Origin of the sequence: Streptomyces glaucus (assembly GCF_039533365.1) — a bacterium.
Classification (GTDB): Bacteria; Actinomycetota; Actinomycetes; order Streptomycetales; family Streptomycetaceae; genus Streptomyces; species Streptomyces glaucus.
This window is the reverse complement of sequence record NZ_BAAATK010000006.1, coordinates 171,496-225,811: the sequence shown is the minus strand read 5'-3', so window position 1 is coordinate 225,811 and position 54,316 is coordinate 171,496. Positions and strand designations below refer to the sequence as shown.

Annotated in this window: 45 protein-coding genes, 1 tRNA gene and 1 pseudogene (1 of these 47 cut by a window edge); 26 read left to right on the top strand and 21 right to left on the bottom strand. The window is 73.4% G+C overall.

Annotated elements, in window-relative coordinates:
* On the top strand, positions 1-2,771 hold a 2,771-nt coding region (locus tag ABD363_RS07275; RefSeq protein ID WP_486388789.1), incomplete at its 5' end, for a response regulator.
* A gap of 19 nt (positions 2,772-2,790) precedes the next feature.
* On the opposite strand, the gene ABD363_RS07270 is transcribed toward ABD363_RS07275, so the two are convergent.
* Positions 2,791-3,369, bottom strand: a complete 579-nt coding sequence (locus tag ABD363_RS07270) for a TetR/AcrR family transcriptional regulator (protein WP_344600797.1) — start codon at positions 3,367-3,369, stop codon at positions 2,791-2,793.
* Positions 3,370-3,575: 206 nt separating this feature from the next.
* Between ABD363_RS07270 and ABD363_RS07265 the strand changes: the two genes are divergently transcribed.
* Positions 3,576-4,814, top strand: a complete 1,239-nt coding sequence (locus ABD363_RS07265) for an MFS transporter (protein ID WP_344600795.1) — start codon at positions 3,576-3,578, stop codon at positions 4,812-4,814.
* Between the two features lie 228 nt (positions 4,815-5,042).
* On the opposite strand, the gene ABD363_RS07260 is transcribed toward ABD363_RS07265, so the two are convergent.
* The 3 genes from ABD363_RS07260 to ABD363_RS07250 form a co-directional block, all read right to left on the bottom strand.
* Complete coding sequence (locus ABD363_RS07260) at positions 5,043-6,719, bottom strand: long-chain fatty acid--CoA ligase (protein ID WP_344600794.1); 1,677 nt, start codon at positions 6,717-6,719, stop codon at positions 5,043-5,045.
* A gap of 243 nt (positions 6,720-6,962) precedes the next feature.
* On the bottom strand, positions 6,963-7,526 hold the full coding sequence (locus ABD363_RS07255) for a SigE family RNA polymerase sigma factor (protein ID WP_344600792.1): 564 nt from the start codon (positions 7,524-7,526) through the stop codon (positions 6,963-6,965).
* A 385-nt stretch (positions 7,527-7,911) separates the two neighbouring features.
* Positions 7,912-8,235 carry a hypothetical protein gene (locus ABD363_RS07250; RefSeq protein WP_344600790.1) on the bottom strand — a complete coding sequence of 108 codons (324 nt, stop codon included), beginning with the start codon at positions 8,233-8,235 and terminating at the stop codon, positions 7,912-7,914.
* A 376-nt stretch (positions 8,236-8,611) separates the two neighbouring features.
* Between ABD363_RS07250 and ABD363_RS07245 the strand changes: the two genes are divergently transcribed.
* The 4 genes from ABD363_RS07245 to ABD363_RS07230 all read left to right on the top strand — a co-directional run bounded on the left by ABD363_RS07245 (position 8,612) and on the right by ABD363_RS07230 (position 12,729).
* A complete protein-coding gene (locus ABD363_RS07245; RefSeq protein WP_344600788.1) occupies positions 8,612-9,481 on the top strand; it encodes a bifunctional DNA primase/polymerase in 870 nt (289 codons plus the stop codon).
* A gap of 238 nt (positions 9,482-9,719) precedes the next feature.
* Positions 9,720-10,151 (top strand): hypothetical protein, encoded by a 432-nt coding sequence (locus tag ABD363_RS07240; protein WP_344600786.1) that lies wholly within the window; start codon positions 9,720-9,722, stop codon positions 10,149-10,151.
* Positions 10,152-10,242: 91 nt separating this feature from the next.
* The gene (locus ABD363_RS07235; RefSeq protein ID WP_344600784.1) at positions 10,243-10,770 is read left to right on the top strand and encodes a DinB family protein; all 528 of its coding nucleotides are present in this window, start codon (positions 10,243-10,245) and stop codon (positions 10,768-10,770) included.
* Between the two features lie 339 nt (positions 10,771-11,109).
* The gene (locus tag ABD363_RS07230) at positions 11,110-12,729 is read left to right on the top strand and encodes a hypothetical protein (RefSeq protein WP_344600782.1); all 1,620 of its coding nucleotides are present in this window, start codon (positions 11,110-11,112) and stop codon (positions 12,727-12,729) included.
* 916 nt (positions 12,730-13,645) lie between these two features.
* On the opposite strand, the gene ABD363_RS07225 is transcribed toward ABD363_RS07230, so the two are convergent.
* Positions 13,646-13,789, bottom strand: a complete 144-nt coding sequence (locus tag ABD363_RS07225; protein WP_344600780.1) for a hypothetical protein — start codon at positions 13,787-13,789, stop codon at positions 13,646-13,648.
* Between the two features lie 493 nt (positions 13,790-14,282).
* Positions 14,283-14,603: a hypothetical protein gene (locus tag ABD363_RS07220; protein ID WP_344600778.1), complete on the bottom strand. Its 321-nt coding sequence runs from the start codon at positions 14,601-14,603 to the stop codon at positions 14,283-14,285.
* A 1,047-nt stretch (positions 14,604-15,650) separates the two neighbouring features.
* On the opposite strand from ABD363_RS07220, the gene ABD363_RS07215 reads away from it, so the two are divergent.
* A complete protein-coding gene (locus ABD363_RS07215; RefSeq protein WP_344600776.1) occupies positions 15,651-16,238 on the top strand; it encodes a hypothetical protein in 588 nt (195 codons plus the stop codon).
* A 155-nt stretch (positions 16,239-16,393) separates the two neighbouring features.
* Here the strand turns inward: ABD363_RS07215 and ABD363_RS07210 are convergent, their stop codons facing one another.
* Together ABD363_RS07210 and ABD363_RS32585 are read right to left on the bottom strand one after the other, a co-directional pair.
* Positions 16,394-16,600, bottom strand: coding sequence for a hypothetical protein (locus ABD363_RS07210; RefSeq protein WP_344600774.1), 207 nt, complete (start codon positions 16,598-16,600; stop codon positions 16,394-16,396).
* Positions 16,601-17,174: 574 nt separating this feature from the next.
* Complete coding sequence (locus tag ABD363_RS32585) at positions 17,175-17,363, bottom strand: hypothetical protein (RefSeq protein WP_425577949.1); 189 nt, start codon at positions 17,361-17,363, stop codon at positions 17,175-17,177.
* 75 nt (positions 17,364-17,438) lie between these two features.
* Between ABD363_RS32585 and ABD363_RS07200 the strand changes: the two genes are divergently transcribed.
* Entirely contained in the window at positions 17,439-18,626 is a 1,188-nt protein-coding gene (locus tag ABD363_RS07200; RefSeq protein ID WP_344600772.1) for an MFS transporter, read from the top strand.
* A 171-nt stretch (positions 18,627-18,797) separates the two neighbouring features.
* Here the strand turns inward: ABD363_RS07200 and ABD363_RS07195 are convergent.
* A tRNA-Ser gene (locus ABD363_RS07195) sits at positions 18,798-18,884 on the bottom strand.
* A 103-nt stretch (positions 18,885-18,987) separates the two neighbouring features.
* A complete protein-coding gene (locus tag ABD363_RS07190; RefSeq protein WP_344600770.1) occupies positions 18,988-20,463 on the bottom strand; it encodes a S1C family serine protease in 1,476 nt (491 codons plus the stop codon).
* Between the two features lie 270 nt (positions 20,464-20,733).
* Here ABD363_RS07190 and ABD363_RS07185 point away from each other — a divergent pair, with 270 nt between their 5' ends.
* The 3 genes from ABD363_RS07185 (at position 20,734) to ABD363_RS07175 (ending at position 23,645) form a co-directional block, all read left to right on the top strand.
* Positions 20,734-21,636 (top strand): glycerophosphodiester phosphodiesterase, encoded by a 903-nt coding sequence (locus ABD363_RS07185; protein WP_344600768.1) that lies wholly within the window; start codon positions 20,734-20,736, stop codon positions 21,634-21,636.
* Between the two features lie 249 nt (positions 21,637-21,885).
* Complete coding sequence (locus tag ABD363_RS07180) at positions 21,886-22,524, top strand: ATP-binding protein (protein WP_344600766.1); 639 nt, start codon at positions 21,886-21,888, stop codon at positions 22,522-22,524.
* Between the two features lie 155 nt (positions 22,525-22,679).
* Entirely contained in the window at positions 22,680-23,645 is a 966-nt protein-coding gene (locus ABD363_RS07175) for a DUF5926 family protein (protein ID WP_344600764.1), read from the top strand.
* A 235-nt stretch (positions 23,646-23,880) separates the two neighbouring features.
* On the opposite strand, the gene ABD363_RS07170 is transcribed toward ABD363_RS07175, so the two are convergent.
* Positions 23,881-24,468, bottom strand: a complete 588-nt coding sequence (locus ABD363_RS07170; RefSeq protein WP_344600762.1) for a hypothetical protein — start codon at positions 24,466-24,468, stop codon at positions 23,881-23,883.
* 370 nt (positions 24,469-24,838) lie between these two features.
* Positions 24,839-25,504 carry a bifunctional DNA primase/polymerase gene (locus ABD363_RS07165; protein WP_344600760.1) on the bottom strand — a complete coding sequence of 222 codons (666 nt, stop codon included), beginning with the start codon at positions 25,502-25,504 and terminating at the stop codon, positions 24,839-24,841.
* 484 nt (positions 25,505-25,988) lie between these two features.
* On the opposite strand from ABD363_RS07165, the gene ABD363_RS07160 reads away from it, so the two are divergent.
* Positions 25,989-27,503, top strand: coding sequence for a PP2C family protein-serine/threonine phosphatase (locus tag ABD363_RS07160; protein ID WP_344600759.1), 1,515 nt, complete (start codon positions 25,989-25,991; stop codon positions 27,501-27,503).
* Positions 27,504-27,701: 198 nt separating this feature from the next.
* Complete coding sequence (locus ABD363_RS07155) at positions 27,702-29,186, top strand: aminopeptidase P family protein (protein ID WP_425577948.1); 1,485 nt, start codon at positions 27,702-27,704, stop codon at positions 29,184-29,186.
* Positions 29,187-29,397: 211 nt separating this feature from the next.
* Here the strand turns inward: ABD363_RS07155 and ABD363_RS07150 are convergent, their stop codons facing one another.
* On the bottom strand, positions 29,398-29,847 hold the full coding sequence (locus ABD363_RS07150; protein WP_344600755.1) for an ATP-binding protein: 450 nt from the start codon (positions 29,845-29,847) through the stop codon (positions 29,398-29,400).
* A gap of 230 nt (positions 29,848-30,077) precedes the next feature.
* Between ABD363_RS07150 and ABD363_RS07145 the strand changes: the two genes are divergently transcribed.
* From ABD363_RS07145 to ABD363_RS07105, 9 genes are all read left to right on the top strand, one after another.
* Positions 30,078-30,890, top strand: a complete 813-nt coding sequence (locus ABD363_RS07145) for a hypothetical protein (protein WP_344600754.1) — start codon at positions 30,078-30,080, stop codon at positions 30,888-30,890.
* Positions 30,891-31,214: 324 nt separating this feature from the next.
* Complete coding sequence (locus ABD363_RS07140) at positions 31,215-31,952, top strand: YcnI family copper-binding membrane protein (protein ID WP_344600811.1); 738 nt, start codon at positions 31,215-31,217, stop codon at positions 31,950-31,952.
* A 77-nt stretch (positions 31,953-32,029) separates the two neighbouring features.
* Positions 32,030-32,686: an SCO family protein gene (locus ABD363_RS07135; protein WP_344600752.1), complete on the top strand. Its 657-nt coding sequence runs from the start codon at positions 32,030-32,032 to the stop codon at positions 32,684-32,686.
* Complete coding sequence (locus ABD363_RS07130) at positions 32,683-33,135, top strand: copper chaperone PCu(A)C (protein ID WP_344600750.1); 453 nt, start codon at positions 32,683-32,685, stop codon at positions 33,133-33,135. The genes ABD363_RS07135 and ABD363_RS07130 overlap by 4 nt, the downstream gene beginning before the upstream one ends.
* Before the next feature lie 13 nt (positions 33,136-33,148).
* On the top strand, positions 33,149-35,137 hold the full coding sequence (locus ABD363_RS07125; protein ID WP_344600748.1) for a copper resistance CopC/CopD family protein: 1,989 nt from the start codon (positions 33,149-33,151) through the stop codon (positions 35,135-35,137).
* Between the two features lie 8 nt (positions 35,138-35,145).
* Positions 35,146-36,579 carry an iron uptake transporter deferrochelatase/peroxidase subunit gene (gene efeB, locus ABD363_RS07120; protein WP_425577947.1) on the top strand — a complete coding sequence of 478 codons (1,434 nt, stop codon included), beginning with the start codon at positions 35,146-35,148 and terminating at the stop codon, positions 36,577-36,579.
* A gap of 103 nt (positions 36,580-36,682) precedes the next feature.
* Entirely contained in the window at positions 36,683-37,615 is a 933-nt protein-coding gene (pheA, locus tag ABD363_RS07115) for a prephenate dehydratase (protein ID WP_344600744.1), read from the top strand.
* Between the two features lie 572 nt (positions 37,616-38,187).
* Positions 38,188-39,465 carry a serine--tRNA ligase gene (serS, locus tag ABD363_RS07110; protein WP_344600742.1) on the top strand — a complete coding sequence of 426 codons (1,278 nt, stop codon included), beginning with the start codon at positions 38,188-38,190 and terminating at the stop codon, positions 39,463-39,465.
* Positions 39,462-40,277: an HAD family hydrolase gene (locus ABD363_RS07105; RefSeq protein ID WP_344600740.1), complete on the top strand. Its 816-nt coding sequence runs from the start codon at positions 39,462-39,464 to the stop codon at positions 40,275-40,277. Before serS ends, ABD363_RS07105 begins: the two co-directional genes overlap by 4 nt.
* A 145-nt stretch (positions 40,278-40,422) precedes the next feature.
* Here the strand turns inward: ABD363_RS07105 and ABD363_RS07100 are convergent, their stop codons facing one another.
* The 4 genes from ABD363_RS07100 to ABD363_RS07085 are packed head-to-tail and all read right to left on the bottom strand — an operon-like array spanning position 40,423 to position 43,981.
* Complete coding sequence (locus tag ABD363_RS07100) at positions 40,423-41,142, bottom strand: ABC transporter permease subunit (protein WP_344600739.1); 720 nt, start codon at positions 41,140-41,142, stop codon at positions 40,423-40,425.
* A gap of 10 nt (positions 41,143-41,152) precedes the next feature.
* Complete coding sequence (locus ABD363_RS07095; protein WP_344600738.1) at positions 41,153-42,064, bottom strand: ABC transporter ATP-binding protein; 912 nt, start codon at positions 42,062-42,064, stop codon at positions 41,153-41,155.
* A complete protein-coding gene (locus ABD363_RS07090; protein WP_344600736.1) occupies positions 42,061-42,978 on the bottom strand; it encodes an ABC transporter permease in 918 nt (305 codons plus the stop codon). Before ABD363_RS07090 ends, ABD363_RS07095 begins: the two co-directional genes overlap by 4 nt.
* On the bottom strand, positions 42,968-43,981 hold the full coding sequence (locus ABD363_RS07085; protein WP_425577950.1) for an ABC transporter ATP-binding protein: 1,014 nt from the start codon (positions 43,979-43,981) through the stop codon (positions 42,968-42,970). The genes ABD363_RS07090 and ABD363_RS07085 overlap by 11 nt, the downstream gene beginning before the upstream one ends.
* A 363-nt stretch (positions 43,982-44,344) precedes the next feature.
* Here ABD363_RS07085 and ABD363_RS07080 point away from each other — a divergent pair.
* The 4 genes and pseudogenes from ABD363_RS07080 to ABD363_RS07065 form a co-directional block, all read left to right on the top strand.
* Positions 44,345-45,256: pseudogene (locus ABD363_RS07080) on the top strand (alpha/beta fold hydrolase); the annotation flags it as partial.
* Positions 45,257-45,509: 253 nt separating this feature from the next.
* The gene (locus ABD363_RS07075; protein ID WP_344600734.1) at positions 45,510-46,073 is read left to right on the top strand and encodes an RNA 2'-phosphotransferase; all 564 of its coding nucleotides are present in this window, start codon (positions 45,510-45,512) and stop codon (positions 46,071-46,073) included.
* 87 nt (positions 46,074-46,160) lie between these two features.
* A complete protein-coding gene (locus ABD363_RS07070; protein ID WP_344600732.1) occupies positions 46,161-47,063 on the top strand; it encodes an LLM class flavin-dependent oxidoreductase in 903 nt (300 codons plus the stop codon).
* A 112-nt stretch (positions 47,064-47,175) separates the two neighbouring features.
* Positions 47,176-48,045 (top strand): Cof-type HAD-IIB family hydrolase, encoded by an 870-nt coding sequence (locus ABD363_RS07065; RefSeq protein WP_344600730.1) that lies wholly within the window; start codon positions 47,176-47,178, stop codon positions 48,043-48,045.
* A 6-nt stretch (positions 48,046-48,051) separates the two neighbouring features.
* On the opposite strand, the gene ABD363_RS07060 is transcribed toward ABD363_RS07065, so the two are convergent.
* The 4 genes from ABD363_RS07060 to ABD363_RS07045 all read right to left on the bottom strand — a co-directional run.
* Positions 48,052-49,101, bottom strand: coding sequence for a M23 family metallopeptidase (locus tag ABD363_RS07060; protein WP_344600728.1), 1,050 nt, complete (start codon positions 49,099-49,101; stop codon positions 48,052-48,054).
* Between the two features lie 136 nt (positions 49,102-49,237).
* Entirely contained in the window at positions 49,238-52,726 is a 3,489-nt protein-coding gene (gene cydD / locus ABD363_RS07055; RefSeq protein ID WP_344600726.1) for a thiol reductant ABC exporter subunit CydD, read from the bottom strand.
* A gap of 12 nt (positions 52,727-52,738) precedes the next feature.
* Positions 52,739-53,746, bottom strand: coding sequence for a cytochrome d ubiquinol oxidase subunit II (gene cydB / locus ABD363_RS07050; protein WP_344600724.1), 1,008 nt, complete (start codon positions 53,744-53,746; stop codon positions 52,739-52,741).
* A gap of 20 nt (positions 53,747-53,766) precedes the next feature.
* Positions 53,767-54,316: the 3' portion of a cytochrome ubiquinol oxidase subunit I gene (locus ABD363_RS07045; RefSeq protein WP_344600722.1), read on the bottom strand. It continues 956 nt past the right edge of the window; 550 of the gene's 1,506 nt are visible here — the last part of the coding sequence; its start codon lies beyond the right edge, outside the window — the gene reads right to left on this strand; the stop codon is at positions 53,767-53,769.

Sequence of the window (54,316 nt, the reverse complement as noted above, 5' to 3'; positions counted from 1 at the left end):
TGGACGCCGGCGAACAGGAGGCGCTGCCGCCCGCGCTGCCCGCGCCGGCCGGCGCGGCCGGTGCGGAGGAGACCGCGCAGTCCCAGCCGACGGGGCGCCGTCGGCGTGCCCTGGCCGCCGCGACCGAACGTGCCGCCGCGCAGGACGCGGCGCCGCGCACGGTGTTCGCCCTGCCGCCGGCCGGGGCGGACCGGGAGGAGCAGGGGGCCGAGGGGGCCGTCGCCTCCGGGCCCGCCGCCGGTGACGCTGCCGCTGCCGGCGCACCCGGCGCGCCGGGTGCGCCGGGTGGGGCCGAGGGAGTGGACGGGCCGATTCCGGTTCCGCCGCAGGGGCGGGTGCCCGGTCAAGGACAAGAACTCGGTCGAGATCGGGGACGGATTCCCGGTCAGGGCCGACAGCCCGCTCAGGGGCCGGGACCTGTTGCTGGTCAGGGGCCCGTTGCTGGTCAGGGGCAGGTCCCCGGTCAGGGGCAGGCGCCGGTCGGCGGGGCCGCCGCTCCCGGTGACGCCCTGCCCGACGACGGCCGGCACGACCCCGTACCGCACGACCAGGCCGACGACCACACCCCGCCGCAGCCGCATCCCGCGAGCGCTCCTTCGGGACGTCGACGCCGTGCCGTCGCCCAGCCGGCGGAGGCGGCCGGCGCGCCCGCGCAGGGAGTGCCTGCGCAGGGGACTCCCGCGCAGGATCCGGCACGGCCGGTTCCCCCACAGGGGGCCCCCGTGCAGGCCGTGCCGCCGCAGGGCGCGGCTGCTCCGCAGCAGGGTGTCCCGGTTCCGGCCCAGGGTGTTCCGGTCCCGGCCCAGGGGCTCCCGGTCGCGGCCCCGGGCGCTCCGGTGCCCGCGCCGGGCGTTCCGGTCCCGCCGCAGGCCACGGCCGTGCCCGCGCCGGGTGCTCCCGGTCAGGGCGGGCAGGCGGCCGCTCCCGGGCAGCCGGTTCCCCCGCAGCCGGTCGCGGGACGGCCGGTTCCCCCGCAGGCCGCTCCGGGACGGCCGGTCCAGCCGACGGCCGCTCAGCCCCGTCCCCAGGCCCAGCCCCACCCGCGGCCCGTCACCGCCCAGCCCGCCGCGCAGGACGCGTCCGGGCAGGCCGGCCTGCCCGCCCAGCAGGCCGTCGCCGCCGGTCAGCCGCTGCCGCCGCAGGGCGTGCCGGGGCAGGCGCCCGCCGGTCAGGGCGCCGGCGCCTCCGGGCTCGCTCCCGCCCACCACCCCACGGCGCCGGAACAGCCCGCCGCCGGCCGGCCGCTCCCTCCGGAAGCAGCCCCTGGCCAGAGCACTCCGGCGCAGGGCACCCCGGCGCAGAACACCTCCGGACAGGGCATCCCGGTCCCGCAACCGTGGCCCGCCGCGGGCGACACCTCCGGCGCGGGCACGCCCGTACCGCCGGACGCCGCCGGCCCGGTCCCGCCCGCCGGCACCGCTCCCACCGCGGTCCCGCCCGCCGGCACTCCCGGCCCCGTACCGCCCGCCGGCGTCCCCGCCCCGGCGCCCGGCGCCCCCGTACCGCCCCCCGTTCCCAGCCCCCCGCAGCCCGCCGCCGGCACCGCGCTGCCGCCGGAGAGCGGCGTGCGGGTGGCGCAGCCGTTGCCCGCCGAGGCCGGTGCGCCGGTCGACCCGAACTCCACCCAGGGACGGGCGATCAGCGTGCGGACGCTGGGGCAGGGCGTGCCGTTCAACCGGCAGGCGGCCCAGGTGCAGCAGCCGTCGGCCACGCCCGCCCCGCATCAGCCGGGCGGTTCCGGCCGGCGTCGCAAGCTGGGGACGCCGCCCGACCCGGCCGCCGGGCGTGCGGAGCAGACGGCCCGGCCGCATCCGTCGGCCGAGCAGCCCGCCGGCCGGCCGCAGCCGCAGGCGTCGCCCGCCGCCCAGCCCCGGATCGCGCAGGCGACCGAGGGCGGCGGCCGGTCGTACGCCATAGGCGCGCCGGACGAGAACGCCGCCGAGGGGCCCGAGCCGCTGGACGGTCCCGGCGGGGCCGTCGAGGTGGCCGACCCGCCGCGGCCGCAGCCGATGGACGACGAGCTGCCGCCGGAGCCGCTGGACAACCCGCGGCGGCTGCTGGTGTGGCCGGCTCCGGACGTGAGCACCCAGCAGGCGCTGAGCGACCGCGGGTACCGGCCCGTGATCGTGCACTCGCGTGAGGAGGTCGACGCGCAGATCGCGGCCTTCCCCGCCGCGCTGTTCGTGGACCCGCTGACCGGGCCGATCACCCGCACGGCGCTGCAGTCGCTGCGGCAGGCCGCGGTCGCGGCCGAGGTGCCGGTACTGGTCACGGCCGGACTCGGGCAGGCGTCGCGGGACGCGGCGTACGGGGCCGACCCCGCCGTCCTGCTCAAGGCGCTGGCGCCGCGCGACAGCGAGCAGCATCCGCCGCGCGTGCTGCTGATCGAGGAGCACACGGAGATCGCGCTGGCGCTGACCGCGGCGCTGGAGCGGCGCGGGATGCAGGTGGCGCGGGCCGCGAGCGACGCGGACGCGGTGACGCTGGCGGGACAGTTCCGGCCGAACCTGGTCGTGATGGACCTGATGCAGATGCACCGGCGCCAGGCCGGGTCCGCCGGGTTCGCCGGGGCCGCCGGGATCATCGACTGGCTGCGCGCGAACGGGCAGCTCAACCGCACCCCGCTCGTCGTCTACACCGCCGCCGTCGACCCGGCGGACCTGCCGCGCCTCGCCTCGGGCGAGACGGTGCTGTTCCTCGCGGAGCGGTCCACCAGCGACGAGGTGCAGTCCCGGATCGTCGACCTGCTGGCGCGGATCGGGACCAACTGACCGGCCCGGCCGGCCCGCGTCAGCGTGCGACCAGGCGGCGGGCCGCCTCCTTCACCGAGGCCCGCAGCCGGTCGCGGTCGGCGCCCTCGCCGCCGACCAGGATGCGCCGCATCTGCGGGACGACCGCGGCCCAGTTGGCCAGCGCGGTCAGCAGGAACATCAGGTCCCGCGCCGGGATCGCGTCCGTGATCACGCCCCGGTCCTGGCCCTCCCGGAGGGCGGCGACCTTGCGGGCGTAGTGCTCCTGGCGCTCGGCCTCGTGCGGCAGTTCGGCGGTGCCGTACTCCAGGCCCTCCCAGAAGAGGAGGCGGAGCAGTTCGGGGTGGGCGGCGTGGTAGTCCATCAGCCGGTCGACCCAGCCCTCGATGTCGTCCGGATCGACGGGGACGGCTTCGGCGAGGTCCAGCATCTTCTTCTCCAGGACGATCGCGAACAGCTCCGCCTTGTTGCCGAAGTAGGCGTAGATCAGCTGCTTGTTCGCCTTCGCCGCGGTCGCGATGCGATCGATGCGGGCGCCCGCGATCCCGTGCCGGGCGAACTCGGCGACCGCCGCCTCGAAGATCCGGGCCCTGGTGGCCTCGGGGTCCCTTGCTGCCATGGGGGACAGGGTAGCGCGCAAGGTAACCAACTGTTTGGTTGACTGGGAATCCATCCGTGCCGCAGACTGTTCACCCACCATCCAACCAACTGGTTGGTTGTTGGAGTCGGCTTCAGGAGCCCCCGCCGAGGAGTCCGGCGGGAACAGGCTCGGCGGAACCGGCTCGGCAGGAGCAGAGCCCGAGAGATCCCGGAGGAGTCCCGCTCATGTCACCCGAAGCGACCGCTGCCCGCCGGAGCACCCGCGGAACCGATCACGGAACCGGCCGCGGGGCCCGGCAGACCCCGGTCCGGGAGCCGCGCGCCCCCGCCCTCTTCCTCACTCTGCTCGCCGTGTGCAGCGCGGTCACCGCCGCGAACATCTACCTCGCCGCCCCGCTGCTCTCCCTCATCGCCCGCGACTTCGGCTCCACGCCGTCGGCGGTGGCCTGGATCGCCTCGGTCGCGCAGTTCGGCTACGCGGTGGGCCTGCTCTTCTTCGCCCCGCTCGGCGACAGCGCGAACCGGCGCCGCCTGGTCGCCGTCCTCACGCTGGTCACCACGGTCGCGCTGGCCGCCAGTGCGGCCGCGCCCGGCTCCGGCGCGCTCGCGGTCGCCGTGTTCGTCGCCTCGGCCGCGACCGTCGTCCCGCAGCTGCTCGTCCCGCTGGTCGCCGAGCGTGCCCCCACCGCGCGCCGCGCCCGCCATGTCGCGGCCGTCGTCGCCGGCCTGTTCACCGGCATCGTCGCGGCCCGGGTGCTCGGCGGACTGGCCGGGCAGGCCTTCGGCTGGCGGTGGGTGTTCGCGGGCGCGGCCGTACTGACCCTGGCCCTGGGCCTGGCGACCGCCGCCGCCCTGCCGGCCGAGCGGCGCCACCGCGCCGGCTCGCTGTTCGCCGGCGTCGCCGCCCTGCCCGGACTGGTCCGCCGCTCGCCCGACCTGTGGCGCGCGTGCCTGCGGCAGGCCGGGATGTTCGGCGCCTGGAGCGCCCTGTGGACCTCGCTCGCGCTGCTGCTGACGGAGGAGCCGTACGGGCTGTCCACCGCCACGGCCGGCCTGTTCGGCCTGTTCGGGCTCACCGCCAGCGCGGTGGCGCCCCTGGCCGGCGGACTCGTCGACCGGTTCGGCGCCGCCCGGGTCGTCCGGTCCGCGTACCTGCTCGCCGCCGTATCCGTACCGCTGTTCTGGCTGGGCGGGCAGGTGATGGCGGCCCTGTTCGTCGCCGCGATCGCGATCCACGCGGCGCTCGTCGCCTCCCACGTCGCCAACCAGACCCTGGCACTGACCACCACCTCCACCCCGGCCACCGCCAACACCGCGTACGTGGTGAGCGGCTTCGCCGGCGGCGCCACCGCCTCGGCCCTCGCGGGCCCGGCCTTCGGCCACTTCGGCTGGGGCGGCGTGTGCGCGGTGGCGGCGGTGTGGCTGGCGGTGGGATGGGGAGCCACCGCCGCGCGGCAGCGGTGAGCTCCGGGATGGCCGTACAGCGCCGGTGCCGGTGCCGGGCGAGCGGCACGGCCGTACGGCGGTGAGCGGTCCGACCGTACGGCCGTGGGCGGCCCGGTCACCGTACGGCCGTGAGCGGCCCGGTGGCCTCTGCGGATGCCGGGCGGGCCGGGGAGCGGTCCGCCCGGCATCCGTAGGCCCGGGTCGGAGTCGTGCCCGGGTCGTGGCCCGGTGACGTCCGGGTCCGGGTCAGAGCCTGGTGACGTCCAGCTCGCCCTCGGCGTACCGCCTGCGCAGCACCTTCTTGTCGAACTTGCCGACGCTCGTCTTCGGCACCGCCTCGATCACCGTCCAGCGCTCCGGGAGCTGCCACTTGGCGATCTTGCCCTCCTCGGCGAGGAAGGCGCGCAGGGTCTCGAAGTCGGCGGTGGCGCCCTCCCTGAGGACGACCGTGGCCAGCGGGCGCTCGCCCCACTTCTCGTCGGGGACGGCGACCACGGCGGCCTCGGCGACGTCCGGGTGGGCCATCAGCGCGTTCTCCAGCTCGACCGACGAGATCCACTCGCCGCCGGACTTGATGACGTCCTTGGCGCGGTCGGTGAGGGTGAGGAAGCCGTCGGGCGAGATCGTGCCGACGTCGCCCGTCTTCAGCCAGCCGTCCTCGCTGAACTTGTCGGCGGGGCGCAGCGGTTCGGCGTCGGGGCCGTTGTAGTAGGCGCCGGCGATCCACGGGCCGCGCACCTCCAGTTCGCCGGCGGAGGTGCCGTCCCAGGGCAGGCGTTCGCCGCCCGGGCCGGTGAGGCGGGCCTCGACGCCGGCCGGGAAGCGGCCCTGGGTGAGGCGGTAGGCGAACTCCTCGTCCGTGCCGACCGCCTGGGCCGGGGGGCGCGCGACGGTGCCGAGCGGGGAGGTCTCCGTCATGCCCCAGGCGTGGCAGACCCGCATGCCCAGCTCGTCGAACGCCTCCATCAGGGCGGGCGGACAGGCGGAGCCGCCGATGGTGACCTGGGTGAGGGAGGAGACGTCCCGGGGCCTGGCGGTCAGCTCGGCGAGCAGGCCCTGCCAGATGGTGGGGACGGCGGCGGCGTGCGTCGGCCGCTCGCTCTCGATCATCTCGGCGAGCGGCGCGGGCTGCAGGAAGCGGTCCGGCATCAGCATGTTGACGCCGGTCATGAAGGTGGCGTGGGGCAGGCCCCAGGCGTTGACGTGGAACTGCGGGACCACCACGAGCGAGGTGTCCTGGTCGGACAGACCCATGGACTGGGCCATGTTGACCTGCATGGAGTGCAGGTAGATCGAACGGTGGCTGTAGACCACGCCCTTGGGGTCGCCGGTGGTGCCGGAGGTGTAGCACATGGCGGCGGCCGATCGCTCGTCCAGTTCCGGCCAGTCGTACGCGGTCGGCTTGCCGGCGATCAGCTCCTCGTACTCGTGCACCTGCGCGGAGACGTCCGCGAGCAGGGACCGGTCGCCCGGCCCGGAGACGACCACGTGTTCGACCGTCTTCAGGTGCGGCAGCAGCGGGGCGAGCAGGGGGAGCAGCGAACCGTTGGCGATCACGACCCGGTCGGCGGCGTGGTCGACGATCCAGGCCAGCTGCTCGGCCGGGAGCCGGAGGTTGAGGGTGTGCAGCACCGCGCCCATGGAGGGGATCGCGAAGTAGGCCTCGACGTGCTCGGCGTTGTTCCACATCAGGGTCGCCACGCGGTCGTCGGCCCCGATCCCGAGGTCCTCGCGCAGCGCGTGCGCCAGCTGGGCCGCGCGGGCGCCGATCCCGGCGAAGGTGCGGCGGTGCGGTTCTCCCTCGCCGAGCCAGGTGGTCACCCGCGATGTGCCGTGGACGACCGACCCGTGGGTCAGGATCCTCGAGATCAGCAGCGGTACGTCCTGCATCGTGCTCTGCACGGCGTCCTCCCGGGGCGACATTGCCTACGCGGTGGTAAGGGATGGCCTGATTCTGTGCACATACCGCGCGGTATGTCACTAGGTCCGACCGATCGATCCTTCGCGCCGCCCCGCATCGGCCGCCCCGCATCGGTCGCTCCGCCGGAGCCCGCACGGGCCTCCGCGCGGCGATCCGCACAGGCCCACGGAGGCCCGCGGGGGCTCCCGAAGGGCCCGGGCCCGGCAGGGTCGCGGAAGCCCGGGCCGCCCGGGACCCCTGGCCCCCTACCGGGCGAGCACCAGCTCGGGGTCCTCGCGGAGCTTGCCCAGGGCCCGGGACACCGCCGACTTCACCGTGCCGACGGACACGCCGAGCACTTCGGCCGTCTGGGCCTCGCTGAGGTCCTCGTAGTACCTGAGGACGACCATCGCCCGCTGCCGGGCCGGCAGCTTCGTGATCGCCCGCCACATCGCGTCGTGCAGCGCCTGCCGCTCCGCCGGGTCGTCCCCGCCGGGCACGGGCTCCGGCTCGGGCAGCTCGTCGCAGGCGAACTCGTCGACCTTGCGCTTGCGCCACTGCGACGTCCGGGTGTTGAGCAGTGCCCGGCGCACATAACCGTCGAGCGCACGGTGGTCCTCGATGCGCTCCCAGGCCACGTACGTCTTGGTGAGCGCGGTCTGCAGCAGGTCCTCCGCGTCGCTCGGGTTCCCGGTCAGCGACCGGGCCGTGCGCAGCAGCACCGGCCGGCGGGCCCTCACGTACGACGAGAACGACGGGTACGGGAAGGGGAGGGTCTGCGTCGCTGCTGCGGCGGCGTTCGAGGCGCTGGTGCAGACGGGTGTGGTCATGGCTCCACGCTATGAGCGAGCGGGTCCCCGCGGATCGGCCGCAAGTCCCGAAGCCGGGTCCCCCCCAGGTTGTAGGGAGGGGTTCCGCCGCACCTCCTGCAGGTGGACCGGAGGATGAGGGCGCGTGCGGGTCCACCCCCGGGGACGGGACCCGGAGCGGGGCCGCAGCGGGGCCGCAGCGCGGAGGCGGCGGGAAGCGGAGCGAGGAGCGGCGCCTCACCGCACGGGCGGCCCGTCTCCGGCATCCGCCCCCGAAACCCGGCTCCGGGAACGTCTGCGCGGCGGTGCTTCGGCACCGCCGCGCAGACGTGTTGCAACCCCATGAAGCACACCCGGTCTTCGAGGGGGCCGGCGCCGGAGCAGGTACGCCGGCCCCCTCAGTCCGTCACCACAGCGGGGCGAAGCTGACGGCCACGTTCTCGTTGCCCTGGTTGACGGCCGTGAAGGCGGAGCCGTCGACCTGAGCCGTGTTGTTCTGGTTCGAGGCGCCGGGGCCGGTCGCCTGCTGCTGCGTGGTGGCCGAGTTGCCGTGGTTGTTCCCGCCGACACCGCTGCCGACGATGCCCGCCAGAGCGTTCGTGGCGGACGCGCTCGATCCGTTGTCCGCGATGGCCGTCTCCTCCGCCGCCGCGACGCCGGTGAAGAGCGCGGCGGCGAGCGGAAGGGCGGAGACGGCGGCGACGATGCGGGCGGTACGGATGCTTGCCATGTGGTTCCTCCAGAACGAGGTGCGCACCGGTCGGTCGCCGGAAGCGCGTGGTGCGTGAGGTGCCGATTTCCGAATCACGGCTGTCACCAGGGCGGTTGGCCGACCGCCCGGGCCTTGTGCACGACGTCGCGAGATCAGAGTTGCCCACCGGATCCGCGGCGAACCGTCCCGTAAGGCATGGTTCGCACTCAAGCGTGAGGACAAGTCGATAAACCTTTCCGCCCTCCCCGAGCCGCACCTCGGGACAGCACGGATCCCCCGCCCCGAGCACCGCAAGGGGTGAATCGTTACGCCACATCTCCGGCCGATCACCCCGCCCCGGCGCGTCGCCCCGCTCCCCCTTCCCTTCTTCGAACGCATGTACGAAAATAGGAGCATGGCCACCATCGACCGGCAGGCCACGACGCTGGCCCTCGCGCACGCCCTGTCAGCCGCCGAACGCGGACTGGCCGTCATCCCGCTGTCCCGGACGAAGCTCCCGGCCCTGCGCTCCCCGCACCGCGACGCCCCCGCCTCCCTCCCCTGCCGCGGCGAGTGCGGCCGCCCCGGCCACGGGGTCCACGACGCCTCGACCGACCCGGCCCGCATCCGCGAGCTGTTCGCCGCCGCGCCCTGGGCGACCGGCTACGGCATCGCCTGCGGACTGCCTCCGCACCACCTGATCGGCATCGACCTGGACACCAAGTCGGGAGCGGACTCCTCGGCCGCCCTGCGCGAACTGGCCCTGCGCCACCTGTTCACGATCCCGCCCACCGTGGTCGTCCTGACCCCCAGCGGCGGCCGTCACCTCTGGCTGAGCGGTCCGCCCGGCGTCGCCGTCCCCAACTCGGCCGGCCGCCTCGCCCCCGGCATCGACGTGCGCGGCGCCGGGGGCTACCTCGTCGGCCCCGGCTCCCGTACCGGACACGGCGTGTACGCCGTCGCCCGGGGCACCGCGCACCTCGCCCCCGCGGCCTGCCCGCCCGCACTCCTGCGCCTGCTGCTGCCGCCGCCCCGCCCGCGGCAGCCCGCGTCCCCGGCGGCCGGCGGGCAGCACGGCCAGGGCCTGGTGCAGTTCGTGCGCGCCGCCCACCGGGGCCAGCGCAACACCCGCCTGTTCTGGGCGGCCTGCCGCGCCTACGAGAACGGCATCGGCCCGGCCCTCGTCGATTCCCTGGTGGCCGCGGCCCTCGACAGGGGCCTGACCGAACGCGAGGCCCGCGCGACGATCGCGTCGGCGGCCCGCATGACCGGCCACCGGCCGTGACCGGCGGGAAGCCGCCCCGGCCGTGACCGGCGGGGAACCGCCCGCCCGCGTCCACCCCGGAACGACGGCCCCCTGACCGCCCCGGCCGTCCCGACCGCCCCGACCATCCCGACCGTCAGCGCCCCGGCCATCCCGGCCGTCAGCGCCCCGGCCGGACCTTGAACGCGATCGACGAGGACGGGAGGCCGCCCGCTGAAATCGGAAGACCTGTATGCGTCACCGCCCTAAAGTGCCGACCATGTCGCTGACCCGTGTAGTCCTGTCCTCCGGCCGCTCGGTCGACCTCGCCGAGCTGCGGCTCTCCTCGACGTACGGCGGGATGCTGGAGGGCTACCCCTGCAAGCCCGTCAACGACATGAGGATCAGGGGCCTCGTACGCACCGCCGAACGCGCCTTCCCGGGCACACCGGTGCACCTCGTGCCGCCGGCGCGCGAGCACCCGGACCAGTACGCCGGCGCCTTCGGCCCCGTGGAGATCCTGCCCTCCGTGGCCTGCGTCGGCCTCTTCTCCTCCACCGCGCTGGATCCGGCCCACGACCCGGTCTCGTACCGCTCGGGCCTCGCCGTCGTCTGGTTCCAGCCCACCCCGCGGGTGCCCTCCGGCTGCGACGTGGAGCCGACGCTGCGGGAGCTGCCCTGGGAACGGCTCGCCCAGGACCACGAACTGTAGGAGCCCCGCCCGGAGCCACCGCGGTGCCGACGCCCGCCGGCCGCGGACCCGCAGCCCTGCCCCGCCCCGCCCACCGTGAGAGGCCTGAGCGATGAGAGAGTCCCGGGGGAACCTGCTCCGCTGGCAGTTCGAGCTGACCTGGTCCCTGTTCGAGTACCACCTGGAACGGCTGGAGCCCGGTGACTTCCTCTGGGAGCCGGTGCCGCACTGCTGGACCCTGCGCCGGGCCGCCGACGGCACATGGGTGCCGGACTGGGCCGAGACGGAGCCCGATCCCGTTCCCGTCCCCACCATCGGCTGGGTGAGCTGGCACATCGGCTGGTGGTGGAGCGTGGCGATCGACCACGTGGCCGGGCGGCCGCCCCGGGAGCGGACCGGCATCGCCTGGCCCGGCCCCGGCGCGCCGACCGTGGAGTGGCTGCGCGCCCTGCGTACGGACTGGCTGACGGCCCTGGGCCGGTTCACCGACGCCGACCTGGACGCCACGGCCCCGTTCCCGTGGTCGGACGAGCCGGCGCACACCGTCGCGCACATGGCCGCCTGGGTGAACGCCGAACTGATGAAGAACGTGACCGAGATCGGCCAGCTGCGCCTGCTGCGGGCCGCCTCACCGGAGTGACCCGCTCCCCCGTACGTCCGCGCACGAGACGATGCACACGTACGGGGTGACGGCCTCCGCAGTGCTCTCACACGTACAGGTGAGTGTCGGGATCCGGCGCCGGGGTAGGAAGGGCTGCCCCGGGTCCGGTGGAGGGGGCCGTACCCGACGACGGTCCCCGGCGTAAGAAGCCCAGAGGCAAAGGCGTTTCCGGAAGGAACCGGTGCCGCGAAAAGCCTTTCCGGTCGTCTTCGATCAACGGTGTGCGCGTGTCTACACCGAGCTAAACGTCCTGATTGTTCAGAATGTTGCCCACTGCCCCAGTTGAAACTATGAGGTTTCGTTGCCGAGGAGCATGACATGCAGGTTCGCAGGTGGCTCCCAGACCAGCCCACTCGTATCGGCCGGCACGACTGGCCGGACGAGGGCGACAACGGAACGCACATGCGACTGAGGGCCGGCTCCATCGTGGTACTCGACCGGCAGGCATGGCGGATCCTGGAGATCGACAACTATCCGGGCGACCGGTGGCCGGACTCCTACGAGAAGGCGTGGCGCGACCACGTGGAGCTGTGGTGGCACGCCAACGAACTGCGGCGGGCCAACAACCAGGCGGTCAAACCGGCCCCCGAGCGGACCGAATTCTACAAGCGCCCGGTGGTCCTGGTGCTGCGCAACGAGAACCTGCCCCGGTCCACGCCGAAGCACTGGTGCGCTCCCGCCAGCCACGACTGGCAGGTCCTCCCGGAGCACTACGCCGTCTGCCGCGCCTGCGGTGAGCTGCCGCCCTGCCACCACGGCGAGTACCGCTGGGAGGGCGGCCCGCGCTGGCCGGACCAGAGCGGCGGCATCCCGCTCATGGTGCCGGAGGGCTGCTGCATGGGATGCGCCGAGCCGATCCGGCCGCGGGTGCGGACCGTACGCTTCCCCGGCCCGAACCTCTGGTACCCGGACCTGGGGGAGGACACGGCGGTCTTCCACGCCCGCGCCGCCTGCGCCGACCAGGTCGACTGCTACCGCATGCAGTGGCAGACCGAGTACAAACCGCGCCCCGCCACGCACTCCGGCACCCTGGCGTTCCCCGGTTTCGAGCACTTCGTACTGCCCCGGACCCGCAATGCGCCGGACCTGACCCCGCACACCCAGCAACCCTCCCCGGACTCCCGCTCCGCGCCGGGCGCGCCGTCGCGGCCGGGCGAGGAGGCCTGCGTCTCCGTGACCGGCGACTCCGCCGCCTTCCGCGTCCCGTTCGACAGGTACCGGGCGGAGGACCGGTACCGGACGGGGGACAAGCACCGGGCGGAGGACCAGTACCGGGCGGGGGACAAACACCAGGCTGAGGACAAGTACCGGGGAGAGGACAGGTACCGGAGGGGAGACGAGCACCGGGCGGAGGGCGAATACCGGGGAGAGGGCGGGTACCAGGCGGAAGGCGAATACCGGAGGGAAGGCGGGTACCGGGGGGAGACGTCGACCGGTGCGCCGCAGGCCGGCCCGCCGGTTCCGGTCGTCCCCGAGCCGGTGCGCCGGCCGGCCCCCGCACCCCCCGGCGCGTCCACGGCTCCTGGCGCGTCCACGGCTCCTGGCGCATCCGCGGCACCCGGCGCGTCCGCAACCTTCGACGCGCCAGCCGCACCTGACGCACCCGCATCTCCCGGCGCGTCCGCGGCGGATCCGGCCGCACCTACCGGCCCCGCCTCGCCCACCGGCCCCACAGGCCCCACCGACCCCACCGGGCTCGCCGGGACCGCCGCGCCGGGACTGCCTTCCGCGGCCAAGACACCCGCGCCCGCCGCCTCCCCCTTCGCCGAGAACGCCGGACCGGCTCTCCAGGCGGCGGAGGAGCCGGACCTGCCCCTGGCCGGGCGCCCGGCCTTCCACAACGCGGAGCAGGCGGCCCGGGTGATCGAGGAACTCACCGCCGCGGTCCGGAACATCGCCCTCTGTCTGAACGATCCGGCCGCCCGCGCACGCTCCTGAGCCACGCGGAGGACACGGCGCGGGCGGCATTCGCCCTCCCCTTCGGCGACGCCCGGGCCTTGACCCCGCGCCCGGGCGTCCCCTCCCCACCGCGCCGCTCATCGCCCTGACGGCGGCCCTGTCACGGTCGGCCCTTCCACGCCCCTGCCACGGCAGGCCTCCCGACGGCCCCGCCTCCTGTCCCCTGTCCGGTGCTCCGGCCGAGCAGCCGATCAGCCGGGCGAAGACGGACGGCCCTGCGCCGCACGCGCGCCTCCGGCCTGCTCACCCCCGCTCCCGACGCCGCCGAACCCGTTGCCGTCGGGCACTGCGGCCGTACGCCCTCGGCGCCGTTGCTCCGCTGCCGCGCCCCGGCGCCCTCTCGCCCGCCCCTGGGCCCGATCCGTCACGCCCGCGGGCAGCGACCGAGCGCCTTCGCCCACGCCCGGCCGCTGCCCGCAGGTCCCACCCTGACTCCGGAGAGGAACTCCCGCCACCCATGCGCCGCCCTCACGGCCTACGCCACGTCACCGTCCCCGGCCCGCGACCGCGTCCGCGCCGCCGGCACCTGTGCCCCCGCCCGTGCCCGATCGAGCGGGAAGCCGCGGGGAACGCCGGACGGCCCCGGGGCCCGGGCAGGCGAACGACCCCTGACCACCTACCCGGGTCAGGGGCCGTTCCGGCTGCTATCAACGCGGAGGCGGTGGGATTTGAACCCACGGTGACATCGCTGCCACGACGGTTTTCAAGATCGTCAGTCCCACGGCTGCACCACAAGCGCACCAGATCGAGCGGGGAACAGCGGGGACTCACGGTGAAAGCAGCCGAGCCGGGGAAGGCCACACACACCTGCTATTCACGCAGGTCAGCGGCCGAATCGGCTGCAGATGCTCGCAGCTTCCCAAGCTGATGGTGTGGTGCTCAGGTCGGACCGGCCTCAATAGAGGATGGTCCTCCAGCGCTCGACCCACAGCAGTCGCCCACTGCTCGTGTCGAGCACCTGGACTCGGTCGTCCTCCACCTGCCAGACAGTGCCGTAGAGCGTTCTTTCCGGAAGGTCCGCTCTGACGATGTCGTACACGTCCAGGTCGTCCCCGACCGGACGGGACCACGAATGCCCGCATCGCCCGCAGGCGTAGCCGACCGCACCGCGCTCCGCGGTAGGTACAAGGCTGCCCGTACGGACCTCCTCAACCAGGCACCGGGGGCACGGGTCGGCGGTGTGCGCGCCTACTGATCGAGACATCGGCCGATCCTGCATGACCGCAACGAAGTACAGCAACCCCAGCAACCGGCAGGGCCCAATGCCGATGCTCGCAGCCCTCACCGCAACCTGTATGGCCTCCAATGACCGATCCCTGTGGAGCTACGGATCAGAAGTTCGCTCCAGGCAGAGACGGTCTGGCCCTGTGTCAGGCCGTCTCAGTTTCCGTCTCCTTCACGCCCCTGGCTTTGTTCACGAGTTTCGACAGCGGTTGTCCATCACCCCGGGAGGCACTTGGATCGGGGCGAGGCCGGGAACCACGAGAACGGACAGCACCTCATCGCACCCGCCGCACCTGCAGGCCAGGGCTTCACCTCGTCGAACCATCGTCGGGGATCTCTGGGCTTCCCCACCGATTCCAGAGTATGTGGTTCCATTCGTCGGCGTCCGGACCAGGCGGCTGTACTACAGGGACCGGGCCGGGGCCGGTCTCGATGAGGTGCAGCAGCGTCCAGGCGACGCCATAGCAGTCGTCCGGGCCGAAGCAGCTGGCCAGGGCCTGCGCTTCGTCGGCCGTGACGGGCTTGGAAATGGCTTCGAGTTGCTTGACGCGTCGGTCGATCTCGTCCTCATCGGCGTCCCAGCCGGGTAGTGGGCCGCCAGCAACGAAGGCTTGGACTTCAGGTCTCATCTGCGAATGATCCGCTGCTGTGACCGGGCCGAGCAAGGCCGGTCTTGGTGTCGGCACGAGGGTCCAGTGCTGCCGGGACTAGTGAACAATCCAGTCCGACTCTGGCGGGCAGGTGCCTCCCGAACCAACGTCGAAGTGCTGTCCCTCTTCATGGACAGAGCCACGCCCCGCTGGGATACCGTGCCAAGCATGCCAACTAGGCAAGTCTGTCCGCGCTGCGGGCAGGACTGGGTCCACTCATACCGCTTCATTGCCGATGGGGCGCCCTTCTCGCTGTGCACTGAGTGCGACTCGTTGTGGTGGCCGGGCGAAGCGGTTGAGGTGGCTCACGCAAAGTTCCTCGATGATGCCGTCGCGGAACGCCTCGGAGTAGAGGGAAACCCGTGGGGCGATCTGGTCTGGGCCGACGTCATCGAGCCGGCTCCTGACCACGGTGCTTAACCCGCCGCACCACAAGCGCACCAGATAGAGCGGGGAATCACCGTGAAAGCCGCCCCACCCGAGGCCACCACGACCAGGACTTCCGCCCAGGTCAGTGCCCGAACCAGCCGCAACTTCCCAAGCTGAGGGCCGCCCGGTCGCCGCCGTCAGGCGCTGGCCGTCGAAACAGGCAGCGTGGCTGAGGCCGGCGGGGGTGCAGCGAGGCGCACGCGTGCGTGGTCGGTCGGCGCATCCGCCGTCGTGGCGGGCTGTCGTCGGCTGAGGTTCGGACCGGGCGTGTCGAAGGTGCCGGCCGTCAGGCGAGCGCGCCGAAGCCGGGCCGTCTCTGGGCCGTCCGAGGCCGCTCGACAGTGGCCAATGACGACCAACGACGACCACCACGCGCACGAACCCACCGCCCCTGAACAGCAAAAACCCAGCTCACCGAGATCCCCGGCAAGACCCAGGGCAAGAAGAAGCAGGGTCCTCAGCCCTGGCCTCACCAGACCGGGGATCCGCGGTTTGCTGTGGCTCCAGGGTTCTTTCCGCGCTTCGGCCGCTCAGCGCAACTGTCGGCGTGTTCGGAGAGTCGTACCCGCCGTGACCGAAGCATGTACACAGCACAGCGTGAGGTTGTCGCCGGCCGTCTCCATAGCAACCGGCACCGGGAGCCTGGCACTCGCCGCCGTGGCAAGTTGGAGCAGCCTCCTGCTGGTCGTACAAGGGCGGGTGATCCCCGGCTGGGGCGTGAGTGCAGTTCTGCTTTTCGTATCGCTCGTTCTCCGATGGGCCCTCACCCGGGTGGGCCGCCTGACGGATGCCTCAAAGCTCCTGAGGAAGCGAGCCAAGTGGGCACGGCTGGGGAACAGCCTGCTGATCGTGACGGCATCGCTCGGCACTACATGGGGAGCGGTAGACGACCTGATCTCGAACGTGGAATACCGCGTGCTGCGCCCTGCGGGGCCGAAGGGCTGCACGGCCGTGGTGCGGGAGACATCCTTCCTCGTGATCGGCAATGGCGAGGTGTACGCGGTAGGGCGCACCGGCCTGGTCCTGGGCGAGTCGGGTTCCTGGACGGTCGACGATGGTTACCGTCCCATCGATGCAGGCACGTACGAACTGTCCTGGGGACAGGAGGGCGGCCATTTGCGGATCAGTGGTACGAGCACCGATCCGGTCCTCCACGGGGCATCGACCGACATCGACTGCGGGTAACCGATCGCTTCAGAAGGCTTCTGACATCCGCAGCTGACATCAACGAAGCCGGACGGGGGCATACGCCAGCACACCTGTCCGGCAGTCGCTCCAGTCGACAGCAGCAGTCGGAACGGGCCCGGATCGAACTCCTGAAGCGGGTGTCGAGGGCGACGTCATTCCTCGCGGTGCTGAGCGAACACCTGCTGCTGCTCGTCCCGCCAGCTCCAGTTGGCCGGCCGGGAGAAGGGCAGGCTCCGAGCAAGGCCGGAGAACTGCTCGGACGGCTCCCGGCTCGCCTTGTTCACCACGATCGCCGAGAGCATCGGTGCTCGTCCGTCCTCGTTACGGTGCAGGCAGACGTCCTTGAGCAGGTAGGTCATGATGCCGCGGTGAGGCGGAATGGAGTCAAAGCCCCGTGCCGCCAACTCTGCGCTCAGCTCCCCATACGTAATGGTCTGTCCCTGCCGGGCCCGCTTCCGCAGGATTTCCACGGCCGCTTCGACCGCTGCCGGGTACTCCGGATCCTTGCTCCTCATTGCCCCTCCCCCATTGCGTGGACACTGCCCAGCCTGCGCATCGTACCGGCCTGACACCGGCCCGGTACTGCTGCAAGCAGTACAGCAGCGAAGTACAGCAACCACCACGACCGCAGCCGATCACCAACAGCCGTCAATGGCGCACCGACCAGCTCAGCAGCCCCTGATGACCTCCTAACCGAGAGTTCAGGACGAAGAGGTCGCGCCAGAACCGTGCCAGATCGTGCGGGGAACCACGGGGAACGGCAGGGACCAGGTCGTCGGCCGGTCAGGGCTCCGTAGCCGGTCTACCGCAGGTCAGCCCAGCAACCATCTGCAGAGAGCCCAAGCTTCCCGAGCTCATGGTCTTGCAGTGGCCAGGCCGCTCCTGGCAGCGCCACGATTGGGTCTGCCGTACTCCCTGCGTCACGCGGGAGTCTCACTCTGGCTTGAGTCCGGAGTCTTCCCGGCTGAGGTCGCGCGGCGGGCCGGCCACAGTATCGCTGTCCTCTTCCGCTTCTACGCCAAGGCGATTCACCGCAGCCAGCAGCGCTCGAACGAACAGATCGAGCGGGCCTTGGAGGCCGCCGAAGAGGAATAGACGGGCTGGGCTGGACAACGCCGCCACGCCAGGGTCATAGAGCGTCGCCCCCACGGAAAACGAGTGGGGGCGATACCCATTCCGGTGCTACTTCTTGGCCGTATGGTCACGACACAACCGGCTTCATGGCACAGGCTGGCAGTGCTCGCGGCCCTGATGCTGGCCGCCTTCACCTTCAACACCGCGGAAAATCTGCCGGTCGGCCTCCTGGAACTCATCTCCGAGGGCCTACAGGTGTCAGTGTCAGCGGTCGGCTATCTGGTCACCGGCTACGGCGTGACAGTCGCCGTGGCGTCCTTGCCGCTGGCCCACGTCACTCGGGTCATGCCGCGACGCTATGTGCTTACCGGACTGCTGGCCGCTCTCATCGTGTCCAGCCTGGTCGCGGCGCTGGCCACGTCCTACTCGGTGCTGCTCGCAGCTCGACTGGTGACCGCGCTCGCCCAGGCGCTGTTCTGGGCCGTAATGGGGCCGGTCGCGGTGGGCCTGTTCCCGCCCGAGATCCGGGGGCGAGTAATCGGGGCGCTGTCCGTCGCCGGTTCGCTCGCCCTCGTACTTGGCGTTCCCCTGGGTACCTGGCTCGGCCAGCAGAGCGGCTGGCCAGTGCCACTCGCTGTGCTGGCGGGTCTTGGGCTCATCTCCCTCGTCACGATCGCCGCCCTGTTGCCGACCTCCCGTCCGGACGAAGGGCGTGCCGCTTACGGTTCCAACCCTGACACGAACTGGTTCGGGACCGTACTGGCGGCCGGCACCCTGTCCGCCACCGGGGCGTTCGCGGGATTCACCTACATCGTGAAGTTCCTTGGCGACGTGAGCGGGTTCTCTCCCCGTACAGTCAGCGCTCTGTTCGCCGCTCTTGGCGTTGCCTGTTTGGTCGGGGTGAGCATCACCGGGACGCTGCTGGACCGCTTCCCGCACTCCACGCTGACCACTGCCGTAGCCACTCAGACAGTCGGCATGCTCGGCTTGTACGGAACCGGTACCCATCCGTTAGCAGCAGTGCTGTTCCTGGTGTTGATGGGCGGTGCACTCGGGCCGGTGTTCATGGCCACACAGAACGAGATGCTGCGCTGTGCACCTAGCCGCACTGATATCGCGCTCGCGGCCAACTCCGGTGCCTACAACGCCGGTATCGCGGCAGGAGCCGCGCTCGGGGGACTGGTACTGCCGCTCGCCGACGTGCGTGGCATCTTCCTTGTAGGCGGGCTGCTGTCCATGGGGTCCTGCGCGGTGCTGCTCGGCGGGCGACTGCTGCTGCCGCAGCGGAAGCCCTCAACGTCCGGGTCGTGAACAAAAGCCCTGGTCACAACACATCTCACGGGCCGAATCTGGTCCACGCCTGGTCCACACGCACTGATCCACAGCGCGACAGGGCCGGATCAAGGTGAGACAGGCCCCACGCAGAAGGGGCGCCCCTCACCGAGAGGCACCCCTTCTGACCTGCAACATCTATGACCTGTGCGGAGGCGGTGGGATTTGAACCCACGGTGACATCGCTGCCACGACGGTTTTCAAGACCGTTCCCTTCGGCCGCTCGGGCACACCTCCCCGCGTCGGCCGTGTCGGCGACGCGGGGACAAGGGTAGCGGGTCGGCACGCGCGTGTGCGGGTCAGCCGTGGGGAGCCGGGGTGGCACGCGCGCGGGGCGGGCTCAGCCGTCGCCCACGCGGGAGCCGAGGGTGAGCTCGGCCGTGTGTTCCTTGCCGTCCCGCTCGTAGGTGATGGTCACCTTGTCGCCGGGCTGGTGGGTCCAGATCTCGCCGATCAGGGTCGGGCCGCTGTCGATCACCGTGTCGTCGAGCTTGGTGATCACGTCCCCGGGCTGCAGGCCGGCCTTGTCGGCCGGGCCGCCCGGCTCGACCGGCTCGGTGCCGCCGGTGCCCTGGTCGGTGATCTGCGCGCCGTCCGTGGTGTCCTCCAGGGAGACGGAGGCTCCGATCTTCGCGTACACCGGCTTGCCGGTCTTGATCAGCTGCTGGGCGACGTACTTGGCCTGGTTGATCGGGATGGCGAAGCCCAGGCCGATCGAGCCGGCCTGTCCGCTGCCGAAGCCGCCGTTGCTGCTGGACTGGATCGCGGAGTTGATGCCGATGACGTTGCCCTGCGCGTCCAGCAGCGGGCCGCCGGAGTTGCCGGGGTTGATCGAGGCGTCGGTCTGCAGGGCGCTCATGTAGGACGCCTTGCTGTCGGCGCTGCCGTCGCTGGAGGCCACCGGGCGGTCCTTGGCGCTGATGATGCCCGTGGTCACCGTGTCGGACAGGCCGAAGGGGGCGCCGATGGCGATGGTCGAGTCGCCCACGGCCACCTTGTCGGAGTCGCCCAGGGGGAGCGGCTTCAGATTCGCGGGGGCGTTCTTGAGCTTGATGACGGCCACGTCGTAGCCCTGGGCGTTGCCGACCACCTCGGCGTCGTACTTCCTGCCGTCGGGGAAGGTCGCCGTGAGCTTGCCGCCGTCGACCGCGCCCGCCACCACGTGGTTGTTGGTGACGATGTGGCCCTGGGTGTCGAAGACGAAGCCGGTTCCGGTGCCGCCCTCGCCGCTGGTGCTCTCGGCCTCGATCGTGACCGTGCTGGGCAGTGCCTTGGCGGCCACGGCGGCGACCGTGCCCGGGTCGCGCTTGACGGAGCCGCCGGTGTCGGAGGCGGAGACCGTCGTGGAGGCGGTCTCGTCGTTGTTCTTGGCCAGGGTGTAACCGAGACCGCCGCCCAGTCCGCCCGCGGCCAGCGCGGCGATCAGGATCGCGGCGAGCAGTCCGCCGCGTCCCCGGCCGGACTTCGGCGCCGGCTGCTGGTAGGGGGCGCCCCAGCCGCCGGAACCGCCGTCCCCGCCGCCGTACGCCGGGGTGGTGGGCGGGGGCGGGGGCCAGGCGGTGTCCGGGGCCGAGCTGTGGAAGGCGTGCCCCTGCGCGCCGCCCGCTGCCGTGCCCGCCGGTCCGTAGGCCGGCGCCTGGGCGGCGTACGCCCCCTCCCGGTCCGTGCCGGGGGGAGCGCTCGCGGGGGGCGCCGGGGTCGCCGGCGCGTCGCTGCCGGGCGCCGCGGCCTGCGGGGAGGCTGCGGGGGATTCCACCGGCACGGGGGGTGCGGACGGGGCCGGGGGTACCGCGGTGCCCTCGTTCTCGGTGTTCACAGCGTCTCTCCTCGATCCACGGCTGCTGTCTGTTCGCACTCGGTCACGCTGGTGCGCGCTGGTCGGCGCCGGCGGTCCGGCGCGATTCAGCTGTGCGTGTCCTGCATGTCTATTTGTATGCCGACAGCTTTTCCCACGAGCCGTCAGAGCACCATAAGCGGTTGCTGTGGGGCCGCGACCATTCCTTATACAGGGCATGTGACACTTATCGGACACAAGAGGGCCGCCGCCGTTCGCACGCCTACCCGCGCGCGGTGGCACCATGACGCGGTGACCCACGCACGGCAGCAGCGGATCCAAGTCGTCGCCCATCGCGGAGCCTCCGAGGAGGCGCCCGAGCACACCCTGGCCGCGTACCGCAAGGCGATCGAGGACGGCGCGGACGCCCTGGAATGCGATGTGCGCCTGACCGCCGACGGACACCTCGTGTGCGTCCACGACCGCCGCGTCAACCGTACGTCCAACGGCCGGGGCGCGGTCTCCGCCCTGGAGCTGGCCGAGCTGGCCGCCCTGGACTTCGGCTCCTGGAAGACGCGCGCGTCCTGCCGGGACGCCCCCCGGCGGGACGGCCTGCGGCGGGGCGATTCCCGGCGGCACGACTTCTGCGGGAGCGACTCCTGGCAGGACAGGGACGAGGAGCCCGACTGGGAGCACCGGCCCGAGGACCGGGAGGAGACCTCCGTCCTCACCCTGGAACGGCTGCTCGAACTCGTCGCCGACGCGGACCGCCGGGTGGAGCTGGCCATCGAGACCAAGCACCCCACGCGCTGGGCGGGGCAGGTGGAGGAGCGGCTGCTGACGCTGCTGAAGCGGTTCGGACTCGACGCGCCGACCTCCCCCGACCGGTCCCAGGTGCGCGTGATGAGCTTCTCCGCCCGCTCGCTGCACCGGGTACGGGCCGCCTCGCCGACGCTGCCGACGGTGTACCTGATGCAGTTCGTCCCGCCCCGGCTGCGCGACGGGCGGCTGCCCGCGGGCGTGGGGATCGCCGGTCCCTCGATCCGGATCGTGCGCAATCACCCCGCGTACGTCGAGCGCCTGAAGCGGGCCGGCCACCAGGTGCACGTGTGGACCGTGAACGAGCCGGAGGACGTGGATCTCTGCGTCGGCCTGGGCGTCGACGCCATCATCACCAACCGTCCGGGCGCGGTGCTGCGCCGGCTCGGCCGCTGATCCCGCGCCGGCCCCGCGTCCGCCGGGATCGTCCGCTCCCGCCGGAACCCGCTGGTCGCGCGGGGTCGTCCGCTCCCGCCGCCGTCCTCGGGTCCCGCCGGAATCCCTCGCTCCCGTCGCGGGCCTTGACCCGGCGGCCGGACTGTTCCATCCTCCCTTTTCGGCCACACCGATGAAATCCAGCCATACGGTCACGAGGAGTGCTCCGGCGCGTCCGGCGCGCGTTCGGTGCGTGTTCGATCGTTTCGGATGCGTCACCGGGCGTGGATCGGCCGGTTTCCGGTCCAGGCCATTGGGGCATCCACACCGTGGCGTGGGGCGAAGGAGGTCTCGGGGGTGGCGTTGGTGGTGGCACAGGAGGTGCCCACGTCGTCGAGCATGGCCGTTCCCCACGGTCCGGCAGGCGTGGGGGAAGCGAGACGTCGTATGCGCGATCAACTGCGCAGGGACGGCGTAGCGGAATCGGTCGTCGACGACGCCGTACTGATCCTTTCCGAACTCTTGAGCAACGCGTGCAAACACGGCCGGCCGCTGGGCGACGCCCTGGCCGGTGACGGCGACGTCCGGGCCGCGTGGCGGGTGGAACCGGACGGCCGGCTCGTCGTCGAGGTCACGGACGGCGGCGGCCCGACCCGCCCGGCGCCGGCCACCCCGTCGGTCACCGCGCACGGCGGCCGCGGGCTGAACATCATCACCGCGCTGGCCGACGACTGGGGCGTACGGGACGACGCCCGGGGCGAGGTCACGGTCTGGGTCGTCGTCCACGACGACGTGTACGACCCGGACGCCGGGCGCCGCCGCGACGGCCTCGCCCCGCGGATCGCGGCCCCGGCCGCGCCCCGGATCCCCGGCCCGGACCTCAGGAGCGCGTTCGACGAACGGGGCTGAGCGGCGGCTTCGGTGCCCGGCCCGCTCCCGCGTCACCGGCACGGGTGGCCCGGTCGCCCGCGGGTCGCGCCGTCGTCCACAGGATCCCGGCCGCCGCGGCGGGAACGGCTAGGCTCGCGCCCGTACGAGACGAGCCGTAACCGGGAGACACCACGATGGCCAAGAAGCGACCCCAGACGAAGGCCAAGCGCCCGCAGCTCGGCGACGCCGAGATCCCGGTGGTCGGCGCCCGCGAACCGTGCCCCTGCGGCAGTGGCCGCCGCTACAAGGCCTGCCACGGCCGGGCCGCCGCCCAGGCCGTGACCGAGCTGGTGCAGCGCCCGTTCGAGGGGCTGCCGGGCGAGTGCGACTGGGTCGCGCTGCGCGAGCTGGTGCCCGCCGCCACGGTCGAGCTGACCCTCAAGGACGGCCTCCCCGAGGGCGTGCCGTCGGTCACGCTGGCCACGGTGCTGCCGATGGCCTGGCCCGCCCTGCGCCGCGACGACGGCTCGGTGCTGCTCGGCCTGCAGAACGACACCGCGTCGGGCGACCTCAGCCGCGACCTCGCCGATACCCTCCAGCGCGCCCTGACCGCCGAGCCGGGCACGCCCGTGCAGGGCCGCCGCGCACCGGCCGACGGTCCGCGGCTGCAGGATCTGCTCGACCCGGCAGGCGCGTTCGAGCCAGTTGTGCACAGCGGCTTCGAGTTCTGGGTCCCGGACCCGGAGAACGCCACGGCGGAGGTGACCGCCTCGCTGGAGCGGGCCAACGCCGCGGCCATCCCGACCGTGCGGCTCCAGGGCGTGGACGCCGCGTACTGGTGCGAGACGCCGGAGAAGAACCACCTGCGCTGGGTGATGCCGCACGCCGAGGAGCGTCTTCTGGACGCGCTCGCGCGGCTGCAGGCGGCGGGCCGGACCAGCCTCGGCGAGGGCACCCGGCTCGTCGGCTCCTTCCGTGCCCACGGGCTCACCGTGCCGGTCTGGGACCTGCCGAGCGGGGTCGGCGCGCAGGACGTGGAGAAGCCGGCCGCCGTGTTCGCCGAGCACCTCGCCGAGGCCCTGGCCTCGGACGCGCCGCTCACCGCGGACGAGCGGCGGGCCCGCGGCGGCCTGACCAACCGCCAGGTCACCCTCAGCTGACGCCGCCCCCGGGAAGCCGGTTCGGCCGGCCGGCCGAACCTCTCCCGCGGTGCGGACGGCCCGGGCCGTAACTCCCGGTACGGACAGGCCGATCGGTGACCGGAAAAGCAGAGATCGAATTTGCGAACCGCCGATCTCTTGTTACCGTTCCAGTAGCCCGGTTGCTGGTGCATCCCCCGTCGCCAGCAACCGGGTCTTTCCATGTCCGCGGTCCTGCACGGTGCGCAGTCGCCCGTCAACTCCCCGTTTCCACGGGCGAGTTGCTCGCGGACCGCAGCAGCAGCGGCCCGCTCCCGGTCCGGCGCGCGAACTCCGTGACGGCCGTGTAGGCGGCCGGCGCCGCCCGCAGACGCTCCCGGGGCGTCTCGCACAGCCCCGGCTCGCCCCCGGCGCCCACCGCGCAGTGCAGCCGCACGGCGCGGGAGCCGGGTCCCAGGAGGCTCAGCACGGCGTGCAGCGCGTCGCCGGTGAGGTTGCGGTAGTAGGTCCGCGCCCAGGTCTCCTCGCCCTGCGTCAGGACGCACGTCTGCGCCTCGACGCCGCCGGGGGCGGCGATCTCGGGACCACAGCGCACGGCGGTGGCCCGGCCGGGATCCAGGCGCGGCGGGGAGGGGGCGGGGCGGGCGGCGCGCGCCTTGCCGTCGCCGGGGAGCGCGGCATCGCCGCCGGCAGGCGCCGCGGTGTCACCGCTCCGCGCGGGGAACCGTGCGGCCGGGCGGCCCTCCTCCCCCGCGGATCCCACGGCCGCCCCGAATCCCGCGGACCCCGCGGACGCCACGGCGAGCGGCAGGACGACCGCGCACGCCACGACGCCGATGAGCACCAGCAGACGGACACGCCGGGGATCCGGCCCGTCGTGGACGGCCTGCGGCGGCCTCGCGGCACGGTGTCTCCCGGCCCCGGCGCGGTGCCGGCCGGCCGTGCGGCGTCCCGGTCCCGGCCGGCGCGTCGCACGCCCGGCGCGGAGCGCCCGGCGACGCTCCCCGCGAGGCGGCGGGCCCGGCGCGGGGCGCACCGGCCTGTCGTCGTCCCCCGGCCGTCCCTCGGCGCGACGCACCGGCCCGTCGGCGTCACGCCCCCGGCCCCCGGTTCCGTGCGCCCCGTCTCCGGCGCCGTGCTTCCCAGAACGAAGCGGCATGGAGCGGACGATAACGACCACGGGCGGGAGCCGAGTCCCGCGCGCGCCGACACCCCTACAACTCGGGCGCGCTCACACCCGTACGAGTGAGGGCCTCGACCGCGGCGTCCACCACGGCCTCCACGTCCGGCACCCACGGCGCGGCCGAGCCCGGCAGCGGCGCGCGCTCCCAGCGGACGGCGCCGTGGCCCGTCTCGGACGGGGGCAGCGCGAGGTAGCCGCCCTGGCCGTGGAAGCGGAGGGAGCCGGGCACGAAGTCCTTGGCGTACAGCAGCTCGCCCAGCTGCTCCATGGAGTACGGCCGCACGAGGATCGACCAGCGCGTGGGGGAGGCGACGACGGGGCCGAGGCGCATGCCGGCGCGGTCCAGCGCCTCCAGGGCGTGGGCGGCCGGCAGCGCGGGCAGGGAGACCGCGCACGGCGCCCTGCCGCCGGTGGCCAGGATGATCGGCGCGGTGGGCCGGTTGGTCCACCACCAGCGCACCATGCGCGCGTCGGTGGTGGCCGCGAGGAGGCCGGGGTCGAAGGGGTGTGCGCCCGGCACCGTGCACTCCGGGTCGGGGCAGCCGCAGCGGGACCGCCCCTGCGGGTTCGCCGTCACGCCCGGGAGTACGGGCCACTGCCATCGCGTCGCGAAGGTCAGGGCCGCGCTGACCGGCTCAGGCTTTCCGTCCTTCCGCTGGGACAGGAGCCTGCGTCGCCTTCCGAGGATCTCGCGCATGAGCGCTCGTTCCTTTCCGTTGCACCGCTGGCAACACCGTGGTCCACATCACAACATGTGTCGATCACTTCACTGTGCGTACCTGTTGGCGCATCACACCCCCGCCGGAGGCGAGGGGAACCCCTACGGGCCGAGCGTGGGCTGCGTCCCCGTCCATGCCGCGTCTGTCAAAAGCATGGCCGTGGCGTGGGGTGGCGAAGTCTGGCGTTTTGCCGCCCGCGTATGTCTCTCCGCCTCCGTCACGGGAGGATGGGGCACGGTCGTCGGTGGTTAAGACGCCCGGGTCGGTCACCAGGTTCCCGGGTGACCCTCGGTCACCCCTGGCCTTTCACCGAGTACGTACCCATCACAACCGCTGTGACGCTCCGTGGAGCAAGCCCAGTCGACCGCAACAAGCCGTTGACCGGAGCAGTTTCAAGCCAACTTTGCCCTGCGACAAAGAGATCACACAAGTCCCCGGGACACCAGTAATCCCCGCAGGACAATGCTGGACATCCCCTCACGAGTCCGTGTACATGTGGAGACACTGCTGGCGGCGCAGAACGACATGGGGGTTTGCGATGCTTTTGGGCAGTACGCACCGGCCGGAAAGCCGGACACCATGAACGCTCCGCACCCTCCGAAAGTGGCCGGAATCGATTCAACGGTTCCCTCCCCCGCCCAGACTGTCGCGCCCGCCGCGCAGGGTTCCTCCCCCGCCGCCCCGCTCCCTCCCGCGCCCCCTCCCGGCGCCCTGCTCCAGGACCGCCTGGCCGGCTGGGTGTCGGACCTGACGACCCTCCACGAACTCACCGGACGGCTGGCCCGCACCGGCGCGCTCCCCGAAGCGCTCCAGGAGGTGCTGCGCGCCGGAGCCGCCCTGGTGGGCGCCCGGCGCGGCCTCCTCGTGCTGGAGCCGGGCGACGGACTCGGCCCCGCCACCACGACCGGCCTGGGCCTGGGCCGGGCCGACCTCGGCCACCTGGAGACCGTGCCGCGCGGCGCGACCCCGTACGGACGGATCCTCGACGGCCCGCCCGGTTGCGCGGACGGCGTCGCCCAGCCCGACCTGTTCGCCGAGGAGGGCCTGGACCCGCGCCACCGCGAGGTCGCCGCGCGCCTCGGCTACGCCGCCAGTTACGCCCTCCCCCTGTCGCCCGAGTCCACGGGCCGGCTGGGCGTCGCCGTGTGGCTCTACGACGAGCCCGCCGAGCCCGCCGAGCGGCAGCGCCACCTCGTCGGCCTGTACGCCCGGTACGCCGCCGAGCACCTCGCCCGGCTCGTCGAGGTCGAGCGCACACGCGCGCGCATGGCGACGATGTCCGAGGAACTGCTGCCCACGCGCCTGCCGCGGGTGCCCGGCGTCCGGCTCGCCGCGCGGCACCGCACCGGACCGCGCGGCGGCGGCGACTGGTTCGACGCGCTGCCGCTGCCGGACGCCGCCCTCGGCCTCGCCGTCGGGTCCGTCACCGGCTCCGGGCCCGGCGCGGTCGCCGCGATGGGCCGGCTGCGGGCGTCCCTGCGGGCGTACGCCGTGATGGAGGGCGAGGACCCGGTCGCCGTCCTGTCCGACCTGGAGCTGCTGCTGCGGCTGACCGAGCCCGCCCGCTCGGCCACCGCCCTGTTCGGCTACTGCGAGCCGGCCCTGCGGCGGATCACGCTGGCCGGGGCCGGGCACAGCCCGCCGCTGCTGATCGGCCGGCGGCGCACGGAGTTCGTGGAGACCTCCGTCTCCGCGCCGCTGGGCATGCTCGCCTGCTGGGAGGCGCCGAGCGTGGAGATCCACGCGGAGCCGGGGGAGACGGTCCTGCTCTACACCGACGGGCTGCTCCAGCGCACCGGCGACCCCGCCGACCGCGCCTTCGCCCGGCTGCACGCGGCGGCGGCCGGCGTGCCCAGGGCGGTGCGGCGCGACCCCGGCGCCGTCGCGGACCACGTCCTGCGGACCGTGCTGCCGGACGCCGCGGACGCGGCCGGCGGCGGGGAGGACGTCGTGCTCCTCGCGGCGCACTTCGAGTAGCGGGCCCGCGTTCCTGCGGCCCGGTCCCCGCTCCCGCACGACCGTACGATGATGGGGGTGTCTCCCGTCCGAGCGGAGCCGACAGCTCGGGGGAGCGCCCCCCGCGCGAGCGGAGCCGGCAGTTCGGTGGGGTGCCCCCTGCTCGAGCGGAGCCGACAGCTCGGGGGAGGGTCCAGTGCCGTATCGAGGAGGATGACCGTGGCCGAGGAACTCACCCCGGCGGTGTCCGGTGCCGCTGCCGCCGCAGCGGACCCGGAAGCGCCCGAGGAGCCCATCAAGCAGCGCAAGAACGGCCTGTACCCGGGCGTGTCCGACGAGCTCGCCGAGAACATGCGGAGCGGCTGGGCCGACACCGAGCTGCGCGACCTGGAGCCGATCCCGCAGGCCGCCCGGACCGCCGCGCGCCGCGCGGCGCTGTCCGCGCGCTTCCCCGGCGAGCGCCTGGTCGTCCCCGCGGGCAACCTCAAGACCCGGTCGAACGACACCGAGTACCCCTTCCGGGCCTCCGTCGAGTACGCCTACCTCACCGGCAACCAGACCGAGGACGGCGTCCTGGTCATGGAGCCCACGGCCGACGGCCACCGGGCCACGATCTACCTCCTGCCGCGCTCGGACCGGGAGAACGGCGAGTTCTGGCTGGACGGCCAGGGCGAGCTGTGGGTCGGCCGCCGCCACTCCCTCGCCGAGGCCGAGCATCTGTACGGCATCCCCGCCTCCGACGTGCGCGAGCTGGCCGGCAGGCTGCGCGAGGCGACCGGGCCGGTGCGGGTCGTGCGCGGCCACGACGCCGGCATCGAGGCCGCGCTGACCGACAAGGTCACCGCCGAGCGGGACGAGGAGCTGCGGGTCTTCCTCTCCGAGATGCGGCTGGTCAAGGACGACTTCGAGATCGGCGAGCTGCAGAAGGCCGTCGACTCCACCGTGCGCGGCTTCGAGGACGTGGTGAAGGTCCTGGACAAGGCGCAGGCGACGAGCGAGCGCTACATCGAGGGCACGTTCTTCCTCCGTGCCCGGGTGGAGGGCAACGACGTCGGCTACGGCACCATCGCCGCCGCCGGCCCGCACGCCTGCACGCTGCACTGGGTGCGCAACGACGGCCCGGTCCGCTCCGGCGACCTGCTCCTGCTGGACGCGGGCGTGGAGACGCACACGTACTACACCGCCGACGTCACGCGCACCCTGCCCGTCAGCGGCCGCTACAGCGAGATCCAGCGGAAGATCTACGACGCCGTGTACGAGGCCCAGGAGGCCGGCATCGCGGCCGTCCGGCCGGGCGCCAAGTACCGCGACTTCCACGACGCGGCGCAGCGCGTGCTGGCCGAGAAGCTCGTCGCCTGGGGGCTCGTCGAGGGCCCGGTGGAGCGGGTGCTGGAGCTGGGGCTGCAGCGCCGCTGGACGCTGCACGGCACCGGGCACATGCTCGGCATGGACGTCCACGACTGCGCGGCGGCGCGGACGGAGACGTACGTGGACGGCGTCCTGGAGCCGGGCATGGTGCTCACCGTCGAGCCGGGGCTGTACTTCCAGGCCGACGACCTGACCGTGCCCGAGGAGTACCGGGGCATCGGCGTGCGGATCGAGGACGACATCCTGGTCACCGAGGACGGCAACCGGAACCTGTCGGCGGCGCTGCCGCGCCGGTCCGACGAGGTGGAGGCGTGGATGGCGGCCCTGAAGGGCTGAGCGGCGGCCCCGCGGCGCCGGTCACGGGCCGGTACGACGCGATGGCCGGGCACCCCGCGGGGTGCTCGGCCATCGGTGCGTCCGGGGGCGGCCGACGCGCGCCGGGGTTCCCGTGCCCGGGGGCTTCCGTGGACGGCTCCCGGTCCGGCGCCGGACCGCGCCGGGGGCCCGACGCGGCGGCGGGCCGGGCGGCCGCGGCGCGCCCCGGACGTCACACCGCTGCCAGGGGCGCGCCCTTGCGCCACTTCACGGTCTTGTCGAAGCTCACCACCGCGCCGCTCCGGCCCGGTGCGCTGCCGATGTGGACGTGGTCGGCGAGTTCCCGGATGAGGCACAGGCCCCGGCCGTGCTCGGCGTCCACGGGCGCGGGGCGGACCGCCGGCGCGCCCGGGGCGGGGAAGCCGGGGCCCGCGTCGGTGACCTCGATGCGGCACATCTGGCCGTCGAGATAGGCGGTGACCCGGTACGCCTCGGAGCAGCCGCGCCCCCTGCCCCCGCCGTGCTCCACCGCGTTGGCGCAGGCCTCGCTGAGGGCGACGGACAGGTCGTAGGAGATCTCGGGGTCGACGCCCGCGGTCTCCATGGTGCCGAGCAGCATGCGCCTGGCCAGCGGCACGCTCGCGGCCTCCCGCCGCAGATGGAGTGACCACCAGATGCTCATGCTCCAGCCTCCCGGCCGCGGCTCGACATACCGTTACGTATTGCCCCCCGTGCTCGAACGTAAGCGCAGAGTTCGCGTGATACCGCCCATACGGCGGATGTGCCGCCGCCGTGCCGGGTGTATGCGGGACGGGTGGTACCAGACGGTTCAGACGGTGACCTTCCGGTCGTAGCGCATCTTGCGGACCTGCCGTACGGCGGGGCGGCGACCAGTGGGATGATGAGCCCGCCATGACTGCCCCCCACCAGCGCACGGCGCGCTCCGGAGACGGCCTCCGGATGCTGCGGGCCGCGGTGTTCGCCGCGGTCTGCGTCGTGCTGGCCGCGGCGGGGCACTCCCTGGCCTCCTACGCCACCGTTCCGCTGTGGACGCTGGGCGCGGGATTCCTCGGGGCGTTCGTGGTCGCGGCGCCGCTCGCCGGACGCGCGCGCTCGCTGCCCGGGACCGCGGCGCTGCTGGCGGCCGGCCAGACCGCGCTGCACACGCTGTTCGGGATGGGCCGGCACGGCACGGCGACGGTCGCGGACCCCCCTGCCGACGCCACGCTGGTCGAACAGGCGGCGCGGCTGGTGTGCGGGACCACCGCGGCGGCGATCAGCCCGGCCCAGGCGCAGCGCATCCTCGCCGACGCCCGGCTCCGTCCCGACACCGGCCTCCAGACCGGCACCGCGCACCACCCGGCCGACGCCCTGTCGGCCGCCGCCGGTTCCCCGGCGGCGCTGCTGCCGTCCCTGCCGATGCTGCTCGGCCACGTCCTCGCGGCGATCGCCGCCGGCTGGCTGCTGCGCCACGGGGATCTGGCCGTGGCGCGGCTCGTCGACCTGTCGGCGCACACCGTCGCCGAGGGCGCGCTCGTACGGTCCCTGCGCGGGGCGCTCGCGCTGGTGCGCGCCCTGCACGCCGGGCTCCCGGCCGCGCCCGGGGCGGGTCCGCGCCCGCCCCGTACCGCCCTGCTCGCGCCGCCGTGCCCGCACACCGCCGCACTCCAGCACACGGTGATCCGGCGCGGCCCGCCGGCCGCCGCCCTCGCCCTCGCCGCCTGACGCGCCACGACACCGCTCCGCCCTCCGCACCCCGGAAGCGGGGAGGGCCGCGGCCGTCCTGCGGCACGCGCGCGCGCCGCCGCCTTCCGGCGGCCCGCCCCGGCCCGGCGCCCCGCGGCCCGTTCCGCCGCGGCCTGCGGCGGCCCGCTCCGGCCCGGTGCCCGTTCGCCGTCCCCGGCGTCCGGCCGCCTTCCCGGTGCCCGTGTCCGCCGTTCCCGGTGCCCCTGGCGGGCTCCCGTGCCAAAAGCCCGTCCCGCGCGCATCCCTCCTCGTCGTCCACCTCACTCGAAGCGGAGTGCTCCTGTCATGAAGGCCACGAAGGCCGTGAAGGCTTCCCGTGTCGCCGCCGGCGCCGCCGCCGGCGCCGCCGTCCTCGTCCTGTCCTCCCCCGCCTTCGCGCACGTCACCGTGCAGCCGGACGGCCCGGCCGCCAAGGGCGGCTACGCGGTCGTCGACTTCAAGGTCCCCAACGAGCGCGACAACGCCTCCACCACCAAGCTGGAGGTCTCCTTCCCCACCGACCACCCGCTGGCCTCGGTGATGCCGGAGCCGGTCGCCGGCTGGACCGTCGAGGTCACCAAGTCCCGGCTGGACAAGCCCCTGGAACTGCACGGCGAGAAGATCGACGAGGCCGTCACCAAGGTCACCTGGACCGCCGACGGCAAGGGCATCCGGCCCGGCTTCTTCCAGAAGTTCCCCGTCTCCGTCGGCGCGCTGCCCGAGGACGCCGACCAGCTCGTCTTCAAGGCGGTCCAGACGTACTCCAACGACGAGGTCGTGCGCTGGATCGAGGTGCCCCAAGAGGGCCAGGAGGAGCCCGACAACCCGGCCCCGGTGCTGGAGCTGTCCGCCGCCTCCGAGGACGGGCACGCGCACGACTCGTCCGACGAGGAGTCCTCCGACGACGCCCGGTCCGCCGCCACGGACACCGCCGCCGAGGAGGAGGACTCCTCCGACGGCACCGACACCACCGCCCGCGTCCTCGGCATCGTCGGCATCGTCGTCGGCGCGGTGGGCGTGGCGTACGGCGTGCTCGCCCAGCGCCGGCGCGCCGGCGCCTGATCCCCCCCTTCACGGTGTGCGCCGGGCGTCGGACGACCCCGGCGCACACCGGACACTCACATCTGGGACATTTTTCCATGCGCAAGAAGACGTTCGCCGCGGCCGCGCTGCTCGCCGCCGCCTCCCTGACCCTGACCGCGTGCGGCGGCGGCGAGGACACCGCCGCCCAGCCCGTCTCCGTGGTCTCCGAGGAGGCGGGCGCCCAGCGGGCCGCCACCGTCCTCGACAAGCCGTTCGAGAAGCCGGACCTGGTCCTCACCGACACCCGGGGCGAGAAGTACGACCTCCGCGAGGAGACGGCGGGCAAGCCGACGCTGGTCTACTTCGGCTACACCCACTGCCCCGACGTCTGCCCGCTGACGATGAACAACATCGCGGTGGCCAAGAAGCAGCTGCCCGAGGCGGAACAGGACGAGCTGCGCGTCGTGTTCGTCACCACCGACCCCGAGCGCGACACCCCGTCCGAACTCGGCAAGTGGCTCAAGGGCATCGATCCGCAGATCGTCGGCCTGACCGGCGACTTCGCCACCGTCCAGGCCGGCGCCCGCACCCTCGGCATCTCCATCGAGGCGCCGCACAAGGACGAGAACGGCAAGGTCGTCTCCACCCACGGCACCCAGGTGGTCGCGTTCTCGCCGAAGACCGACGACGGGTACGTCCTCTACGGCGAGGACGCCACGGTCGAGGACTACACCCGGGACCTCCCCCGGATCGTCAAGGGGGAGAAGCCGTGAGAGGCCTCGCGGGGCCCGCCGCGGCGCTCGCCGGCGCCCTGCTCCTCGCGGGCTGCGGCGGGGACGGCGCGGACGCCGCCGACCTCTCGGTCAGCGCCGCCTACATGCCGCAGCCGGTCTCCGCCTCCATGGCGGCCGGTTTCCTCACCATCACCAACGAGGGCGGCGCCGAGGACCGGCTGACCTCGGTCACGAGCGATGCCGCGGACGAGGTCACGGTGCACGAGACCGCCGACGGGACCATGCGGGAGGTGCGCGCCCTCACCGTCCCGGCGCACGGCCGGCTCGTCCTGGAAAGCGGCGGCGACCATCTGATGTTCGAAAAACTGAGGCGCCGCCCGAAGGAGGGTGAGACGGTCTCCGTCGAGCTGCGTTTCGCCCACTCCGACCCCGTCCGGGTCGACATACCGGTGAAGCCGGCCACCTACACCCCGCCGACCGGACACTGAGGGAGGGACCACCTTGACGCAGACCATCGCCCCCCGCGTCCGGACCCTGGTGCTGCTGCTCCTGGCCGTCACCGGCGCGCTGCTCGCCGGCGCCGGCCCCGCCTCCGCGCACGCCGCGCTGACCGGCAGCGACCCCCGGCAGGGGGCGGTGGTCGACCGGGCCCCGGCCCAGGTCTCGCTGACCTTCTCCGAGCGGGTCGCGGTGGACGGCGACGCGCTGCGCGTGCTCGACCCCCGGGGCAAGCGCGTCGACGACGGCGAGCCGGCCGGTGCCGGCGGCACCACGTACACGGTGCGGCTGCACTCCGGCCTGCCCGACGGCACGTACACGGTGACCTACCGGGTGGTGTCGGCGGACAGCCACCCGGTGGCCGGCGCCTTCACCTTCTCCATCGGCGCCCCGTCCAAGACCTCCGTCCCGGTGGCCGGCCAGGAGGCGGGCGGCGGGATCGTCGGCCTGCTGTACGGCGCCGGGCGGTACGTGTCGTACGCCGGCTTCGTCGTGCTGGCCGGCGGGGCCGCCTTCGTCCTGGCCTGCTGGCAGCGCGGCTCGGGGGTGCGGGCGGTGCAGCGGCTGGTCGTCTCCGGATGGCTCGCGCTCACCGCGGCCACCCTCCTGCTGCTCCTGCTGCGCGGCTCCTACACCGGCTCCGGCAAGCTCGGCGACGTCTTCGACCTGACCCTGCTGGGGCAGGTGCTGCAGACCAAGGCGGGCGCCTCGCTGGTGTCCCGGCTGCTGCTGCTCGCGGCGGCGGCGCTGTTCATCGCCGTGCTCTTCGGGGCGTACGCCAAGCAGGTGGCGGACGCGGACGGCACGGACGGGACCGGCGACGAGGAGGCGGCCAAGGAGAAGCGGGACCTGACCTTCGGGCTCGCCGTCGGCGGGGCCGTCGTCGCGGCCGGGCTCGCGGCGAGCTGGGCGATGGCCGAGCACGCCTCCACCGGGCTCCAGCCCGGCGTCGCCATGCCGGTCGACATCGTGCACCTGCTCGCCGTCGCCGCCTGGCTCGGCGGGCTCGCCGCCCTGCTCGTGGCGCTGTACCGGACGCCCGGGGAGGCGCCCGTCGAGGCCGTCGCCGTGCGCCGGTTCTCGCGGGTCGCGTTCGGCAGCGTGCTCGCGCTGGCCGCGACCGGGATCTACCAGTCCTGGCGCCAGCTCGGCTCGTGGACGGCGTTCACCGACACCCGGTACGGGCAGCTGCTGCTCGTCAAGCTCGGGCTCGTGGTGGTGCTGGTCGGCGTCGCGTCCTTCTCGCGGCGGTGGACGGCGCGGCTGGCGGAGGCGGGACCCGCCGCGGTGCGCGGACGGGCCGCGGAACCGGCCGGGGACCGCGCCGCGGAACCGGGCGAGGAGCACGTCACGGAGCCCGGGAAGGAGCACGTCGCGGAGCCCGGGAAGGAACGCGTCGCGGTCCGGGCCGCCGCCGGTGACCCCGAGCGGGCCGCCCAGCTCGCCCGGCAGCGGGCCGCGGTGGAGGCCGCGCGCCGCAAGCGGCTGCGGGACGCCGACCCGGCTCGGTCCGGGCTGCGCCGCTCGGTGCTCGCCGAGGCCGGCGTCGCCGTCGTCCTGCTCGCCGTCACCACCGCGCTGACCCAGACCGAGCCGGGACGCACCGAGGAGGGGGCCCGGGCGGCCGCCTCGTCCGCCGCGTCGTCGTCCGGGGCGCTGACCCTGGACCTGCCCTTCGACACCGGCGGCGAGGACGGCGAGGGCGTCGTGCGCATCGACCTCGACCCCGCGCGCGTGGGCGGCAACACCCTGCACGTCTACGTCGAGCGGCCCGACGGCCGCGCCTTCGACGTCCCCGAGCTGAAGATCGCTCTCACCCTCCCGTCCCGGGACATCGGGCCGCTGCCCGTCGTCCCCGACCACATCACCACCGGACACTGGTCGGCGAGCGGAGTGCAGATCCCCATGGGCGGCGACTGGAAGATCGCCGCGACCGTGCGGACCTCCGACATCGACCAGGTGACCGTCTCCAAGAACGCGCAGATCGGCTGAACCGCACCATGGCTGACCAGTCCATTCCGGGGGCCCGTACCCCCGAGACGGCCCCCGGGGGGGCCCGGGAAGGCGCCCTGAAGGGGTCGTCGAACGGGTCCTCGAAGGGATCCCTGCGGGGGTCCGCGAAGAGCCCCGCGAAGGAACCCGCCGAGGAGTCCTCACGGGTGTCCCCGGAGGAGTCCGCGGCGGGGCCCCGGCCGGGGGCCCGCTCCGGGACGGCCCCCGGGGAGGGGATCTCGCGTCGCCGGCTCCTCGGCACCGCCGGCGCCACCGGGCTCGTGCTCGGTGCGGCGGGCGCGGCGGCGGGGTACGCGGCCCGGCCCGCCGAGGCCGTGCCGCTCACCTCGCTCGGCGCCGGCCGGGTGATGTTTCACGGGAAACATCAGCCCGGCATCACCACGCCGATGCAGGCGCGCGGACACCTCGTCGCCTTCGACCTGGCGGCGGGCGCCGGCCGCAGGGAGGCCGCCGCGCTGCTGCGTCGCTGGTCGGAGACGGCCCGGCGGCTGATGACGGGCGAGCCGGCCGCCCAGGGCGACACGGACGTGGCCCGCGACGCCGGGCCGTCGTCCCTGACCCTCACCTTCGGCTTCGGCCACAGCTTCTTCGGCAGGACCGGGCTGGAGAAGCAGCGCCCGGCCGCCCTGGACCCGCTGCCCGCCTTCTCCTCCGACCATCTCGACAAGGCCCGCAGCAACGGCGACCTGTGGGTGCAGATCGGCGCCGACGACGCCCTGGTCGCCTTCCACGCCCTGCGCGCGATCCAGAAGGACGCCGGCTCCGCCGCCCGGGTCCGCTGGCAGATGAACGGCTTCAACCGCTCGCCGGGCGCCACCTCACGGCCCATGACGACCCGCAACCTGATGGGCCAGATCGACGGCACCCGCAACCCCGCGCCGACGGACTCCGACTTCGACCGGCGGATCTTCGTCCCCGAGTCCGGGGAGCCGGCCTGGATGGCGAACGGCTCCTACGTCGTCGTCCGCCGGATCCGCATGCTCCTCGACGACTGGGAGCGGCTCCCGGTCGAGGAGCAGGAGGCCGTCATCGGACGCCGCAAGTCCGACGGGGCGCCGCTCACCGGGGGCACCGAGACGACCGAGATGGACCTGGAGAAGACCGACGCCCGGGGCAACCTGGTCGTCCCCGTCAACGCGCACGCCCGGATCACCCGGCCCGACCAGAACGGCGGCGCGGCCATGCTCCGCCGCCCCTTCTCGTACCACGACGGCTTCGACGCCGACGGCACCCCGGACGCCGGACTGCTGTTCATCTGCTGGCAGGCCGACCCGCTGCGCGGCTTCGTGCCGGTGCAGCGCAAGCTGGACCGGGGAGACGCCCTGTCGCCGTTCATCCGGCACGAGGCGAGCGGCTTGTTCGCGGTGCCGGGGGGAGCGGCCGAAGGGGAGTACGTGGGGCAGCGGCTGCTGGAGGGATGAGGGTCGCCTCACGGGAGCACGAAGGAGGGCGGGTGTCGCCCCGGGGAGTGGCCGGGACGGCAAGCGCACCCGGCGTCCGGCCGCGGCCCATTAGGGTGAGCTCATGGCAGCGAGCTATGCGTATCTCGGCCCCGAGGGCACCTTCACCGAAGTCGCCCTGCGCACCCTGCCCGAGGCGGCCACGAGGGAACTCGTCCCGTACGTGTCCGTGCAGTCCGCGCTGGACGCGGTGCGGAACGGGGAGGCCGAGGCCGCGTTCGTGCCGATCGAGAACTCCGTCGAGGGCGGCATCACCACCACCCTGGACGAGCTGGTCGCGGGCAAGCCGCTGATGATCTACCGCGAGGTGCTGCTGTCGATCACCTTCGCGCTGCTGGTCCGCCCCGGCACCGAGCTGTCCGACATCAAGACGGTCACCGCCCATCCGGCCGCGCAGCCGCAGGTGCGCAACTGGCTGAGGGCGAACCTCCCGGACGCCGTCTGGGAGTCGGCCGCCTCCAACGCGGACGGCGCCCGCCTGGTCCAGGAGGGGCGGTACGACGCCGCCTTCGCCGGCGAGTTCGCCGCCGCCCGGTACGGGCTGGAGGCGCTGGAGACCGGGATCCACGACGCGGAGAACGCCCAGACGCGGTTCGTGCTGGTGGGCCGGCCCGCCCGGCCCGCGGCGCCGACCGGCGCGGACAAGACGTCCGTCGTGCTGTGGCAGCGCGACGACCACCCCGGCGGCCTGCGCGACCTGCTGGGCGAGTTCGCCACGCGGGGCATCAACCTGATGCTGCTGCAGTCCCGCCCCACCGGTGCCGGCATCGGCAACTACTGCTTCTGCATCGACGCCGAGGGCCACATCTCCGACCGCAGGGTCGCCGAGGCCCTGATGGGCCTGAAGCGGATCTGCCTCCAGGTACGCTTCCTGGGTTCGTATCCGCGCGCGGACGTGGCCGTGGCGGACGTACGCCGCCCGCTGCCGGGCACCTCCGACGAGGAGTTCGTGGCGGCGGCGGACTGGGTGGCGCGGTGCCAGGACGGCCGGTTCTAGGGACCGGGGCCGCCGGTACCGAGCGGGCCTGACCGGTCCTACCTGCATACCTTCGGTTGTCCACAGACGTTATCCACAGGCGGGTCCCCGGGCCTGGGGACAAGCCTGCCGCCAGGGGCGACAGAGTCGACAAATCACCCTGTGGACCTGTGCGGCGTCCACCGGCCCGCGGATCGGCCTTCGTTCGGCGTTTTCCCTTCGGCAACTCTTCCGGGTGACCTTTTTCCACTCGAAAGTGAGGGTGGAGTGGGTTTGCACCGTGAATTTCGAGGCGCGAACGCAGTTTCCGGAAGGATCAATTCCGAAGTCCACAGATCTTCCCCACAGCCTGTGGATAACCTTTCGGAAGGTGTGGACGCCTGTGGACAACCGGACTCAAGTCCCGCTCCTCACAAGGGAGACGAGTCAACCGGCCGCCTATCGTCCGACCCGTTCCGGGGAGCTCGGCACCTTTTATTGACAGCCGTCGGAACCCGGGGCATTTCGCTCGTAACGGAATGCGAGTCCCGGTCGGAACGGCACCCGGAACAGCGGGTCGTGGGCTGTCACCCCGCACCGGTAGCCTTGACCGCGTGATTGACCTTCGCCTGCTCCGTGAGGACCCCGACCGTGTGCGCGCCTCCCAGCGCGCCCGTGGAGAGGACGTCGCGCTCGTCGACGCCCTGCTGTCTGCCGACGAGCGGCGCAGGTCGTCCGGCGTCCGCTTCGACGAACTGCGTGCCGAGCAGAAGGCGCTCGGCAAACTCATCCCCAAGGCGGCCGGGGACGAGAAGGCCGAGCTGCTGAAGAAGGCGAGCCAGCTCGCCGCCGACGTCAAGGCGGCCGACGCCGAGCGCGACGCGGCCGACGCCGAGACCCAGCAGCTGCTGCTCCAGCTCGGCAACCTCGTCCACCCGGACGTGCCCGTGGGCGGCGAGGAGGACTTCGTCACGCTGGAGACGCACGGCACGATCCGCGACTTCGCCGCCGAGGGCTTCGAACCCAAGGACCACCTGGAACTCGGTCAGCTCCTCGGCGCCATCGACGTCGAGCGCGGCGCGAAGGTGTCCGGCTCCCGCTTCTACTTCCTCACCGGCGTCGGCGCCCTGCTGGAGCTGGCCCTGGTGAACGCGGCGATGGCGCAGGCCACGGCGGCCGGCTTCACGCCGATGCTGACCCCGGCGCTGGTCCGCCCCCAGTCGATGGCGGGCACCGGCTTCCTCGGCCAGGCGGCCCAGGACGTCTACCACCTCGACAAGGACGACCTGTACCTGGTCGGCACGTCCGAGGTGCCGCTCGCCGCGTACCACATGGACGAGATCATCGACGCCGACCGCCTGCCGCTGCGCTACGCGGGCTTCTCGCCCTGCTTCCGCCGCGAGGCCGGCTCGCACGGCAAGGACACCCGGGGCATCTTCCGCGTCCACCAGTTCGACAAGGTCGAGATGTTCTCCTACGTCGCTCCGGAGGAGTCGCAGGCCGAGCACCAGCGCCTGCTGGAGTGGGAGAAGCAGTGGCTGACCTCGCTGGAGCTGCCGTTCCGCGTGATCGACGTCGCCTCGGCCGACCTGGGCGCCTCGGCCGCCCGCAAGTTCGACTGCGAGGCGTGGATCCCGACCCAGGGCAAGTACCGCGAGCTGACCTCGACCTCGGACTGCACCGAGTTCCAGTCCCGCCGCCTGTCGATCCGCGTGCGCGAGGGCAAGCAGGTCCGCCCGCTGGCCACGCTCAACGGCACGCTGTGCGCCGTACCGCGCACGATCGTGGCGATCCTGGAGAACCACCAGCAGGCCGACGGCTCCGTGCGCGTGCCCGAGGTGCTGCGCCCCTACCTGGGCGGCCGGGAGATCCTGGAACCGGTCGCCGAGTGAGTACGACCGCTGCTCCGGGCTTTCCCCACCGGCTGATCGCCACCGACCTCGACGGCACGCTGCTGCGCTCCGACGAATCGATCTCCCGGCGTACCCGTGACGCGCTCGCCGCGGCGACCGCGGCGGGCGCCGCGCACATCGTCGTCACCGGCCGCGCGGTGCCCTGGACCCGGCACATCCTGGACGACCTCGGCTACGACGGTCTCGCCGTCTGCGGCCAGGGCGCGCAGGTGTACCACGCCGGGGAGCACCGCCTGCTCACCTCGGTGACCCTGGACCGGCAGCTGGCGGGCGTGGCCCTGGCGAAGATCGAGGCGGAGGTCGGCCCGCTGTTCCTGGCCGCCAGCCGCGACGGGCTGGACGGCGAGGTGCTGGTCGGCCCCGGGTACGAGGTCCACGGCGCGCTGCCCGCGATCCCGTTCACGGACGCGTCGGACCTGTGGACCGCGCCGCTGAACAAGATCTACATCCAGCATCCGACCCTCTCGGACGACGAACTGGCCAAGGTGGCCGACCAGGCCGCGGGCGGCTTCGTCACGGTCACCATGGCCGGTGAGGGCATAGTCGAACTGCTCCCCCTCGGCCTGTCCAAGGCGACGGGCCTGTCGCTGGCCGCCCGCCGCCTGAAGCTCAGGGCGGCGGACACGATCGCCTTCGGCGACATGCCGAACGACATCCCGATGTTCGCCTGGGCGTCGCGGGGAGTGGCGATGGCCAACGCCCATGCGGAGCTGAAGGCCGTCGCGGACGAGGTGACCTCCTCGAACGAGGAGGACGGCATCGCGGTGGTGCTGGAACGGCTGCTGGCGTAGCCGCCCACCCGGGCGGGCGGTGGCCCGGCGGCCCTCCGCGGGCCGTGCGGACTACCCCGCCCGGCCGCGACGTCCTTCCCGCCACAACGTCCTCCCCGCCCGGCGCGTCCGGACAGGGGCGGAACCCCCGTCCGGGCCGGGGCCGCTACTCCTCCCCGGCGAGCGTCAGCGACCGCAGTTTCCGCCCCGCGTACCAGGTCGCGAGGACGGTGACCGCCGCGAGCAGCACCGTCGCGGTGGGCAGCCCGACGTCCGAGATCACCAGCCCGCCGTCGGAGATCTTCTGGGCCACCGCCAGCGACCACTGCTGGACGCTCAGCGTGCGCGCCCCGGGGACCAGGCTGCCGAACAGGGCCTCCCAGACCAGCGCGTAGACCAGGCCGAACACCACCGCGTGCCGGGACACCGTGCCCAGCAGCAGGAAGAGCGCGGCGTAGGCGATGGAGGCGACGAGCGCGGCCACCGTGTAGGCGACGGCGACCTGCTGGCCGTTGCCGTTCAGGATCAGGCCGGCGATCAGGGTCGGCACCGCGGAGAAGACCATCGTCACGGCGATCGCGACGATCAGCTTGGTGGAGATGATGACCGGCCGTTTGACCGGCTTGGACAGCAGATACACCACCGAGCCGTCGTCGATCTCCGGTCCGATCGCGCCGGTTCCCGCGATGACGCCGATGATCGGGACCATGGTGGCGAGCGCGAACCCGCCCAGCACGTCCGCCGCCGTCTGGTCGTCGGCCCCGGCCAGGGCCCGCACCGCCACGGCGATCACCAGCAGGAGCAGCGGCAGCGCGCCCAGGACGAGGGCCCGGCGACGGCCGAGCAGGGCCCGGTAGGTGAGCCGGGCGACTGTGGGGTCGTACATCGTGGGCCTCCTACGCCGCGACCAGGTACGAGAAGACGGACTCGAGGGACTCGTCGGACGGCGAGACCGTGAGCAGGCGGATGCCGTGGTCGCGCGCCACCCGCGGCAGCAGGGCCGTGAAGCGGCCGAAGTCGACGGCCTGGACGCGCAGCGCGCCCTCGGTCACGTCCACCTCGATGCCGGACGTGGACGGGTCGGCGATCAGCGCTGCCGCCAGGGCGCGGTCGTCGCTGGAGCGCACCAGGTAGCGGTGCGGCCGGTCGGTCATCAGGCGGCGGATCCTGCGGAAGTCGCCGCTGGCCGCGTGCCGGCCCGCGACGACGACCTCGATGTGCCGGGCGAGCTGCTCGACCTCTTCGAGGATGTGGGACGAGAACAGCACCGTGCGGCCCTCGTCGCCCATGCGCCGCAGCAGTTCCATGAGCTGCATGCGCTGGCGCGGGTCCATGCCGTTGAAGGGCTCGTCGAGCAGCAGCAGCGACGGGTCGTGGACCAGCGCGGAGGCCATCTTCACGCGCTGCCGCATGCCCTTGGAGTAGGTGGCGATCTTCCGGTCCTGCGCGTACTCCATCTCGACGGTGGCGAGCGCCTTCTGCGCGGCCCGGGCGCCCAGACCGTGCAGCTCGGCGTTGGCCAGCACGAACTCGCGGCCGGTGAGGAAGTCGTACATCGCCTCGCGCTCGGGGACGACGCCGATGTGCCGGTAGATCCGCTCGTTGCGCCACACGGGCTGCCCGTCGAGGGTGACCGTGCCGGTGGAGGGGGCGAGGAAGCCGCCCATCATGTTGATGAGGGTGGACTTCCCGGCTCCGTTCGGGCCGAGGAGGCCGGTGACGCCGGGGCCGATCGTCATCGTGATGTCGTTGACGGCGACCACGTTGCCGAACCAGCGGGAGACGTGGTCCAGGGAGAGAGTCGTCACAGTCCCACCTTCTTGTAGCGGCGCGTCAGCAGGCCGTAGGCGGCGGCGATCAGGCCGAGGCAGACGAGGACGTAGACGACGCCCTCGGCGGTGCCCGGGCCCACCCCTCCGGGGAAGGCGGAGCTCGCGCCCAGGAACGCGGACTGCACGCCGTCGATGAGCGTGATCGGCGAGAACAGGCCGATCCAGGCGATGGCTCCGGTGCTGCCCTGCGCGTCCGCGATGGCCTGCAGGGTGGAGACCGCGCCGTAGGAGATGGTCAGCGCGGCGATCACGGCCGCGATGCCGAAGCCGCGGCGCGGGGTGACCGAGGCGATGACCAGGCCGATGCCGGAGAAGAGCAGGGAGAGCAGGGCCACCGAGACGAGTCCCTGCGCGAGCCCCTCGGTCTGGTCGGTGAAGTCGAGCTTGGCCAGCAGCGCGCCCGCGTACAGCACCAGCAGCGGGGCGGCGGTGAGGACGAACAGGGCCGACGCCAGTGCCGCGTACTTGGCGCGCACGTAGTCGGCGGTCTCGATGGGCCGCGAGAAGTACAGCGGCACGGTCCTGAAGCGCAGGTCGCGCGAGACGGACTGGGGTGCCTGCGAGGCGACGTACAGGCTGATCACGGCCTGCATGACGATCGCGTAGCGCGTGTAGTCGAGCGGCAGTTCCTTCCCCTTGGCGGCCACGGTGACGGCGACCATGATGGCCGCGGGCACGCACATCACCACGAACAGCAGCACCGGCAGCACCTTGGACTTCGCCGAGCGGCCGAGGCCGTAGGCGCCGCGCAGGGACTGCGAGTACAGGGAGCGGCGGGCGTAGGCCCGGCCCAGGCGGGGACCGTCGTAGGTGCGGTAGCCGATGTCGTGGATGCGGGTCTGGTCACCCGACGGGGCGACCGTCGTTCCCGGGGGCTGCTCAACCGCCATGGCCGGCCTCCTCCTTCCGCTGCTCGCGTTCGTCACTGCTCCGGAAGACCTCCGCGATGTGGTGCCGGCGCTGCTCCATGCGCACCAGGCCCAGACCGAGGTCGGCGATCACGTCCCGGACCAGGTCGTACGTCTCCTCGCCCCGCGCGGTGAGCAGCAGCACCCGGCCCGCGCCGGGCAGGCCGCCGCCGTCCTCGACGGTCACCCCGCGCGTGTGCAGCGCGTCGCGCACCGCGCGGGTGCCGTCCGGGTGCTCGTCGCTGTCGGTGACCTCGATCGCCAGGGTCGTCGTGGTCTGCGTGAAGTCCGTGGTGGAGCTGGCGCGGAGCAGCTTGCCGCCGTCGACGACCACGACGTGGTCGCAGGTGCGCTCCAGTTCGCCCAGCAGGTGCGAGGTGACCAGGACCGAGATGCCGAAGTCGGTGTGGACGCGGCGGATCAGGCCGAGCATCTCGTCGCGGCCGACCGGGTCCAGGCCGTTGGTCGGCTCGTCCAGGAAGACCAGCTGCGGGTCGTGGACGAGGGCCTGGGCCAGCTTCACGCGCTGCTTCATGCCGGTCGAGTAGCCGCCGATGGGGCGGTAGCGCTCCTCGTACAGGCCGACGTGGCGCAGGGTGTCCGCGGTGCGCTCGCGCGCGGCGGCGGGCGGCAGCCCGGACATGCGCGCCATGTGGACGACGAACTCGGTGGCCGAGACGTCCGGCGGCAGGCAGTCGTGCTCCGGCATGTAGCCGACGCGCTCGCGGATGGCGGCGCCCTTGGTGGCGACGTCGAGTCCGAGCACCTCGGCACGGCCCTCGGTGGCGGGGGAGAGACCCAGCAGGATCTTGATCAGTGTGGACTTGCCGGCCCCGTTGGCTCCGACGAGTCCGGTCACACCGGGCCCGACGTCCACGGAGAGCCGGTCGAGCGCGGTCACCCGGGGGAACCGCTTGCTCAGGCTTTCGGTCGCGATCACAGTCACGTCTTCGACGGTAGTGACGCGGGCCGCCGGGGTCGTCAGCCCGCAGAGCCGTCTCGGCCTCCCCCTGGAGTCGTACGGATCCCGGAGGGTCACCCCGAGGTCTCATCGCGGCACGGCTCCCGTCCCGGTTCGTCCTCGCCCGCTCCTGGGCTGCTCCGCGCCGGTGCCGCCGTCCGCCGTCCGGCGGCCCCCTGCCTGCGCGGTCCGTGATCGCTGCCGGGCCCCGGTGCCGCGGTGCGGGCGCGTGGCGCGGCGGGCGGGGACCGGTGGACGGCCGGGTCCGCCGCGGTGTCCGGGGTACCGGGGCGAGGCCCGGGAACCCGGAGGGCCGGGAGGCCCGGGGATCGAGGGCGTTCGAGGAGTCCGGGAGGCCCGGAGCGGGGCCGGCGGAGGAGGAGTGACGTGGAGGGTGCACGCGAGCGCCGGGTGCGGACCGGTGGGGTCGAACTGTGCGTGGCCGAGCTGGGTGACCCGGACCGGCCGACGGTGGTCCTGGTGCACGGCTACCCGGACAGCAAGGAAGTGTGGTCCCAGGTCGCGACGCGGCTGGCCGGGCGCTTCCACGTGGTGCTGTACGACGTCCGCGGCCACGGCCGCTCGACGGCGCCGCGGCCGCTGCGCGGCGGGTTCACGCTGGAGAAGCTGACGGACGACTTCCTGGCGGTCGCGGACGCGGTCAGCCCCGACCGGCCCGTCCACCTGGTGGGGCACGACTGGGGCTCGGTGCAGTCCTGGGAGTTCGTCACCGTCCGGCGCGCCGAGGGGCGGATCGCCTCCTTCACCTCGCTGTCCGGGCCGTCCCTGGACCACCTCGGGCACTGGTTCGGCGAGCGCCTGAGGCGCCCCACCCCGCGCCGGATCGCCCAGCTGCTCGGCCAGGGCGCCAGGTCCTGGTACGTCTGTCTGCTGCACACGCCGGTGCTGCCCGAGCTGGCCTGGCGCGGCCCGCTCGGCGCCTGCTGGCCGAGGATCCTCGAGCGCGCCGGGAAGGTGCGCGCCGACGACTACCCGGCCCCTTCGCTGCGGTCCGACGCGGCACACGGGGCGTGGCTGTACCGCGACAACGTGCGGTCCCGGCTGCGCGCCCCGCGCACGGACGCGTACGCACACGCGCCCGTGCAGCTCATCACGCCGCTGGGCGACCCGTTCCTGTCGAAGCGGCTCCACGACGAGCTGGAACTGTGGGTGCCGCGGCTGACCCGGCGCACCCTTGCGGCGGGGCACTGGGCTCCGCGCACCCGGCCCGACCGGCTGGCCGCCTGGATCACCGAGTTCGTGACGTCCGTGGAGGGCGACAGGCCGCGGACGACGGCGTAGGGCGGGTACCCCGGCCGGGCGGGACCGCCCGTCGGAGAAGGCCGCCGGCGCGGACGCCGGCCGCCTCGCCTCCGGCCGCCTCGCCTCCGGCCGGCGCGCACGAGGGCGGTCGTGCCCAAGTCCTGTGCGTCGAGAGCCCGTTGTCCACAGAATCTTCAATTCGCCTGTGGATAACCGCACTTGGCTGTGGATCAAACATCGGAAGCGAAATCTGTCGCGTGATGCGCGTCTCTCCCGGCACGCTGGAGGGATGAACGGCAGCCGGACGGGCGACGGACGCACCGTGAAGATCTCGAAGTACCTCTCCAAGCACCTGCGGCACCAGCCGGAGCGCATCGGGCTCACCCTCGACAAGGGCGGCTGGGCGGAGATCGACGACCTGATCGTCGCGTGCGCCGCGCACGGCTTCCGGTTCACGCGGGAGGAGCTGGACCACGTGGTCGCCACCGACGACAAGAGGCGCTTCGCGGTGGAGGGCACCCGGATCCGGGCCAGCCAGGGCCACAGCGTCGATGTCGACCTCGGACTGCCGCCGGCGCTTCCGCCGCCGTACCTCTACCACGGCACCGTCGCCCGCCACCTGGACGCGATCCGCGCCGAGGGGCTCAGGCCGATGAGCCGGCACGACGTCCACCTCTCGCCCGACCGCGAGACCGCCACCCGCGTCGGCGCCCGCCGGGGCCGGCCCGTCGTCCTCTCGGTGGACGCGGCCGCCATGCACCGCGACGGTCATGTCTTCCGCGTCAGTGCGAACGGCGTGTGGCTCACCCGGGCCGTGCCGCCGCGATACCTGCGGTTCTCCGCAGGGCGCTGACACCGCGCGATCGGACGGGGAGGGGCCGGCCGGTGACCGCGCGGACCGTTTCACGTGAAACGCCGGCGGCCGCATAGGGTCGGTGCCATGAGTCTGCGTCTGAGCACCGTGATCCTCCCCCACCGCCGCTGGCACGAGGGCGGACGTTCGGCATGGGTCCGTGCCCAACGACTCGGCTTCCACACCGCGTACACCTACGACCACCTGTCCTGGCGCAGTTTCCGTGACGGCCCCTGGTTCGGCGCCGTGCCGACCCTGACCGCCGCCGCGGCCGTCACCGACCGGATACGTCTGGGCACCCTGGTGACCTCGCCCAACTTCCGGCACCCGGTGACTCTCGCCAAGGAGCTGATCTCCCTCGACGACATCTCCGGCGGCCGGATCACGCTCGGCATCGGAGCGGGCGGCACCGGGTTCGACGCCACGGCCCTCGGGCAGGAGCCGTGGACACCCCGCGAGAGGGCCGACCGGTTCGCCGAGTTCGTTCCGCTGCTCGACCGGTTGCTGACGCAGGACGCCGTGTCGTACGAGGGCGAGTTCTACTCGGCGCACGAGGCACGCACCGTACCGGGCTGTGTGCAGCGGCCCCGGCTGCCGTTCGCGGTGGCCGCCACCGGGCCGCGCGGGCTCAGGCTCGCCGCGGAGCACGGTCAGGCGTGGGTGACCACGGGCGACCCCAAGCTGTATGAGGACGGCACCCCCGAGCAGTCGGTGCGAGCGCTGCGGGGGCAGGTCGAGAGGCTGGCCGAGGCCTGCGCGGCGATCGGCCGTGACGCGAGCACCCTCGACAAGATCCTGCTCACCGGCTTCACCCCGGACCGCAACCGGCCGCTGCGGTCCCTGGACGCGTTCGTGGACTTCGCGGGTCGGCACCGGGAGCTGGGCTTCACCGAGATCGTGATCCACTGGCCGATCCCCGACTCGGACTTCGCGGCGGACGAGAAGGTCTTCGAGCAGATCGCCGTGGAGGCACCGGCCCAGCTGGACTGAACCGGCGAGAAGACCGGCCGGGCCGGTTCTCCCGGAGCGCCGGACGAGAGCCGTACCTCACAGATGTGCGGGCTCCCGCACGGGCGTGCGGCCGGTACGGGACAATGGCCGGGTGACCTCAGCGACTCGCCAGCCCGAAAACCCGGCCGCCACCGTCCGCCCCCGCCTGATCGCCACCGACCTGGACGGCACGCTGTTGCGTGACGACAAGTCGGTCTCCCCGCGCACGGTCGCCGCGCTGGCCGCCGCCGAGGAGGCGGGCATCGAGGTCTTCTTCGTCACCGGCCGGCCGGCCCGCTGGATGGACGTCGTCAGCGACCACGTCCACGGCCACGGCCTGGCCATCTGCGGCAACGGCGCCGCCGTCGTCGACCTGCACGGCGGCCCCGGCGCCCACCGGTTCGTGAAGGTGCGGGAGCTGGCCCGGCAGAACGCGCTGGACGCCGTACGACTGCTGCGCGAGGCGGCGCCGGACACGGCGTACGCGGTGGAGCAGACGTACGGTTTCCACCAGGAGCCGGCGTATCCGAAGATGCACCTGGAGGTCCCCGACGCCTTCGCGTCCGCCGAGGAACTGCTCGCCCCGGACGGTCCCGCGGCCGCCGAGCCGGTCCTGAAGATCCTGGCCTTCCACCCCGAGCTCGATCCGGACGCGTTCCTCACCCTGGCCCGGCTCGCCATCGGCGACCGCGCCAACGTCACCCGCTCCAGCCCCAGCGCCCTGCTGGAGATCAGCGGCCCGGGCGTCTCCAAGGCCAGCACGCTCGCCCTGTGCTGTGCCGAGCGCGGCATCTCGCACGAGGAGGTCGTCGCGTTCGGGGACATGCCGAACGACGTGGAGATGCTGACCTGGGCGGGCCAGTCGTACGCGATGGGCAACGCGCACCCGGACGCGATCGCCGCCGCGTCGGGGCGGACGGTCGCCAACAACGAGGACGGAGTGGCCGTCGTGATCGAGCGGATGCTGGCGGAACACGCCTAGTCCGCGTCACAGCGGCACCCCGCGCCGTGCCAGCCACGACACCGGGTCCACCGCCGAGCCCAGCTGCGGAGTGACCCGTACCTCGAAGTGCAGGTGCGGGCCGGTGGAGTTGCCGGTGTTGCCCGACTGGCCGATCCACTGCCCCGGCCGGACGCGCTCCCCCTGGTCGACGGCGACGGCGGCGAGATGGGCGTACTGCGTGTAGTAGCCGTTCGCGTGCCGGACCACGATCTCGATGCCGAAGGCACCGCCGCAGGAGACCCGCACCACCCGGCCCGCGCCGACCGCCCGCACCGGCGTGCCGACCGGCACCGCGAAGTCCTGCCCGGTGTGCCGGTTCGCCCACCGTGCGCCGCCGCTGCCGAAACTCGCGGACAGCACGTAGGTCTCCACCGGCGCCACCCAGGAATCCGTGAAACCGGTCTCCGGCTGGTCCAGCCGCGTGGCGCCGCGGCAGCTGCCGGCCGTGACCGAGGCCTCCGCCTGCCCCTGCAACCGCACCCGCGCCGTCTCGAGCCTCCGCTCGATGTCCTTCTTCAGAGCGGCGAGTTCGGCGTTCTGCCGCTCCAGTTCCTGCCAGGCCGCCCGGGCCCTGGCCTCGTCGGCGGCGAGCCGGTCCTGTGCCCGGCGGCTCCTGCCGATCGCGTTGTCCACGGCCAGCTCCGCCTGCCGCACGACCCGCCGGCCCCGCATCAGCTCCTCCGGGTCGTCGGCGAGGACCAGGTGCGCGGCGAGCGGCAGCCCGCCGCCGCCGCGGTACTGCGCGCGCGCCATCCGGCCCAGGTCCTCGCGCAGGACGGCGATCTCCCGCCGCTCGCGGTCGAGCAGCCCTTCGAGCCGCTTCGCCCGCGCCCGCTGCGCCTCGGCCTCACGCCGCCCGTCCTCGTACCGCCGCGTCGCCCGGGCCGCGTCCTCGTACAGCTGCGCCACCTGCGCGCTGATGCCGGACCCGGTGCCGCCGTCCCCCTCCGCCGCGTCGGTGGGGCGGGCAGCGAGCACGGCAAGCGCGCACAGCAGCACCGGAACGAGCCAGGGACGGCGGCGGGATGAACGCATGTCAGCGATCGTGACCCGCGCGACGGCCCCAGGTCCCGTTCGTGTCGTACAGCCGGGGGACGCATTGCTGCACATGGCCCAGTACGGGCGGGAGCGGCACCGCCGGCGGGCCGGGCCGCTCCGTCACCGGCCGCCGTCAGCGCGCCCCCACCGGCTGCTCCGCCTCCGCCTCCCGCTCGATCATCGTCCGCAGCGGCCCCGCCACGGCGGCCAGCTCCGGATACGGTCCCCGCTGCACCACGCTCCCCCCGTCCAGCACGACGACCTCGTCCACGGCCTCGAGTCCCGCCAGCCGATGGGTGATCAGCAGGGTCGTCCGGCCCTCGGTGGCGGCCAACAGATCGGCGGTGAGCGCGTCGGCGGTCGGCAGGTCGAGATGTTCGGCGGGCTCGTCGAGCACCAGGACGGGGAAGTCGGCGAGCAGCGCCCGGGCGAGCGCCAGCCGCTGCCGCTGGCCGCCGGACAGGCGTGCCCCGTGCTCCCCGACCAGCGTGTCGAGCCCGTCGGGCAGCCCGTCGGCCCAGTCGAGCAGCCGGGCCCGGGCGAGCGCGTCGCGCAGCTCGGCCTCGGTGGCGTCCCGCTTGGCCAGCAGCAGGTTCTCGCGCACGGAGCTGTCGAAGAGGTGCGCGTCCTGGGCGCACAGTCCGACGAGCCGCCGTACGTCGTCGCTGCCGAGGGCGTACGCGTCCACGCCGGCCAGCGTGTACGAGCCGGCGTCCGCGTCCAGGAACCGCAGCAGCACCTGCGCCAGCGTCGTCTTGCCGGACCCGGACGGCCCGACCACCGCCACCCGGCGGCCCTCCTCCAAGGTCAGGTCCAGCCCGGCGAGCGCGTCCCGGTCCTGCCCGGCGTGGCGGGCGGCCAGCCCCCTGACGACCAGCGGGAACGGCGTCCCGGGCGCCTTGCGGGGCCGCTCCGGCTCCCGTACGGGCTCCGGCGCGTCCAGCACCTCGTAGACGCGTTCCGCGCTCCGGCGCGCCCGCTGCCGGTACTGCACGGCGAGCGGCAGCCCGAGGACGGCCTCGAAGGCGGCCAGCGGCGTGAGAACGACGACGGCCATCGCCACGCCGGCCAGCCGCCCGTCGGCGACCGCCTGGGCCCCGACGAGGGCGGCGCCCGCGACGGTGAGCCCCGAGATCAGGGCGGTGAGCCCGTCGCCGAGCGCGGTGGCGGTGGCGGCGCGGGAGGCGATCCGGGTGAGCGTGCCGTCGGCCCGCCGCGCCGCGGCGGCACGGGCGGGCAGAGCACCGGCGACGGTCAGCTCGGCGGTGCCGGTGAGCAGGTCGGTCACGCGCGTGGCGAGTTCTCCCCGGGCGGGGGCCAGCCTGCGCTCGGCCCGCCGCGCCACGGCTGCGGTGAGCAGCGGAACACCCGCCCCGGCCGCCAGCAGGCCGGCCGCGAGCACGGCTCCGGCCTCGGGCAGCAGCCAGGCCGTGAAGGCGACGGACCCCGCGGACACCACCACCGCGGCACCGGCGGGCAGCAGCCAGCGCAGCCAGTAGTCCTGCAGCGCGTCCACGTCGGCGACGAGCCGGGACAGCAGGTCGCCCCGGCGGGCGCGGCGCAGCCCGGCGGGCGCCAGCCGCTCCAGCCTGCGATACACGGCGACCCGGGTGTCGGCCAGCATCCGCAGCACGGCGTCGTGCGACACCAGCCGCTCGGCGTACCGGAACACGGCCCGGCCGATCCCGAAGGCCCGCGTCGCGGTGACGGCCACCATCAGGTACAGCACCGGCGGCTGCTGCGAGGCCCGGGAGATGAGCCAGCCGGACGTGGCCATGAGGCCGACGGCGCTGCCGAGGGCGAGGCTGCCGAGCAGCAGCGCGAGGCCCAGCCGCCCCCGACGGGCCCGGGACAGGGCGCGCACCCGGGCCGGCACGCCGCCCCCGGACGTCACGCGCTCGGGCGCACCGGCCGCGCGGGCGTCCGCCGGCCCCTCCTCGACACGGCGGATTCCGGGCGCCGTAGGCCCGGTCCCCGCGCGCACGGGGGCCGTCTCCCCGGCCAGCCGCACCACCCGGTCCGCCACCGCCAGCAGTGCCGGCCGGTGCACCACCAGCAGTACCGTCCGGCCCGCCGCCAGACGGCGCACCGCCGCCACGACCTCGGCCTCGGTGGCCCCGTCCAGCGCGGCCGTCGGCTCGTCGAGCAGCAGCACCGGACGGTCCGCGAGGAACGCCCGGGCCAGCGCCAGCCGCTGCCGCTGTCCGGCCGACAGTCCGGCCCCGTCCTCACCGAGCACGGTTTCGAGCCCCTCGGGCAGCGCTTCCACGAACTCCAGCGCCCCGACGTCCCGCAGCGCCCGCCGGACCGCGTCGTCGTCCGCTCCGGGCCGGGCCAGCCGGACGTTGTCGGCGATGGTCCCGGCGTACAGGTGCGGTCGCTGCGGAACCCACGCGATGCGCGAACGCCACTGCTCCGGATCCAGACCGGCGAGGTCGGCTCCCCCGACCCGGACCCGTCCCCGGGCCGGCCGCACGAACCCGAGGAGCACGTCGAGCAGCGTCGACTTGCCCGCGCCGCTCGGTCCGACGAGCGCGACCGTCTCCCCGGGCGCGACCGAGAAGCTCACGTCCGACACGGCGTCCGCGGACCGCCCGGGGTAGCGGACGGTCACGTCCTCGAAGGAGAGGGCACCCGCCGGCACGGCGCCGGTCCCCGACGCCGGTACGGGCGTCTCCAGGACCGCGAAGATCTCCTCGGCGGCCGAGAGCCCCTCGGCCGCCGCGTGGTACCGGGCCCCGACCTGGCGCAGGGGCAGATACGCCTCGGGCGCGAGGATGAGGATGACCAGGCCGGTGTAGAGGTCCATCTCGCCGTGGACGAGCCGCATGCCGATCGTCACGGCGACCAGGGCGACCGAGATCGTGGCGAGCAGTTCCAGCGCGAACGACGACAGGAAGGCGATGCGCAGCGTCCGCATGGTCGCCCGCCGGTACTCGCCGGTGATCCGCCGGATCGACTCGGCCTGCGCCTTGGCCCGCCCGAACACCTTCAGCGTGGGCAGCCCCGCGACCACGTCCAGGAAGTGCCCGGACAGCCGGGACAGCAGCCGCCACTGCCGGTCCATCCGGGACTGGGTGGCCCAGCCGATCAGCATCATGAAGACCGGGATGAGCGGCAGGGTGCCGACGATGACGGCCGCCGACACCCAGTCCTCCGTGACGATCCGCGCCAGCACCGCCACGGGGACCACGACCGCGAGCCCCAGCTGCGGCAGGTAGCGCGAGAAGTAGTCGTCGAGCGCGTCGACCCCGCGGGTGGCCAGGGCGACCAGCGATCCGGTCCGCTGCCCGCCGAGCCAGCCCGGCCCCAGCCGCGTGGCACGGTCCAGCAGCCGCCCGCGCAGTTCCGACTTCACCGCCGCGCTCGCCCGGTGGGCGGCGAGTTCGGTCAGCCAGGAGACCACCGCCCGGCCGCAGGCGACGGCCACCAGCGAGAGCAGGGAAGTGCGCAGTCCGGCGGCGGACATGCCGTGCTGGAACGCGCCGACGACGACCTGAGCGATGAGCATCGCCTGCGCGATGACCAACCCGGCGTTGACGGCGCCCAGGCCGACGACCGCCACCAGGAAGAGCCGGGTGGCGCGGGCGTATCGGAGCAGCCGCGGGTCGATCGGTTTCACGTGAAACACACCTCAGTGCGCGATGTCGGGGGCGATGTGCTGAGTGCCGATCCGCTTGCGGAACACCCAGTAGGTCCACGACTGGTAGAGCAGGACCAGCGGCGTGGCGATGCCCGCGCACCAGGTCATGATCTTCAGGGTGTACGGGCTGGACGAGGCGTTGGTGACCGTCAGGCTCCAGTCGTCGTCGAGCGAGGACGGCATGACGTTCGGGAAGAGCGACAGGAAGAGCATCGCCACGGCGGCCACGATCGTGACGCCGGACAGGGTGAACGCCCATCCCTCGCGCCCGGCCCTGACCGCCGCCAGCGCCACGACCAGTGCGCCGACGGCCACCGCCAGGGCGACCAGGCTGCCGGCGTTGCCGCTGTCGGCCTGCGTCCAGAGCAGGAAGAGCAGGGCGACGACGGCGGTGACGGCACCGACCCGGAGCGCCAGCGTCCGAGCCCGTTCCCTGATCTCCCCGACCGTCTTCAGCCCGACGAACACCGTCCCGTGGAAGGTGAACAGCGTCAGCGTCACCAGACCGCCGAGCAGGGCGTAGGGGTTGAGCAGATCCCCGAGGCCGCCGACGTACTCGAAGTCCGCGTCGATCTTCACTCCGCGCACGATGTTGCCGAAGGCCACACCCCACAGGAACGCGGGGATCAGCGAGGTCCAGAAGATCGCCGTCTCCCACCTGCGCTGCCAGCTCTCCTCGGGCCGCTTGACCCGGTACTCGAAGGCCACGCCGCGGACGATCAGGCAGATCAGGATGGCCAGCAGGGGCAGGTAGAAGCCGGAGAAAAGGGTGGCGTACCACTCGGGGAAGGCGGCGAAGGTCGCGCCGCCGGCCGACAGCAGCCACACCTCGTTGCCGTCCCAGACGGGGCCGATGGTGTTGATCAGCACCCGCTTCTCGGGCCGGTTGCGGGCAAGCAGCCTGGTCAGGACGCCGACCCCGAAGTCGAAGCCCTCCAGGAAGAAGTAACCGGTCCACAGGACGGCGATCAGGACGAACCAGACGTCGTGCAGTTCCATGGCTGTGCAGCTCCCTCGGCCTAGTAGGAGAAGGCCATCGGCCTGTCGGCGTCACGGGTGTCGCCGCCGATCTTCGTGGGCGGATTGAGGTCGGCCTCGGTCAGCTCGGGCGGGCCCGCCTTGACGTACTTCGCGAGCAGCTTGACCTCGACGACGGCGAGGACGGCGTACAGCGCGGTGAAGGCGATCATCGAGGTGAGGATCTCGGCCTGGGAGACACCGGGGGAGACCGCGTCCCGGGTCTGCATCACGCCGTAGACGACCCACGGCTGACGGCCCATCTCGGTGAAGATCCAGCCCCAGGAGTTGGCGATCAGCGGGAACGCCATCGTCCAGAGCGCCAGCAGCCAGTACAGCCGGGAGAGCCGCGGCCCGAGCGGCTTCTTCAGCAGCACCAGATGCGGTACCTCGTCCTCCCCCGTGCGCAGGGCGGCCGGCAGGAGGAACTTCTTCCGGGTGAGCCACAGTCCCAGCAGGCCGAGGGAGAAGGACGCCATGCCGAAGCCGATCATCCAGCGGAAGCCCCAGTAGGCGACGGGGACGATGGGCTTGTAGTCACCGGGGCCGAAC

Excerpts from the sequence above, each read along its gene's own strand:
- ABD363_RS07090 (WP_344600736.1), bottom strand. The coding sequence starts at position 42,978 with ATGGCGGTTGAGCAGCCCCCGGGAACGACGGTCGCCCCGTCGGGTGAC.
- ABD363_RS07260 (WP_344600794.1), bottom strand. The coding sequence starts at position 6,719 with ATGTCGCCCCGGGAGGACGCCGTGCAGAGCACGATGCAGGACGTACCG.
- ABD363_RS07070 (WP_344600732.1), top strand. The coding sequence starts at position 46,161 with ATGAGTCTGCGTCTGAGCACCGTGATCCTCCCCCACCGCCGCTGGCAC.
- ABD363_RS07180 (WP_344600766.1), top strand. The coding sequence starts at position 21,886 with ATGCGTCACCGGGCGTGGATCGGCCGGTTTCCGGTCCAGGCCATTGGG.
- ABD363_RS07270 (WP_344600797.1), bottom strand. The coding sequence starts at position 3,369 with ATGGCAGCAAGGGACCCCGAGGCCACCAGGGCCCGGATCTTCGAGGCG.
- ABD363_RS07265 (WP_344600795.1), top strand. The coding sequence starts at position 3,576 with ATGTCACCCGAAGCGACCGCTGCCCGCCGGAGCACCCGCGGAACCGAT.
- ABD363_RS07150 (WP_344600755.1), bottom strand. The coding sequence starts at position 29,847 with ATGAGCATCTGGTGGTCACTCCATCTGCGGCGGGAGGCCGCGAGCGTG.
- ABD363_RS07235 (WP_344600784.1), top strand. The coding sequence starts at position 10,243 with ATGAGAGAGTCCCGGGGGAACCTGCTCCGCTGGCAGTTCGAGCTGACC.
- ABD363_RS07250 (WP_344600790.1), bottom strand. The coding sequence starts at position 8,235 with ATGGCAAGCATCCGTACCGCCCGCATCGTCGCCGCCGTCTCCGCCCTT.
- ABD363_RS07200 (WP_344600772.1), top strand. The coding sequence starts at position 17,439 with ATGGTCACGACACAACCGGCTTCATGGCACAGGCTGGCAGTGCTCGCG.
- ABD363_RS07255 (WP_344600792.1), bottom strand. The coding sequence starts at position 7,526 with ATGACCACACCCGTCTGCACCAGCGCCTCGAACGCCGCCGCAGCAGCG.
- ABD363_RS07210 (WP_344600774.1), bottom strand. The coding sequence starts at position 16,600 with ATGACCTACCTGCTCAAGGACGTCTGCCTGCACCGTAACGAGGACGGA.
- efeB (WP_425577947.1), top strand. The coding sequence starts at position 35,146 with ATGGCTGACCAGTCCATTCCGGGGGCCCGTACCCCCGAGACGGCCCCC.
- ABD363_RS07145 (WP_344600754.1), top strand. The coding sequence starts at position 30,078 with ATGACTGCCCCCCACCAGCGCACGGCGCGCTCCGGAGACGGCCTCCGG.
- ABD363_RS07060 (WP_344600728.1), bottom strand. The coding sequence starts at position 49,101 with ATGCGTTCATCCCGCCGCCGTCCCTGGCTCGTTCCGGTGCTGCTGTGC.
- ABD363_RS07230 (WP_344600782.1), top strand. The coding sequence starts at position 11,110 with ATGCAGGTTCGCAGGTGGCTCCCAGACCAGCCCACTCGTATCGGCCGG.
- ABD363_RS07100 (WP_344600739.1), bottom strand. The coding sequence starts at position 41,142 with ATGTACGACCCCACAGTCGCCCGGCTCACCTACCGGGCCCTGCTCGGC.
- pheA (WP_344600744.1), top strand. The coding sequence starts at position 36,683 with ATGGCAGCGAGCTATGCGTATCTCGGCCCCGAGGGCACCTTCACCGAA.
- ABD363_RS07220 (WP_344600778.1), bottom strand. The coding sequence starts at position 14,603 with ATGAGACCTGAAGTCCAAGCCTTCGTTGCTGGCGGCCCACTACCCGGC.
- ABD363_RS07175 (WP_344600764.1), top strand. The coding sequence starts at position 22,680 with ATGGCCAAGAAGCGACCCCAGACGAAGGCCAAGCGCCCGCAGCTCGGC.
- ABD363_RS07135 (WP_344600752.1), top strand. The coding sequence starts at position 32,030 with ATGCGCAAGAAGACGTTCGCCGCGGCCGCGCTGCTCGCCGCCGCCTCC.
- cydB (WP_344600724.1), bottom strand. The coding sequence starts at position 53,746 with ATGGAACTGCACGACGTCTGGTTCGTCCTGATCGCCGTCCTGTGGACC.
- ABD363_RS07075 (WP_344600734.1), top strand. The coding sequence starts at position 45,510 with ATGAACGGCAGCCGGACGGGCGACGGACGCACCGTGAAGATCTCGAAG.
- ABD363_RS07160 (WP_344600759.1), top strand. The coding sequence starts at position 25,989 with ATGCTGGACATCCCCTCACGAGTCCGTGTACATGTGGAGACACTGCTG.
- ABD363_RS07240 (WP_344600786.1), top strand. The coding sequence starts at position 9,720 with ATGTCGCTGACCCGTGTAGTCCTGTCCTCCGGCCGCTCGGTCGACCTC.
- ABD363_RS07245 (WP_344600788.1), top strand. The coding sequence starts at position 8,612 with ATGGCCACCATCGACCGGCAGGCCACGACGCTGGCCCTCGCGCACGCC.
- ABD363_RS07165 (WP_344600760.1), bottom strand. The coding sequence starts at position 25,504 with ATGCGCGAGATCCTCGGAAGGCGACGCAGGCTCCTGTCCCAGCGGAAG.